General features: G+C 34.5%; 49 protein-coding genes and 1 other RNA gene (1 of these 50 only partly in view). 18 read left to right on the forward strand and 32 right to left on the reverse strand.

Features of this window, described 5'->3' with window-relative positions; all coding sequences use genetic code 11:
* A protein-coding gene (locus tag BM383_RS10000; RefSeq protein ID WP_093024996.1) for a tetratricopeptide repeat-containing sensor histidine kinase crosses the window boundary here: on the reverse strand, positions 1-1285 show its 5' portion. The gene continues 608 nt to the left of window position 1, outside the view; 1285 of the gene's 1893 nt are visible here — the first part of the coding sequence; it begins with the start codon at positions 1283-1285; its stop codon lies off the left edge, out of view.
* A 145-nt stretch (positions 1286-1430) separates the two neighbouring features.
* Here BM383_RS10000 and BM383_RS10005 point away from each other — a divergent pair, with 145 nt between their 5' ends.
* Together BM383_RS10005 and BM383_RS10010 are read left to right on the forward strand one after the other, a co-directional pair.
* On the forward strand, positions 1431-2417 hold the full coding sequence (locus BM383_RS10005; protein WP_093024997.1) for a lipoate--protein ligase: 987 nt from the start codon (positions 1431-1433) through the stop codon (positions 2415-2417).
* Between the two features lie 10 nt (positions 2418-2427).
* Positions 2428-2979 (forward strand): hypothetical protein, encoded by a 552-nt coding sequence (locus BM383_RS10010; RefSeq protein WP_093024998.1) that lies wholly within the window; start codon positions 2428-2430, stop codon positions 2977-2979.
* A 56-nt stretch (positions 2980-3035) separates the two neighbouring features.
* On the opposite strand, the gene BM383_RS10015 is transcribed toward BM383_RS10010, so the two are convergent.
* On the reverse strand, positions 3036-3413 hold the full coding sequence (locus BM383_RS10015; protein ID WP_093024999.1) for a hypothetical protein: 378 nt from the start codon (positions 3411-3413) through the stop codon (positions 3036-3038).
* Positions 3414-3666: 253 nt separating this feature from the next.
* Between BM383_RS10015 and BM383_RS10020 the strand changes: the two genes are divergently transcribed.
* The 4 genes from BM383_RS10020 (at position 3667) to BM383_RS10035 (ending at position 6543) form a co-directional block, all read left to right on the forward strand.
* Positions 3667-4167 carry a Dps family protein gene (locus BM383_RS10020; protein ID WP_093025000.1) on the forward strand — a complete coding sequence of 167 codons (501 nt, stop codon included), beginning with the start codon at positions 3667-3669 and terminating at the stop codon, positions 4165-4167.
* Positions 4168-4405: 238 nt separating this feature from the next.
* Entirely contained in the window at positions 4406-5338 is a 933-nt protein-coding gene (locus tag BM383_RS10025) for a mechanosensitive ion channel family protein (protein ID WP_093025001.1), read from the forward strand.
* A 56-nt stretch (positions 5339-5394) separates the two neighbouring features.
* Positions 5395-5748, forward strand: a complete 354-nt coding sequence (locus BM383_RS10030; protein WP_093025002.1) for a DUF4870 domain-containing protein — start codon at positions 5395-5397, stop codon at positions 5746-5748.
* 18 nt (positions 5749-5766) lie between these two features.
* Complete coding sequence (locus BM383_RS10035; protein ID WP_093025003.1) at positions 5767-6543, forward strand: NYN domain-containing protein; 777 nt, start codon at positions 5767-5769, stop codon at positions 6541-6543.
* A 103-nt stretch (positions 6544-6646) separates the two neighbouring features.
* On the opposite strand, the gene clpB is transcribed toward BM383_RS10035, so the two are convergent.
* The gene (clpB, locus tag BM383_RS10040) at positions 6647-9244 is read right to left on the reverse strand and encodes an ATP-dependent chaperone ClpB (RefSeq protein ID WP_093025004.1); all 2598 of its coding nucleotides are present in this window, start codon (positions 9242-9244) and stop codon (positions 6647-6649) included.
* A gap of 158 nt (positions 9245-9402) precedes the next feature.
* On the opposite strand from clpB, the gene ytxJ reads away from it, so the two are divergent.
* Entirely contained in the window at positions 9403-9786 is a 384-nt protein-coding gene (ytxJ, locus tag BM383_RS10045; RefSeq protein WP_093025005.1) for a bacillithiol system redox-active protein YtxJ, read from the forward strand.
* A gap of 46 nt (positions 9787-9832) precedes the next feature.
* Here the strand turns inward: ytxJ and BM383_RS10050 are convergent, their stop codons facing one another.
* Positions 9833-11014 carry a hypothetical protein gene (locus BM383_RS10050; protein ID WP_093025006.1) on the reverse strand — a complete coding sequence of 394 codons (1182 nt, stop codon included), beginning with the start codon at positions 11012-11014 and terminating at the stop codon, positions 9833-9835.
* Positions 11015-11248: 234 nt separating this feature from the next.
* Between BM383_RS10050 and glyA the strand changes: the two genes are divergently transcribed.
* Positions 11249-12523: a serine hydroxymethyltransferase gene (gene glyA, locus BM383_RS10055; protein WP_093025007.1), complete on the forward strand. Its 1275-nt coding sequence runs from the start codon at positions 11249-11251 to the stop codon at positions 12521-12523.
* A gap of 75 nt (positions 12524-12598) precedes the next feature.
* Here glyA and BM383_RS10060 read toward each other — a convergent pair whose 3' ends face one another.
* From BM383_RS10060 to BM383_RS10075, 4 genes are all read right to left on the reverse strand, one after another.
* Entirely contained in the window at positions 12599-13351 is a 753-nt protein-coding gene (locus BM383_RS10060) for an SDR family NAD(P)-dependent oxidoreductase (protein ID WP_093025008.1), read from the reverse strand.
* Positions 13352-13470: 119 nt separating this feature from the next.
* The gene (locus tag BM383_RS10065; RefSeq protein ID WP_093025009.1) at positions 13471-15009 is read right to left on the reverse strand and encodes a right-handed parallel beta-helix repeat-containing protein; all 1539 of its coding nucleotides are present in this window, start codon (positions 15007-15009) and stop codon (positions 13471-13473) included.
* Positions 15010-15093: 84 nt separating this feature from the next.
* Entirely contained in the window at positions 15094-15480 is a 387-nt protein-coding gene (locus BM383_RS10070; RefSeq protein ID WP_093025010.1) for an acyl-CoA thioesterase, read from the reverse strand.
* Between the two features lie 3 nt (positions 15481-15483).
* Positions 15484-16401, reverse strand: coding sequence for a glutaminyl-peptide cyclotransferase (locus BM383_RS10075; RefSeq protein ID WP_245766566.1), 918 nt, complete (start codon positions 16399-16401; stop codon positions 15484-15486).
* Between the two features lie 215 nt (positions 16402-16616).
* On the opposite strand from BM383_RS10075, the gene ffs reads away from it, so the two are divergent.
* The 3 genes from ffs to fsa all read left to right on the forward strand — a co-directional run bounded on the left by ffs (position 16617) and on the right by fsa (position 18368).
* Positions 16617-16715, forward strand: an RNA gene (ffs, locus tag BM383_RS10080) — signal recognition particle sRNA small type.
* An 85-nt stretch (positions 16716-16800) separates the two neighbouring features.
* Entirely contained in the window at positions 16801-17604 is an 804-nt protein-coding gene (locus BM383_RS10085) for an SDR family oxidoreductase (protein ID WP_093025066.1), read from the forward strand.
* 107 nt (positions 17605-17711) lie between these two features.
* The gene (gene fsa / locus BM383_RS10090) at positions 17712-18368 is read left to right on the forward strand and encodes a fructose-6-phosphate aldolase (RefSeq protein ID WP_093025012.1); all 657 of its coding nucleotides are present in this window, start codon (positions 17712-17714) and stop codon (positions 18366-18368) included.
* A gap of 116 nt (positions 18369-18484) precedes the next feature.
* Here the strand turns inward: fsa and BM383_RS10095 are convergent, their stop codons facing one another.
* The gene (locus BM383_RS10095) at positions 18485-19927 is read right to left on the reverse strand and encodes a TlpA family protein disulfide reductase (protein WP_093025013.1); all 1443 of its coding nucleotides are present in this window, start codon (positions 19925-19927) and stop codon (positions 18485-18487) included.
* A gap of 194 nt (positions 19928-20121) precedes the next feature.
* Between BM383_RS10095 and BM383_RS10100 the strand changes: the two genes are divergently transcribed.
* Positions 20122-21747 (forward strand): ABC-F family ATP-binding cassette domain-containing protein, encoded by a 1626-nt coding sequence (locus BM383_RS10100; protein WP_093025014.1) that lies wholly within the window; start codon positions 20122-20124, stop codon positions 21745-21747.
* Between the two features lie 80 nt (positions 21748-21827).
* Here the strand turns inward: BM383_RS10100 and BM383_RS10105 are convergent, their stop codons facing one another.
* From BM383_RS10105 to recG, 4 genes are all read right to left on the reverse strand, one after another.
* Positions 21828-22091, reverse strand: a complete 264-nt coding sequence (locus BM383_RS10105) for a putative signal transducing protein (protein WP_093025015.1) — start codon at positions 22089-22091, stop codon at positions 21828-21830.
* Positions 22092-22167: 76 nt separating this feature from the next.
* Entirely contained in the window at positions 22168-22410 is a 243-nt protein-coding gene (locus tag BM383_RS10110; protein WP_093025067.1) for a putative signal transducing protein, read from the reverse strand.
* Between the two features lie 472 nt (positions 22411-22882).
* Complete coding sequence (pheT, locus tag BM383_RS10115; RefSeq protein WP_093025016.1) at positions 22883-25306, reverse strand: phenylalanine--tRNA ligase subunit beta; 2424 nt, start codon at positions 25304-25306, stop codon at positions 22883-22885.
* Positions 25307-25432: 126 nt separating this feature from the next.
* Positions 25433-27538, reverse strand: coding sequence for an ATP-dependent DNA helicase RecG (recG, locus tag BM383_RS10120; protein ID WP_093025017.1), 2106 nt, complete (start codon positions 27536-27538; stop codon positions 25433-25435).
* Between the two features lie 175 nt (positions 27539-27713).
* Between recG and BM383_RS10125 the strand changes: the two genes are divergently transcribed.
* Positions 27714-29789 (forward strand): M1 family metallopeptidase, encoded by a 2076-nt coding sequence (locus tag BM383_RS10125; RefSeq protein WP_093025018.1) that lies wholly within the window; start codon positions 27714-27716, stop codon positions 29787-29789.
* On the forward strand, positions 29786-30700 hold the full coding sequence (locus tag BM383_RS10130; RefSeq protein WP_093025019.1) for a patatin-like phospholipase family protein: 915 nt from the start codon (positions 29786-29788) through the stop codon (positions 30698-30700). The genes BM383_RS10125 and BM383_RS10130 overlap by 4 nt, the downstream gene beginning before the upstream one ends.
* Here BM383_RS10130 and BM383_RS10135 read toward each other — a convergent pair.
* Positions 30690-31211, reverse strand: coding sequence for a DUF7935 family protein (locus tag BM383_RS10135; RefSeq protein ID WP_093025020.1), 522 nt, complete (start codon positions 31209-31211; stop codon positions 30690-30692). The genes BM383_RS10130 and BM383_RS10135 overlap by 11 nt on opposite strands.
* A gap of 135 nt (positions 31212-31346) precedes the next feature.
* On the reverse strand, positions 31347-32894 hold the full coding sequence (locus tag BM383_RS10140; RefSeq protein WP_093025021.1) for an FMN-binding glutamate synthase family protein: 1548 nt from the start codon (positions 32892-32894) through the stop codon (positions 31347-31349).
* A gap of 138 nt (positions 32895-33032) precedes the next feature.
* On the opposite strand from BM383_RS10140, the gene BM383_RS10145 reads away from it, so the two are divergent.
* A complete protein-coding gene (locus tag BM383_RS10145; RefSeq protein ID WP_093025068.1) occupies positions 33033-35363 on the forward strand; it encodes an ATP-dependent helicase in 2331 nt (776 codons plus the stop codon).
* A 2-nt stretch (positions 35364-35365) separates the two neighbouring features.
* Positions 35366-35983 (forward strand): L-threonylcarbamoyladenylate synthase, encoded by a 618-nt coding sequence (locus BM383_RS10150; RefSeq protein WP_093025022.1) that lies wholly within the window; start codon positions 35366-35368, stop codon positions 35981-35983.
* A gap of 110 nt (positions 35984-36093) precedes the next feature.
* Here the strand turns inward: BM383_RS10150 and BM383_RS10155 are convergent, their stop codons facing one another.
* The 3 genes from BM383_RS10155 to BM383_RS10165 all read right to left on the reverse strand — a co-directional run bounded on the left by BM383_RS10155 (position 36094) and on the right by BM383_RS10165 (position 38482).
* Entirely contained in the window at positions 36094-36954 is an 861-nt protein-coding gene (locus BM383_RS10155; RefSeq protein ID WP_093025023.1) for an OmpA/MotB family protein, read from the reverse strand.
* 78 nt (positions 36955-37032) lie between these two features.
* Positions 37033-38034 (reverse strand): glycosyltransferase family 2 protein, encoded by a 1002-nt coding sequence (locus tag BM383_RS10160; RefSeq protein WP_093025024.1) that lies wholly within the window; start codon positions 38032-38034, stop codon positions 37033-37035.
* A gap of 1 nt (position 38035) precedes the next feature.
* Positions 38036-38482 (reverse strand): type I restriction enzyme HsdR N-terminal domain-containing protein, encoded by a 447-nt coding sequence (locus BM383_RS10165; RefSeq protein ID WP_093025025.1) that lies wholly within the window; start codon positions 38480-38482, stop codon positions 38036-38038.
* A 55-nt stretch (positions 38483-38537) separates the two neighbouring features.
* Between BM383_RS10165 and holA the strand changes: the two genes are divergently transcribed.
* Together holA and BM383_RS10175 are read left to right on the forward strand one after the other, a co-directional pair.
* Positions 38538-39539: a DNA polymerase III subunit delta gene (holA, locus tag BM383_RS10170; RefSeq protein WP_093025026.1), complete on the forward strand. Its 1002-nt coding sequence runs from the start codon at positions 38538-38540 to the stop codon at positions 39537-39539.
* A gap of 81 nt (positions 39540-39620) precedes the next feature.
* Entirely contained in the window at positions 39621-39815 is a 195-nt protein-coding gene (locus BM383_RS10175) for a hypothetical protein (protein ID WP_093025027.1), read from the forward strand.
* Here the strand turns inward: BM383_RS10175 and BM383_RS10180 are convergent, their stop codons facing one another.
* The 14 genes from BM383_RS10180 to BM383_RS10250 all read right to left on the reverse strand — a co-directional run bounded on the left by BM383_RS10180 (position 39816) and on the right by BM383_RS10250 (position 57646).
* A complete protein-coding gene (locus BM383_RS10180) occupies positions 39816-40190 on the reverse strand; it encodes a DoxX family protein (RefSeq protein ID WP_093025028.1) in 375 nt (124 codons plus the stop codon).
* 35 nt (positions 40191-40225) lie between these two features.
* Positions 40226-41263, reverse strand: a complete 1038-nt coding sequence (locus BM383_RS10185) for a GMP reductase (protein WP_093025029.1) — start codon at positions 41261-41263, stop codon at positions 40226-40228.
* Positions 41264-41340: 77 nt separating this feature from the next.
* Positions 41341-43752, reverse strand: a complete 2412-nt coding sequence (locus BM383_RS10190; protein WP_093025030.1) for an alpha-ketoacid dehydrogenase subunit alpha/beta — start codon at positions 43750-43752, stop codon at positions 41341-41343.
* Between the two features lie 181 nt (positions 43753-43933).
* Positions 43934-46705, reverse strand: a complete 2772-nt coding sequence (locus BM383_RS10195) for a gluzincin family metallopeptidase (protein ID WP_245766567.1) — start codon at positions 46703-46705, stop codon at positions 43934-43936.
* Positions 46706-46957: 252 nt separating this feature from the next.
* Positions 46958-47653 (reverse strand): LOG family protein, encoded by a 696-nt coding sequence (locus tag BM383_RS10200; RefSeq protein ID WP_093025031.1) that lies wholly within the window; start codon positions 47651-47653, stop codon positions 46958-46960.
* A 1-nt stretch (position 47654) separates the two neighbouring features.
* A complete protein-coding gene (gene uvrA / locus BM383_RS10205; protein ID WP_093025032.1) occupies positions 47655-50486 on the reverse strand; it encodes an excinuclease ABC subunit UvrA in 2832 nt (943 codons plus the stop codon).
* A 136-nt stretch (positions 50487-50622) separates the two neighbouring features.
* Positions 50623-51351: a GDSL-type esterase/lipase family protein gene (locus BM383_RS10210; protein WP_093025033.1), complete on the reverse strand. Its 729-nt coding sequence runs from the start codon at positions 51349-51351 to the stop codon at positions 50623-50625.
* A gap of 50 nt (positions 51352-51401) precedes the next feature.
* On the reverse strand, positions 51402-52151 hold the full coding sequence (locus tag BM383_RS10215; protein ID WP_143106398.1) for a hypothetical protein: 750 nt from the start codon (positions 52149-52151) through the stop codon (positions 51402-51404).
* A gap of 2 nt (positions 52152-52153) precedes the next feature.
* Positions 52154-52519, reverse strand: coding sequence for a DoxX family protein (locus BM383_RS10220; protein WP_093025035.1), 366 nt, complete (start codon positions 52517-52519; stop codon positions 52154-52156).
* Between the two features lie 776 nt (positions 52520-53295).
* Positions 53296-53670: a hypothetical protein gene (locus BM383_RS10230; protein ID WP_093025037.1), complete on the reverse strand. Its 375-nt coding sequence runs from the start codon at positions 53668-53670 to the stop codon at positions 53296-53298.
* Between the two features lie 506 nt (positions 53671-54176).
* On the reverse strand, positions 54177-55166 hold the full coding sequence (locus BM383_RS10235; protein WP_093025038.1) for a hypothetical protein: 990 nt from the start codon (positions 55164-55166) through the stop codon (positions 54177-54179).
* A gap of 168 nt (positions 55167-55334) precedes the next feature.
* Positions 55335-55694, reverse strand: coding sequence for a hypothetical protein (locus BM383_RS10240; protein ID WP_093025039.1), 360 nt, complete (start codon positions 55692-55694; stop codon positions 55335-55337).
* A 150-nt stretch (positions 55695-55844) separates the two neighbouring features.
* Complete coding sequence (locus BM383_RS10245) at positions 55845-56348, reverse strand: hypothetical protein (protein ID WP_093025040.1); 504 nt, start codon at positions 56346-56348, stop codon at positions 55845-55847.
* Positions 56349-56584: 236 nt separating this feature from the next.
* Positions 56585-57646, reverse strand: coding sequence for a DUF4238 domain-containing protein (locus tag BM383_RS10250; protein ID WP_093025041.1), 1062 nt, complete (start codon positions 57644-57646; stop codon positions 56585-56587).
* Positions 57647-57671: the final 25 nt, after the last annotated feature.

Here is a 57671-nt window from a genome sequence, read left to right on the forward strand (position 1 = left end):
AGAGGAGTAGGGTAATGCCGGCTACCAATTGCCAAATAATGGTATGTTGGGTTGCTACTTGCCGTTCTAGTTCACTTTGTTGGTATTTAAGGTGATTAGCTTCTGCAAGTTGATGTTCTTTACGGTAATTGTATTTGTAAGCAACATATTTTTCGGCTTGTAGTTGAATGGCATGGTCTATACTGTCTTTCATTCGTAAATAGTCGGTAGCATATTCCGTGGCTCCCAAACTGATGAGCAATTGATATATTTCCAAAAGCTCTTCTTGAAAGGCATGCGTTTCAGCAATGGCCAATGCTTGGCTTGCATAGTACAAGGCTTTCGAGTGTTGTCCAAAGGTTTGATAATATATTGCCAGATGGTAATAGCTACTGTAGATACCGGTGGCATAGTTCAGTTGGGTTCTTAAGTCCAATCCACGCTGTAAATAGGATAGGGCATGGGCATCGTGTTGAAGGGTGAGCGTCTTGCCCAAATTGTCTAGTGCGCGGGCATAGTCTTTGGTATCGGCAATGCTGTCGATACGGCTGAGCAGGTCTTCAAATAGCGAAATAGCTTTTGGATAGTTACCGGCTTCCACATATACGTTGGCTACATTGTTTTGTATAGTTTGAAGGTGATCTGGCTTGGTACTGAAAGAACGACTCTTTTCATAATAGCTACGGGCTTCTTCAAATTGGTCGCGTTCTTTGTAAATGATCCCTAACTGATTATACAAACCGGTTAGGGATTCGTAAGTGGCTTCGTTCTCCGGAAGCATCCGCAATGCTTGCAATACAGTGGCTTCACTCTCAAAATACAGTCCGAGCTTACTTTGCAAACTGGCAATATATCGGTAAAGGTACACTTGATCTTTAAGTTCCTGCCGGGCATTGGCAAACACCAGTTCTTGCTCAAAGGCCTTTAGGGCTTCAAAATAATTGTTTTGATCATAATAGAAACGTGCTTTTCGGCGAAGGGCATATTGTAAAGCGCTTGTATCCTGTAGGCTTTCGCTCAGTTGATAGTACTGTGAAAAGGAAGCCTCTAGTACATCAGGGAAAGACTGTTTAGTAGCATAATGAAATTGATATCGATAGGCTCTTTGAAGGGTTAGGGAATCATGTTGTTCCTTTGCTTCAGCCACTACGGTTTGCAACGCTTGCTGAATTTCTTCCGCAGTATGTGCTTTGCGCCAGCTTTGATCAAAAACAGCAGGGGTAGAAATTCCTTCTTGAGCTTGCATCCCAAATAGAAGGCTTAAGAAGAGTACTGCGATGCTAACAAACCGTTTATTGATGTTCATAGGGCTAAAATACAAACTTTTTATACAGACGGAAGCAATTTAGGGTCTAACTTATGAGCATGTAAAAAAGAAGTACTAGTAGTATAGCATACGGTATATTTACCTTAATTTTGAGGTTTTTGACGAACAATTAGAACTCATACCTATGCTTATTATAGAGTCGCCTTCAAACAATGCATATTTCAATATAGCTACAGAAGAATATTTACTATCCAAATTCCCAACGGAAGATATTTTCTTATTGTACATCAATGCTCCTTCGATCATAGTTGGAAAGTTTCAAAATACATTGGCAGAGATCAATCTGGAATATGTAAAGGAAAAGGATATTAAAGTAGTGCGTAGAATGAGCGGTGGCGGAACGGTATACCACGATATGGGAAACTTGAACTTCTCTTTTCATACCCAATTAAACACCAGTGAGTTTATGGACTTTAGTACGTTTACAGAGCCGGTGGTTCGTTTGTTGCAATCGTTAAACGTTCCTGCTAAATTGGAAGGTAGAAACGATTTATTGGTAGACGGAAAGAAGTTCAGCGGAAATGCAAAATTAGGGCGCCAGGGAAAAATGATTCAGCATGGTACTATTTTAATAGATTCTGAAATGAGTGTTTTAGGCGATGTCTTAAAAATAAACCCTTTGAAGTACAAGGATAAAGCGGTAAAGTCAAACCGTGCCAGAGTGACTAATTTAATTCATTACCTTCCGGAAGGCACTACAACAGAGTCTTTCAAAACATTATTGATAGCAGCAATTGAGCAAGACAATCCGGGGAGCCGGCGCTATTCGTTAACACAAGAGGATATTGAAGCTATTGAAGTCTTAGTATTAGAAAAATACGATACTTGGGATTGGAACTTTGGCTTTTCTCCGAAATACAATTTTCAACAGGCAGTTAAAATTCCGGCGGGCTTTATTGAAGTGCATTTGGAAGTAGCGAAGGGAGGCATCATTGAAAAAGCCAAGATTTTTGGTGATTTCTTTGCCGAAAAGCCTATTGAAGACTTAGAAAACATGCTCATAAATAAAAAACATGATGTGCAGATGCTTACAGAACTCTTTGAGGCTATAGACGTAACCCTGTACTTTGGAAAAGTGACCAAAGAGGAACTGCTAACTGTTTTTATCTAAACTTTGTTGAATGAACGCGCAACATTCCATAGCGGCTTCCAAATTAAAACGCCATAAGATTGCGTTTACAATGACTCCAAATCAAATAGTATTGGGAAAGTCAAAACTCGATATACTCACGATAGTTGGTTTGGTGATATTTCCAATAGTTTCCTTCTTTGTCATAGTTTATTTTGCTTGGCAAGCAAGTGCAGATGCGGTTTTACTAAAGATGGAAATAGTAAGTGCGCTTTTTTTTATGTTGACATCAGCTTTTCTGACCTACCAGCGGTTGCTAGCCAAAAAACGAAGTAATGGAAAGGTAAAGGTCATTCGTCAACATGCCATAGAAATTCAAACAGCAAACCGTACACAAGTTTATGACCGAACAAACATTGCCCAAATTTTAGTAGAGGTGAACGAACTAGATCAGTTTAGCTATGAGGGACTTTTGGTATTGGTAGACCGCAATCATCAACGGCATGAATTGTTAGGGTTTCAGGATGAACAGGAAAAATATGTGAAAGATGATATAGAATTCTTTGCAGAATTTCTGGAATCTCGTTTACAACTTCAAAAATAGCGGATACAAAAAATCCCCTCCAATTAGGAAGGGATGGTGTTTATAGTAAAAACTGTTTAGTTTTCTTCGGCGTAAGCTTGCAAAGAGGCTACATATCCTCTAAGGTCTTGCTTGTTTCCTTTATTGTCCGGTTCGGCAATCAAGTTCAATACATACAGCATACTTTCTGAAGGATCAAAGTCTTCCGTTGTGCTTGTTTCTTCTTCAAATCCTTCGATAGGCTCTTCTTCCGGAATTGGAATATCAAACTTATCATAGGTTTCTATATGTTCAAACAACAAACGAATGGTCTTCGCTAAAAGTGGTTGTTGCTCTTCTACCGCGTAAGGTCTTAGACTTTTTAGATCTTCTACAATAGTATTGGTGATGATACCATTGCGCTCCACATCATCGATGAGCTTGTTAAGGAGTTTTATTGCTTTACGATTCTTCAAAATGAATGTTTTTAGTATTGCTACAAAGTTAACAGTTTGCTGCTTTTTTAAGAACGTGTTTCTTACTTTTTTTTAACAACAAAAGTAAAATAGGGTATAGACCACAAATAAGACTAATATTTTGTACCTTTCAAAAGAGCATTACAGCTAATAATAATGGAATGTTAAACCACACTTAAACATTTCTAAAAAAGTTGATGCAGCCCTGTATTCATAGTACTTTTATTGTAGAAATAAAAAACAAAAAGATACTATGGATTATTTAAAATTAGATAAAGAAAAAACTGCTAAAACCGTTTTTGAATTCAACGTTTTATTGGCAGACTATCACATGTATTACCAAAAAATTCGTAACTTTCACTGGAATGTTCTTGGACATAACTTCTTTGATTTACATGAACAGTTCGAAGAAATGTACACGGATGCTCAGGTAAAAATAGATGAAATTGCAGAGCGTATTTTAGCATTGGAATACCAACCGGTAAGTAATTATACCGAATACTTAGAAATTTCTAACTTAAAAGAGTCTCCATCTGATTTAAAGGATGTTGAAATGGTAAAAACCTTGTTAGAAGATCAAACTACGGTAATTGCTCAGATGCGTAAAACGCTTAACAAAGCAGATGATAACAACGATGAAGGTTCCATCGATTTATTAGGAGCTTATATTCGTGAGTTAGAAAAAACATCATGGATGTTAAATGTTTGGTTAAAGAAAACCACACAGACATTAGAGAAAAAAGAAATGCATTAATTTGCATTGTACATACACCATGTAGTGAAGCTATTGGGAGTTCTCAGGTTCGCAGCTATAAATCACCAATACTTCAGGGTAGTCACATTTAGGGAATTTATTAATTACAGAATAAATTTGGGCTACACTTCATGGTTACCACCAAAACTATTCTTCACTCCACGGGGAATAGTTTTTTTATATACTGATTTTTTACTGTACTTTTAAAACTGACTAACAACTCCAACTCTTTCTATATATGTTTTATCAAGAAGAAACCACAGAAGAAATTAACGAGCAATTTAAAACAGCTTGGGATAAGATGGTAACTAAACTAGGTGACTGGTTTGATGCTATTGTCGTAAATCTTCCTAATTTCATATTGGCAATATTGGTCTTTGTGGCTGCATTCTTGCTCTCTGGTTATATAAGCAAATTTACACTTCGCTTATTGCACAAGACCAAAATGCAACGGTCTATAAAGATCATGATTTCTAAAATAGTATCTGTTATGGTCATCCTCATTGGTATGATACTGGCGTTGGGAATTATGAACTTAAGTAAAGTTCTAACTACCATATTAGCAGGTGCGGGAGTTGCCGGTTTAGCAGTTGGTTTGGCGTTGCAAGGTACTCTAAGCAATACTTTTTCAGGAATCATGCTTTCAGTAGTGGATAATATTAAAATTGGTGATTGGGTGGAAACCAATGGCTATACTGGAGAAGTTTTAGATATCGATTTAAGAAATACAACCATTCGCCAAGTTGATAATAAACTAGTGTATGTGCCAAACCGATTGGTAGTGGAAAACAGTCTTAAGAACTATAGTACAAATTCTCAAGCCAGAGTGATTCTTACTTGTGGAGTTGGGTATGAAAGTAATCTGGAAATGGTACGGGAAGTAACCATTAAAGTAGCTAAAGAATTATCTAAAGATAGCGGTAGAGAAAATGAAGTTCAATTCTTCTACACAGAGTTTGGAGATAGTTCTATCAATTATGAGTTGCGCTTTTGGGTCAATGCTGCGAAACTAATCAATATTCGTGAAGCAAAGGGAGAAGCGATAATGAAGATCAAAAAAGCATACGATCAGCATAACATCAACATTCCATTCCCAATACGTACCATCAATTTTACAAACCCTATGACGGTACAAGAAAAGGGCAGTGCAAAAAATTCAGATAGTGAATAGTGTAACATATCGAAGAGATAACGACTGATAAAGTGTTCAATCAAAAATAAATAGACATGAATTACGCTTTAAAAGAAGATAATCAAACATTGGTATTAACACATTTGAGTCAGCTACTAGATTATGTAACTGGTTTTGGTGGACTTATTGCACCACTAGTGATTTGGCTTACTCAAAAAGACAAAATATATGGGATGGATCATCATGGAAAAATGATCCTAAATTTCCAATTGAGTATCTTGGTATATACAATAGCAAGTATTCCGTTGATGGTCATTACACTAGGCTTAGGTGTTATACTACCTATTGCTATTGCCATTCTAGGGTTTATCATGCCAATAGTGAATGCTATCAAGGTAAATAGGGGACAAGAACCTAGTTATCCGTTGAGCATTCAGTTCATAAAATAAAAGAATCATACATTATAAATGAATACCGAACACAAATTCAACATAGCTGTATTGATCGATGGTGACAATGCACAAGCAAAATTGATTAAAGAAGTTATAGAAGAAGCCTCTAAATATGGAAAAGCAACCATTCGCCGTATTTATGGCGACTGGACTTCTCACCACATGAACAGTTGGAAGAGTACCATCAATCAGCATTCCATAAGTCCAATTCAAAAATTCTCTTATACTACCGGAAAAAACTCTACCGATAGTTCCATGATTATTGACGCAATGGACATTCTACACAGCGATCGTATTGAAGGATTCTGTATTGTTTCTAGTGATAGTGATTATACAGGGTTGGCCAAACGTATTCGCGAAGAAGGATTATTTGTGATGGGAATAGGCGAGAAGAAAACCCCGCAGGCTTTTGTAAAATCTTGTGAAGTATTCACGTATACTGAAAACTTAGTGCAACATTTGGAAGAGGATGTTCCGGAAGTAGAACGTACAAAGAATTCCAAGTCAAAAGCAACAAATACCATACAAGTAACTCCAAAACAAAAGTTTGTGAAATTGTCTAAAGAAGATGCCGCTACCATAAATAAAGCATTTCAAATTTCTTTAAATGATTCTGAAGACGAAGCACATTTATCAAAAGTAGGGGCAAACATTCGTAAAATAGATCCTGGTTTTGATGCTAGAGCTTATGGATATAGTAACTTAACCAAGTTATTTGCTAATTTGGAAAAATATACCGTATTGAAAAACGTAGTTGGCGGATTAAACCATCCGCTAGTGAAAATGAAATAAACGATTTTCTAGTTTGCAAAGAAAAAGCCCTGATCTGGTACAAGTGACCATTCAGGGCTTTTTAAATGAATTATAAAGTTGTATTGGGAATTCCCAATGCTCTTCAATCTACCAATGCTTCTTGGTTTCTAAACACCAATTCATCATTAAAGGCATCAATGAGAATCACACTTTCAGTTGTGATGGAGCCTTTCAGAATTTCTTTAGAGAGAGCATTCAACACTTCTCTCTGAATCACTCGTTTTACAGGTCTACCACCAAACTGTGGATCGTATCCTCTAACGGATAAGAAATCAATTGCTTCTTCCGTAGCATCAAGTGTAATGTTTTGTTTTGCTAACATTTTACCAACTGCTTTCAATTGTAAACGTACAATTGACTTAATATCGGCGTTTGTCAACGGAGCAAACATCACAATGTCATCAATACGGTTTAAGAATTCAGGGCGAACTGTTTGTTTTAGTAAGCCTAATACTTCTGTTTTCGCAATTTCTGTAGCCGCCTGAACATCCTTCGTAGCTTCAAATTTCTCTTGGATGATGTGACTTCCCATATTACTTGTCATGATTATGATGGTATTTTTAAAGTCGGCCACACGTCCTTTATTATCAGTTAATCTACCTTCATCCAATACTTGTAAAAGAATATTGAAGGTGTCCGGATGTGCTTTTTCAATCTCATCTAGCAAGACTACAGAATATGGTTTTCTACGCACAGCTTCTGTTAATTGTCCACCTTCATCATAACCCACGTATCCCGGAGGCGCACCTACCAATCTACTTACACTGTGACGTTCTTGGTATTCACTCATATCGATTCGTGTCATGGCATTTTCATCATCAAATAAATACTCTGCCAGGGCTTTTGCCAACTCGGTTTTACCAACTCCAGTTGTCCCAAGGAATAGGAAAGAACCAATTGGTCTTTTCGCATCTTGCAAACCGGCACGACTACGTCGAATAGCATCGGAAACCGCAGCGATAGCTTCTTCTTGACCTACCACACGATGGTGTAATTCATCTTCTAATCGCAATAGTTTTTCACGTTCGCTTTGTAACATTTTTGTTACCGGTATGCCAGTCCATTTAGCCACAACTTCAGCGATATCATCATTGGTAACTTCTTCCTTTATAAGCGAATTAGCTTCTTTTGCTTCAAGTTCTTGTTGAAGTGTATCTAATTGCTCCTGAGCTTCTTTGATTTTACCATAACGCAGCTCAGCCACCTTACCATAATCACCATCACGCTCGGCTCTTTCAGCTTCTAATTTGTATTGTTCAATAGCTTCTTTGGCAGCCTGTACTTTATCAACTACATCTTTTTCAGATTGCCATTTTGCATAGATAGTGTTTCGATCTTCTTTAAGATTCGCTAAGTCAGCATTTAAAGATTTCAGTTTTACTTCATCATTTTCACGCTTGATAGCTTCAATCTCAATTTCTAACTGCATGATCTTTCTGTCCAGCACGTCCAATTCTTCAGGCTTGCTGTTGATTTCCATACGCAATTTAGAAGCAGCTTCATCCATTAAGTCAATCGCTTTATCTGGTAAAAAACGATTGGTAATATAGCGTTGTGATAACTCAACCGCCGCAATAATTGCTTCGTCTTTAATACGTACTTTATGGTGTGCCTCGTATTTCTCTTTGATACCACGGAGGATGGAAATAGCACTTTCAGTATCGGGTTCGTTCACCTGTACCTTTTGAAATCTACGTTCCAATGCTTTATCTTTTTCAAAATACTTTTGGTATTCATCTAAAGTTGTAGCACCAATAGCTCTCAACTCTCCACGTGCTAGCGCAGGTTTTAAGATGTTTGCAGCATCCATAGCACCTTGTCCGCCACCAGCACCTACCAAGGTGTGGATCTCGTCTATAAATAGCACAATATCACCTTCGGCACTAGTAACTTCTTTTACAACTGCTTTTAATCGTTCTTCAAACTCCCCTTTGTATTTGGCTCCGGCAATCAATGCACCCATATCCAAGGAGTAAATTACCTTATCTTTTAAATTTTCAGGAACGTCACCTTGTACAATACGGTGTGCTAATCCCTCTGCAATGGCTGTTTTACCTACACCAGGTTCCCCAATTAGCATAGGATTGTTTTTGGTTCTACGCGATAAAATCTGCAGAATTCTACGGATTTCTTCATCACGACCAATGACAGGATCTAACTTTCCAGACTCCGCCAAATCATTTAAATTCTTAGCGTATTTGTTTAAAGAGTTGTAGGTTTCTTCGGCACTTTGGGAAGTAACTTTTTCTCCGTTGCGTAACTCTTTAATGGCAGCTGTTAAATCCTTTTCATTTACACCTTGATCTTTTAAAATCTGTGCAATCTTACTTTTCGATTTAAAAATAGCAATCAAAATATGTTCAATAGAGACATATTCGTCTCCCATTTTCTTAGCAATCGCAGATGCCTCATTCAAACTTTTACCGGCTTCACGAGACAACATAATATCTACACCGCTAACTTTTGAAAAACTTTGTAGTGTACTATCTACTATTTGATGTAACAACTGAACATTCACATTCAGTTTTTTTAATAAAAATGGAAGTACATTTTCGTCTACTTCAGCAATAGCCTTGAAAATGTGTTCATTTTCAATCTGCTGATGTCCATAACCTTGCGCAATTTGCTGCGCCTGTTGAATGGCCTCTTGTGATTTAATTGTGAAATTATTGAAGTTCATAGCTTTTATATCTTTCTTATTTTATTTATACTTTTGCAGAGTGAATAGCAATTGCTGTTCCAAAGGAATAAAAAGACAAAAAGTCAGTATTGATACGGTTTTTAGCAGACATTTTGTCTTTCTATCGGTATTATAAAGGTACTTAACATACGAACAATATGGGTATATTTAACAGCATTTTTGGTAAAGGAGGGAATGAAAGTAAAACTGATTTCCCATGGAATGAATTAAATTCAATAGAACAGCTTGATACAATTGCCGCACAAAGCAGTTCAGAAACAGTGGCTATTTTTAAACACAGTACATCTTGTGGAATTAGTGCAATGGTAAAGCGCAGTTTTGAAAATGAAAGTAATGCTGAAAGCGGTGTGAAATTATATTATTTAGATTTATTGGCTAACAGACCAATTTCTAATGCTGTGGCAGAAAAATTTATGGTAGTACATCAAAGTCCGCAATTGATTGTTTTGAAAAATGGAGAAGTGGTGGCAGAAGCTTCACACGGAGCTATCAACGATGTGATTTTAGAACAGTTTGCTTAAATAGAAAATCAATAGAACCAAAAAGCACTCCAATTGGAGTGCTTTTTTATAAGGAATATCTCGTGATCACCTTTTTTAATTGTTGCTTAATATCTTCACCAGCATCATAAATCATTTGTTCGTCTGAAGGAAAATCCAAGGCTCTTTCAGACAACAAATCATCAAAATCCTCAGACAGTGCTCTTTTATCACCTTTATATTTTCCGTACCTATTTTCAAAAATAAATTCACTCTGCAATGGATAGTTGTCTATCAATTGATTAGTGGTTAAATCAAACAAAGTAGCATAAGCCTTTATTTTTGCTTGTTTCCGCTGCATAAATTGATAAAAAGTAGCAACCACAGTAGTGTAATTATCTACTTTAATAGCGTTGCCCAAGCTGTCTTTCACCTTGTTTCCGTTATCATCGTACACATATTTTTCGCCATCTTTCACTTGTTTTTCTTTAATAATTTCTTTCTCTTTTACAATTTCTGGTGAAATATTTAACTCTGTAAAATTTAGTTGTAGTTCATAATCATACAACTCACTAGTTGCTATATCATTATAAAAAATAACCCAGTCAGAACTTACTCCGTAAGTGCTAAAATTTAATAAATCATCTTCTAGTTGGTATGGAATTACCATTTCTGTAGAATTAAACAATTGAATTGCTACGTGAACTGTGCCCTTTTCTTTAGCTTCTTGCAGTAAAGCTATCGTCTCTGAATAATTTGGTTGTAATTCCTGAATATAACTTAATTCATTAAAAATAGCTCGGTATTCTTGTTTTGTATGGTCTTCAACTAATGCTTCACTAGCATTTTGATACAAATAAGCAACTAAATCTCTTTTTACATTCAACAAATCGTCCGTGTAATCAACCATTTTAATAGCTACCTGTCTTGACTTTTTTTCGAAATGTAAAGGCAAAATGGGTTTTAAATTTTCTTGTCTGGCAATTAACTGCTCGTATAAATGATAAATGGTCTCATAATTAGCTGGATTTGCATCTTTTTTCAACAGAATAATTCTGTCCTTATCTTTAGAAACTGCTTTTTGAAATGCTTCTTCTAACAAAAGAATATATTCATCTGCATTTCTTCGATCTTTGTTATTTCTAAGCTTATCTAAAGCGGTTTGAATTGCTACATCATAATTACCATTCAGTAATGCTGATTCGGTTTTTTTAACGCCGCTACAAGCTGTAAATAAACAAATTAATAGTATTAAAGTAATTTTTTTCATAAGCGAAAGTTTGTTGTTACAATACGCTAAACAAGGATAATGCCAGTACTTATGCGCAAACGTATTAAAAAAATCTTAAAAAATTTAGTCCTCTTTTTTTCTTATGAAAAATGACGGATACCGTTTGTTAATTAGTTTTTAATAAATTGAAAATAAATCTAGGTGCAGATGTGTTTTTGAAAAACATCTTTTTAGTACTTTTGCTTTTTATTAAATACACGAAATCAAATACTCATGCAACGCGACGAACAGATTTTTGAACTTATTGAGGCTGAAAAAGACAGACAAATTCACGGATTAGAACTGATTGCTTCTGAAAACTTTGTAAGCGAACAAGTAATGGAGGCTGCGGGCTCTATTTTAACCAACAAATACGCAGAAGGATATCCTGGAAAGCGCTATTATGGTGGATGTGAAGTAGTAGATGAAATAGAAACCATTGCTATTGAACGTGCTAAAGCATTGTTTGGTGCTACATACGCAAACGTACAACCACACAGTGGATCGCAGGCTAACACAGCTGTTTTTGCTGCTTGTTTGAAGCCAGGTGATAAAATCTTAGGATTCGATCTTTCTCACGGAGGACACCTTACACACGGTTCGCCAGTAAACTTTTCTGGTAAATTATACAATCCTGTATTTTATGGAGTAGAGCAGGAGACTGGTATGTTGAACTACGATAAAATCGAAGCGATTGCTAAAGAAGAAAAACCACAATTAATTATTGCTGGTGCTTCTGCATATTCAAGAGATATCGATTTTAAAAGATTTAGAGAAATTGCTGATGCAGTAGGTGCTATTTTAATGGCCGATATTTCGCACCCAGCGGGTCTCATCGCAAAAGGTATCTTGAACGATCCAATTCCTTACTGTCACGTAGTAACTACTACAACGCACAAAACGTTGAGAGGACCAAGAGGAGGAATGATTTTAATGGGAGAAGATTTTGACAACCCATTCGGATTAAAAACGCCAAAAGGAGTCGTTCGTAAAATGTCTTCTTTGTTTGATAGTGCTGTTTTTCCAGGAAACCAAGGTGGACCATTAGAGCACATTATTGCTGCAAAAGCAATTGCTTTTGGAGAAGCATTGTCTGATGAATTTATGACCTATATGCTACAAGTAAAGAAAAACGCAGCTACTTTAGCTGAAGAACTTGTTGCTAAAGGATACAACATTATTTCTGGTGGAACTGACAATCACATGATGTTGATAGACCTTAGAAATAAAGATATTACAGGAAAAGCAGCTGAAGAAGCTTTAGGTAAGGCAGATATCACTGTAAACAAAAACATGGTCCCTTTTGATGATAAGAGTCCGTTTGTAACCAGCGGTATTCGTATTGGAGCTGCAGCTGTAACTTCTAGAGGATGTAAAGAAGACGATATGAAAACGATTGTTGCTTATATTGATGAAGCATTGATGAATGCCGATAATGAAGAAGCTTTAGAAGCCGTAGCTATTAAAGTAAATGCTTTGATGAGCGAAAAACCATTGTTTACATTCTAAGAAATTTTAGAGAATATTATAAACGAAAAAATCCGGCTGCTATAGCCGGATTTTTTTATGACGTATTTTGATATATTATTTAGCTAAATATCCACCATCAATTGGGTAGTAAGCTCCTGTGGCAAAAGAAGCTTTGTCGCTTGCCAACCATAAGAAAAGTTCAGCAACTTCTTTTGGTTGTCCCAAACGCTCCATGGCATGCATATTTGCCAATGCATTATACGCTTCATCACTTAAAGATGATTTTACAAGTGGAGTTTCTATAAAAGCAGGTCCTACTGCGTTGACACGTACACCTTTTGTAGCATATTCTAGTCCTGCATTTTTTGTAAGTCCAACTACACCATGTTTTGCGGCTACATAAGCAGATGAGTTCGCAAAACCAACAGCTCCTAAAATAGAAGCAACGTTGATGATAGACCCACCGCCATTTTTCACCATAGCAGGAATTTGATAACGTAATCCGTAGAACACTCCGTTTAAGTTGATGTTGATTACTTTGTTCCAAGCATCAATATCATATTCTCCAACCGCTTGTGTAGGTCCACCAATACCTGCATTGTTTACGGCTACATCAAGTTTTCCAAAAGATTCAATAGCTTTGTTTACAGTAGTTTCAGAATCTTCAACTTTAGAAGTATCTGCTTTTACAAAAATAGCTTCACCACCAGTAGCTTTAATTTCTTCAACAACTTTGTTTCCGTTTTCTTCGTTAATGTCGGTTACCACTACTTTAGCTCCATTTTCAGCAAAAAGTAGGGCAGTGCTTTTACCAATACCAGAACCGGCACCGGTAACTATAGCAACTTTATCTTGTAATAAACTCATAATAATTTAATTGATTTTAATATGGAATAAAATTACAGATAATACTTCCCATTGCTTCTTATAGATATCATAAAGAATGTGGGGAGTCACTATAAATGAGTATAGTAACTTGTTTGAAGTTAATCTTCCCAAACGGTAGATTCATATGCTCCCATATCTGGTGCAGAAACAGATCGTGTAGTTCCTAAAATATCCACAGGGACAACCCCAGAAGTGGCACTTGCCGTACCATTTGCAGGTGACTCGTCACTAATATGAAAATCACTGCCATCTGTATCTAAAAAGATAGGTGCTTCATTTCGGATGATACTCGTATAGAGATCTGTATTTTCAAAATCATACAATTCTTCATCATAACTTCCGTAAGGATTAAATCGAATTAAAGAATTGGATACTGAATAATTAAAAGCAGCTTCTTCTGTATAAGCTAGTCCAAACTCCACGTTGTTGCTACCATAAATGATACTGTTGTAGAAGTCGCAATGATCTAAATCTTGTACAATGGCTGAGCCGTCTTCTAGGATCAAATAATTGGTTACCATTACCGCTGGATCACCGCGATATCCGTTTTGCCAATAGTTTGCAAATGTACAATGTTTAAAGGTATAGTTACCGCCATAACTACAGAATAGCGCATTGACACCAGCATTACCAATTACTAGGTTTTCAGCTGCAATATGTCCGGTTTGCGACCAAAGTCCGTAAGAAGCACTATTATGAATTTGCGAATTATTGATAGACAACGTAACATCATTTCCATCATTGCTATCCATAAGCAAACCTACAGAGGCATTTCTTATCGTTAAGTGATTGATATAATGATTGGTACTTCCTGCAGTAAGCCAAATAGTTCCCCATTGCCCGGGAACATCTGCATAATCTGGTTCCAATCGGTCACCTTCAAAAATAACTTCGTTTTCTAATAGTTCGACATCTGTACTTACATCACCATTTACTTGTAAACTAGCTTCATCACCTACAATAATTCCTGAATCTGCATGAAAGTGAACGCGAGTACCGGCATCCATAGTTAAGGTTTTATTAGAAGCCACTGCCGCATACCCATAAATAACATAAGGTTTTTCATTGGTGAAATGCAGTTCATCATCGTCTAGAACAAAGCCGTAGATATCTGAGGCATCTTCACCGGTACCGAGTGTTAGTACTTCGGTAGTTCCATCAGCATATCTATTTGGATACAGAAAAACTGCATCTTGAACTAAGGTGACCAATTCAACTTTTTGAAGGTTACTTTCGGTATCAAATTCAATGGCGTCGGTATACAAATATTGTGTTTCAGTAGCGGTAAGTTCTGTAATATCCACAGTGGTTTCCACAAAAATGAACATACTGTCTTTTGCTAACAATTCTACATTGTTAAACTCTTTACCAGCCATACCATCTACATTCAATCTAAACTTAGAACTAGCTCCTTCGCCTAAGCGAACCGTAGGAATCTCAATATTATTATCACTACGATTATAGACTTTTAGCGTATAGGTACTAGAACCGATATCTGTAAAAACGGTGTCTAAATAAATCGTGTCTTTTGAAAACTCTAAAGCTCCTGTAGAAGGTGTGAATTCAAAGTCTTTGCGGCACGAAGAAATACAGATAGTGGCTATGACCAAGCCTAAAATAGTAATGATTTTTTTCATAGAATAGGTTGTATGCGCAATGAGAACGTAAAAATAGACATTATGGTGTGCAAACCAATGTTTTACCAGTCTTTTTAATTGATTTTAGGAAACGAATAAATCTTTAATTTCTTGTGGAATTCGGGTTGGCCTTTTAGTAGCGATGGTTAATAAACACCATTCTGTGTTTGCTGTTAGAATAAGCTTTTCATTCTTATAGATTTCTACCTTTCGGTTTGAAATAACTCCATGGTTATCTTCTATGTAAGTTTTAAGCAACAGTTTATCTCCAAGAACACTTTCTCCTTTGTAATAAATATGATGTGCTGCAACAACCCAAATGTATTGTTCTGCAAAATCCTTTGGAGCAACAGCATTCCAGTGCTTGGTAGCTATATCTTGAATCCATTGTACATACACTACATTGTTTACATGGTTTAGCGCATCTAAATGTTCTTTAGTAACGGTAAGCGTACTTTCAAAAAACTTCATAATTTATTTAGGTTCAAAAGTAACTTCAAACATTTTATCCCAATTTTTACCGGTGATAAAGAATGTTTTTGTTTTAGGATTGTACGCAATTCCATTTAATACATCCAATTTATTGTGTTGTGTAACCTTTTCTTTTAGCCCACGGCAATCTACAACTCCTTTAATAGCTCCCGAAGTAGGATCGATAATCATAATACCATCGTGGGTGTAGCTATTTGCGTAAATAAGCCCATCTACATATTCAAGTTCATTTGCTTTGGAATAGATAGCTTTATTGGTAACCAATTGAAAATTTGAATTTTCCTCTAATGTTTCTGTATTCAGTGTCCAAATTTTCTCTGAACCATCACTTTTAAATAATGTTTTACCATTATTACACAATCCCCAACCTTCTTTGCTTTCTTCGAATCTAAAATCTTTCAATTTCTCAAAAGAATTGACATCATATACAAAACCAAGCATACTCTGCCAGGTAAGCATGTAGATTTTATCATTTAATATTGTAATTCCTTCACCAAAGTACGTTGGGTCCAAATCTATCTTTTGTAAAACTTCACCAGTTTTATAATCGGTTTTTCGTAAAGATGATTTTCCTCTCAATCCGGTACTTTCATATAAAGTATCTTTGTAAAATTCTAAGCCTTGTGTATATGCTTCAATATCGTGAGGATATTCTTTTAAAATTTTCACATTATAAATAGTAGGAGCTTCATCAGCATAAATTTTAATGTTCTGGGAAAGCGATTCTGTTTTGTCTTCAGAATTTATAACTGCTCTAAAGTTTTGGCTTCCTAGTGGTATATCTTTCAATATAATTTGACCATTTTCCTCAGGAACTTTAGTTTCTCCTATGTAATAAGAAATTTGTGAAGTAGAACGACCATCTGCGTTTTTCAAGTTGAATTTTAGGGTATCGTTCACCTTAAATTCTTTGTTTTTACTCGTTATTTCGACAGAAAAATTATTTTTTTTATTACTTTTTTTTCCTCCGCATGAGAGCACTGTTGCAGATAAGCTTATGACTGCCAAATATTTATATAAATTCATCACTTTTCTTAGTATTTACGGCAAGTTAGAGAATTTAATTTATACCTAGAAATGGTTGTCTGAAAATAAAAAGATTGTATATTTGCACCCGGCAAGTCCTTCACGACCAGCTCCTGCAGAATCCCCCAGGGTGGGAACGCAGCAAGGGTATGTGGTTGTAGCGGTGCGATGAAGGTAGCTTGCCTTTTTTTGTACCCGTATTTCAACATTACTTTTTCCAATTTATCCTGTATTTTTTTGTTTCTTTGTAAAGAACCTAAAACCATAAAATCAATGCCAAAAGTGGTATTTATTACAGGAGCGTCTTCAGGAATTGGTAAAGCTGTTGGCACTTTCTTAAAAACTAAAAACTATATCGTTTACGGAACTAGCAGAAATCCTTCAAGAATCACTGATTCTCCTTTTCCTTTGGTTGCTTTAGATGTTAGATATACTACAAGTATTCAAACTGCTATTCAAACTGTATTAGAAAAAGAAAAAAGAATTGATGTACTCATCAATAATGCTGGAGTAGGAATTACAGGTCCACTTGAAGAAATTCCCGCAGAAGAAATAAAAAACAATTTTGAAACCAACCTTTTTGGTCCCATTGAGGTAATGAAGGCTGTTTTACCAGCTATGCGTGCTCAAAAAGGTGGAACCATTATTAATGTAACTTCTATAGCTGGTTATATGGGTTTACCGTTTAGAAGTGTTTATTCTGCTAGTAAAGGAGCATTAGAATTGGTTACGGAAGCACTTAGAATGGAGGTAAAACCGTTCAATATTCAAATTACGAATGTAGCTCCAGGTGATTTTGCCACCAATATTGCTTCGGGAAGATACCATGCTCCTTTGGTGAAAGGTTCTGCTTATGAAGATACCTATGGTTATTCTTTGGAAACAATGGATGCTCATGTGGATGGCGGTAGTGATCCAAATGACATGGCAAAAGCTATTTTGGAAGTTATTGAAACCGAAAAGCCAAAAATTCATTATAAAGTAGGAGCACCGCTACAAAAATTCTCCATTGTATTAAAAAGAATTTTACCAGATAAAATTTATGAAAAAATGCTTATGAATCATTATAAATTATAAATTTGTAAATGTACTTTTTACACTTATAAAAACTTTTGTATACATTTAAGATTTTAAATATCTTATAATCATATATAAAACATAACTTTGAAACAAAAATAGAGACAATGAAATTTTTTATTGACACTGCAAACTTAGATCAAATCAAAGAAGCTCAAGATTTAGGAGTTTTAGATGGCGTTACTACAAACCCATCGTTAATGGCTAAAGAAGGAATTACAGGAAAAGAAAATATCTTAAAACATTACGTTGACATTTGTGATATTGTTGACGGAGATGTTTCTGCTGAAGTAATTGCTACCGATTTTGAAAACATGGTAAAAGAGGGTGAAGAACTTGCTGCTCTTAGCGATCAAATCGTTGTGAAATTACCAATGATCAAAGATGGTGTAAAAGCTTGTAAATATTTTACTGATAAAGGAATTAAAACTAACGTTACATTAGTATTTAGTGCAGGGCAAGCTTTGTTAGCGGCTAAAGCTGGTGCAACGTACGTTTCTCCTTTCTTAGGAAGATTAGATGATATTTCTACAGATGGTTTAAACCTTATCGAGGAAATTAGACATATCTATGATAATTATGGTTTTGAAACTCAAATTTTATCAGCTTCTGTACGTCACACAATGCACGTAATTAACTGTGCTAAAATTGGTTCTGACGTTATGACTGGGCCATTATCATCTATCACTGGATTATTGAAACACCCACTTACAGATATCGGTTTAGAAAAATTCTTAGCTGATTATAAAAAAGGGAACGAGTAGTAAATCACTCGTAACAACATAAACTTTCATTGATGTAAAAGTTTATATTTGGATATCGAAAAAGCGCATTGAATTTCAATGCGCTTTTCATTTATAATACTATTATATTGTTTTAATTAATTCTTAGAAGTTCTAGAATAATAGTTTCCTCTATAAGACGATAGTAGAGTTTCAAAATTTGTAGCGTAAATATCTGCAAATGCATCTACTATAATTTCATCTTTATTAATAATAAGTACTTTATTCATTTTACTTAACATCAATTTTCTACTTACACTATCGTAATTATTTATTCTATATTGATTATCTGGATTTAGTCTGTAAGTAGCTAAGGTTTTCTTCCAATCGTCCTGATTCAAATCTTTATTAATACCTACAAAATTAATTTTTGGATATTTATCTTCCAGTACATGAACTCGATTTAGGATGTCCTTAAAATGATTATTTTGATGACGTGCCCAAAAATAATATACCGTCAATTTATCGTGATTTGTGTCTTGTATATTTATAGTGTTTCCTGAGAAATTAATGAAATTAATACTTTTTACTCTTTTTCCCTTTTTTAGATTATCAAGATTTTCGTGAATCTCATTAATTTCCTTAAAAATAGCAGTAGTGTCTGATACGTATGACTTGAAATTTTCTAAATAGGTTTCATCATAAGAAGCATCTCTTCGTTCGTCTAAATAAAAGGTGTAAGCTGCATTTCGAAGTAATTTATTTTTGCTCAATGGATAGTTCTTCAGCTGATCTTCTATTATTTTAAGTTTTTCATTATGATATTCATTACTTTGAATTATTTCGTAAGCGGAATAATTTTTATGTATATCTGCAGCCAAGTCATATGCTTTTCCAGAAACATATAGTTTTAGATATCTAAGATAAGGGTCAAAATGAGCATACCTATCATCTTTAGAGTCTAGAAGTTCTCTAAAGCTATAAAAGTTATCTGGTACTTTCTTAGATCTTTCGTTGGTGTATTTATAATGTAAATAAGGATAAATTTCTGCATATCTAAACAGTCTATACCCTGCATCATTAATCAAAATATCTTCGGTAATTTCAGTACTATGATAATTTTCAAAAAATCGATCTAACTTTTCTAATTTAGATGCGTACATAGAGTCGATACGTAATTTAAAACCATCTGGAGAAAGCTCCACAAGATTTCTACGTATAAATTGTTTATCCTTTTTATCTTGAAGAAATTGAGCTATAAGCACGTTATTTTTCTCAGCGCCTTTTCCACTATAGACAAGGGATTCATGAAAATCATACGTATTTAATCTTAATAAAAGACTATCACCTTGCTCTAAAATAATATATTGGTATTCTGGTTGATTATAGAAATAGTATAATCCACTTTCTAATGAAGAAAATTTAAAAAGGAATCTATTTCTACTGTCCAATTTGGCAGTGTCTACTGGAGATCCATCTTTAAATAAAACTACAGAATTAGTTTTTGGATTTACAATTTCTCCTCCAAAATAGGTTTCGTCATCATCATCTCCACAGCTCACCAAGGTTAAAACCAAGGCTATTAACACATAATTCTTCATAAAGGGTAAAAATCTTTTCGCTAGAAATAAGTTTTTCAGGGAATTAGTTACAAATCTAAGCAAGTGGAGTTTTTGAAGTTGTTAATAGCTAGTTAAAATAGAAGCAATGAGAATAAGATTCAATTGTTTATAAATCATTCTATAGATATTTATTACTTTTGCACTTTCAAAAAACATATAATACTATATCCTATATGCTATCAGTTTCTAATTTATCTGTTCAATTTGGTAAAAGAGTTTTATTTGACGAAGTAAACGTAACTTTTACTCAAGGAAATTGCTACGGAATTATTGGTGCCAACGGTGCCGGAAAATCTACATTTTTAAAGATTTTATCCAAAAAAATGGATCCTACCAGTGGTCGTGTTCACTTGGAACCAGGCAAACGTATGTCGGTTTTGGAACAAGATCACTATGCATATGATGAATTTACAGTGCTAGAAACGGTAATTCGTGGAAATAAAGAATTGTTTGCTATCAAAAAAGAGATGGATGATTTGTACGCAAAACCAGATTTTAATGATGCTGATTCTGACAGAGTAGGAGAGTTGCAAATTGTTTTTGAAGAAATGAACGGTTGGAATGCAGATAGCGATGCAGCTGCAATGTTGTCTAACTTAGGTATTTCAGAAGATCTACATTATACACAAATGGTTGATTTGGATGGTAAACTAAAAGTACGTGTGTTATTGGCACAAGCACTTTTTGGAAATCCTGATGTATTAATCATGGATGAGCCTACCAACGACTTGGATTTTGAAACCATTTCTTGGTTAGAAAATTTCCTTGCCAATTATGACAATACGGTAATTGTAGTATCTCACGACCGTCACTTTTTGGATGCTGTATGTACGCATATTTCTGATATCGATTTTGGAAAGATTAATCACTACTCTGGTAACTATACTTTCTGGTATGAAAGTAGTCAGTTAGCTGCAAGACAAAGAGCTCAACAAAACAAAAAAGCTGAAGAAAAAGCGAAAGAATTACAAGAATTTATTCAGCGTTTTAGTGCTAACGTTGCAAAATCTAAACAAGCAACTTCACGTAAAAAAATGTTAGATAAATTGAAGGTAGATGAAATAAAACCTTCAAGCAGAAGATATCCTGCCATTATATTTGAAAGAGAGCGTGAAGCAGGTGATCAAATATTAAACGTTGAAAACTTATCTGCTTCTATTGATGGAGAATTATTGTTCAAAGACATCGACGTTAATTTGGCGAAAGGCGATAAAGTAGCTTTAATTTCTAGAGATTCAAGAGCAACTTCTGCTTTTTATGAAATTATCAACGGTAAAAAAGAAGCTGATAGCGGTAAATATAGTTGGGGAGTTACCACAACACAATCATACCTTCCTGTAGATAATTCAGAATACTTTGAGAACGATTTGAATTTGGTAGATTGGTTACGTCAATGGGCAAAAACTGAAGAAGAAAGAGAAGAAGTACACATTCGTGGTTTCTTAGGAAAAATGTTGTTCAGTGGGGAAGAAGCACTTAAAAAATGTAATGTACTTTCTGGAGGAGAAAAAGTACGTTGCATGCTAAGTAGAATGATGATGTTGAGAGCAAATATTTTAATGCTAGATGAACCTACAAACCACCTGGATCTTGAAAGTATTACAGCGTTTAATAATTCTTTGAAAAATTTCCCAGGTACAGTAATGTTTACAACGCATGACCACGAGTTTGCACAAACAGTAGCAAATAGAATTATAGAATTAACACCAAATGGAGTTATTGATAGGTATCTTACGTTTGATGATTATATGGATGATCCTAAAATTAAAGAACAAAGAGCTAGCATGTATGCTAAATAGCATACAGATAATTTTATAAAGTAAAAAGGAGGCAAATTGCCTCCTTTTTTAATCTTTCTAATTTCGACTAAAAACAGAAATTAGTAATATGTGTTATTGTTATCATCTAAAAGATCGGTGTATGATTCTTCTATAACTTGTTGAGCCTTTACCAAATCGTCTTTGTCTACGTAAACATCAATGTTTTCAACAACACCTTCTTCGGTATTAGGTTCGGTTCCTGAAAAGTAATCATCTTCCTGAATGGTTTCAATTCCTCTGTCTTCCAATCTTTCCATGATCATTTGGGCAGTAATCATTGGCCCGGTGTAAACTTTGTGAACATCATTTTTTTTCTGATCCATATTTCATTTCTTTTCTTACAAATTTAAATGGATGTTGATGTTGATTTCAAACAGTTAACATTTTTTAATATGGTTTTTAACTCATTCTTATAGACTCTTCAGAGGGTTCTAAACTAGCTATAACATATTTTGTAACAGATAGTTCATCTTTATGAACAAACACTTGTACATTTCCTATAATATTGGGTGCAAAACCAGCCAGTCTACCAGATTCTGTTTCATCTTTAATAACTGGGCTAATTCTATGATCTTTTAACATACTTACTAATTTTTGCGCCTCGATCATATTTCCTTCATAAATTTTTTGATAATCTTTCATAGCAATTTGTTTTTTAGGCATTATAAAATCTACTTTTTCATATATGCTTACTTATATTTTACCTTCGAATAATGCGTAAGCATATTTAAAGGTATTACTTTGATTAAAAGAAAACTTGTGTGTCAAACAAAAAGAGTAAGATTTAAGTAATTTTTAAAAGGAAACATTAATGTTTTCCTAAAAGAGCGGAAATGATGAGACTCTCATCTATGTATGAAATAAAATAGTAAGTCTGCTTACAACTGTTACTACGTGATTATGTATGTTAATCTTTCTTAAAAAATAGCTAAAAGAGAAATTCAACAAAATAAACTGATATTTCATGAGTTTTATAATTGTTGTTTCTCAGACCAAATATTTCAAGCAAAAATCATTTATTTATGATTAAATTTTTAAGGGGCAAAATTAGCTTGAAATAAAAAAGCCACTGTATTTATCTACAGTGGCTTTTGTTTTATAGAAATTGATGAAATTATCTTAATGTAGCTCCAACTTGCTTTTCAAAGTTTTCTTGCAATTTGGTCATTACTTTATCAATTTGTTTATCATTCAAAGTCTTATTTTGATCTTGAAGAATAAAGCTGATCGCATAACTCTTCTTACCTTCCGGAAGTTTATCACCTTCGTACACATCAAATAGATTTACTTCTTTTAGTAAGCCTTTTTCCGTTTGTTTGGCAATAGTATAAATTTCATTGAAAGACACTTTATTGTCTAATAAAAGCGCTAAATCTCTTCTCACTTCAGGATATTTTGGAATATCTTGATATTGAATTTTTTGATATGTAGCAACTTCCAAAACGGCATCCCAATTGAAGTCAGCGAACAAAACCTCTTGTTTAATATCAAAAGCTTTTAGAACAGATTTTTTCACTTTACCAAACTCAACTAGCTTAGTTTTTGCAAAGCTAATAGCTATAGCTTCCGAAAAAATGTCACTTTTTGCAGGACTCGTTTTAATGTTTGTAATTCCCAATCTTCCCAGTAAGGTTTCTACAATTCCTTTTAAATAAAAGAAATCACTTATGGTAGATTGTGTATTCCAACTTTCTTGATATCTGTTACCGGTTACAAAAACACTCAAGTGTTTGTTTTCAGTATATTCTTGATATTTGTGATACGATTTACCGAACTCAAAAAACTTAAGGTCAGCACGCTTTCTATTAATGTTGTAAGCAACCGCTTCTAATCCAGAAAATAAGATAGATTGTCGCATAACGCCCAAATCACTACTTAATGGATTCAGCATTTCTACATTGTGCTCTTCTTTTAATTGCTCGCTTAAGGCTACGTAATTGGCTGTAGTTAAACTGTTAGCCATAATCTCATTGAAGCCTTGAGAAATTAACTGATTAGCAATAACATTTTGAATTTTATAATCTTCAAATTTTGAAGAGTTTGAAATTGAAGCGTTTAATTTTTCAGTAAACTCAATATTATTATAACCGTAAACACGGAGAATTTCTTCAATAACATCAGCTTCTCTACGAACGTCTACACGATAGGATGGAATGGTAACTCCAATCCCTGCTTCGGTAACGCTGTTTACTTTAATCTCTAAAGAAGAAAGTATAGATTTGATAGTTTCCGTTGGAATGTTTTGTCCAACCAATTTGTTTACTTTTTCAAACGTTAAGAATACCGGGAAATCTTCGAACTTTTTAGGATAGAAATCTGCAACTTCCGAAGTAACAATTCCACCAGCAATTTGTTTGATTAACAAGGCTGCTCTTAACAAAGCATATTTTGTAAAATTGATATCAATTCCTCTTTCAAAACGGAAAGAAGCATCAGTATTCAGTGCATGGCGCTTTGCTGTTTTACGAATAGAAACCGGATTGAAATATGCACTTTCTAAGAAAATATCTCTTGTATATTCCGTAACTCCAGAATTGGTTCCACCAAAAACTCCCGCAATACACAATGGTTTTTCAGCATCGCAGATCATCAAATCATCTTCGTGAAGTTCTCTTTCAACTTCGTCTAAAGTTGTGAATTTGGTACCTGCTTCAACTGTTTTAACTTGTATTTTATTTCCGTTGATTTTATTTGCATCAAACGCATGTAATGGTTGACCCAATTCATGCATTACATAATTGGTAACGTCAACTACATTATTTTTTGGGGTAAGCCCAATAGCTTTTAATCTATTTTGAAGCCAAGCCGGAGATTCTTTCACCTCCAAATTGCTAATGGTAACTCCACAATAACGTGGTGCTAATTCACTATTTTCAACTTCAACATCTATTTTAAGCGTTCTGTTATCAACATGAAAACTACTTACAGAAGGGGAGATCAATTCGCTATGAATTTCTTTTTGAAGTAAACCAGCTTTTAAATCTCTTGCCACTCCATAATGACTCATGGCGTCTGCACGGTTTGGAGTAAGACCAATTTCAAAAACTTCGTCTGACTCTACTTCAAACAATTCTGCACAAGGAGTTCCTGGAGTAAGGCTTTCGTCTAAAACCATAATTCCATCATGGCTTTTTCCTAAACCTAGCTCGTCTTCAGCACAAATCATCCCATGACTTTCTTCACCTCTGATTTTACCTTTTTTGATTTTCCAGGCTTCACCTTTTTCATCGTACAATGTAGTTCCTATAGTTGCAACCGGAACTTTTTGTCCTTGAGCAACGTTGGGAGCTCCACAAACAATTTGTACAACTTCACCGTTTCCTAAATCTACTTTGGTAACTTTTAATCGGTCTGCATTTGGGTGTTGTTCACATTCTAAAACATGACCTACAACAACGCCTTTCAATCCTCCTTTTACAGATTCAAAAGCATCAACTCCTTCAACTTCTAACCCAAGATCGGTTAGTAATTCAGCAGTTTGTTCAGAATCCCAGTCTATCTTTATAAATTGTTTTAACCAGTTATAAGAAATCTTCATCGTTGATTTTTTTGAAAGCCCAAAGATAACAATAGTAACCGATTTTAGTAGTGATTCAATAGAAATATTCGGCTTAGTTTTTCAGATAAACTGTTGATAAATCAAGGTTTTTAGTGGATAAAGACCTTAACTTATATAATTCCAGATATTTTTATGAAGTTGAAGTTTTTCAAAAGTGTATTTAACAATTTTGTTTTCAGGTTTTTGAAGAGTAGGATCATCTTTTAATAATCGCATTGCGTAATAACGAGCTACTTTTAAAATATCGTTATCCTTAACAATATCAGCGATTTTAAGATTAAGTACACCACTTTGCTGCGTTCCCATAATATTACCGGGTCCACGTAGTTTTAGGTCAACTTCAGCAATTTCAAAACCGTCATTGGTTCTAGTCATGGTTTCCAGTCGGGTTTTAGAGTCATCAGACAATTTATGTCCCGTCATAAGAATACAAAAACTTTGCTCGGCTCCACGACCTACACGACCACGCAATTGGTGAAGTTGTGACAAACCAAATCGCTCGGCACTTTCAATAATCATTACAGATGCATTGGGAACATTTACACCTACTTCAATTACCGTAGTAGCTACCATTATTTGTGTTTCACCACGTAGAAAACGATCCATTTCATAATCTTTATCTGCAGGTTTCATTTGACCGTGAACAATTGAAATTTGATACTTTGGCGCTGGAAAATCCCTAGCAATACTTTCGTAACCATCCATCAGATCTTTATAATCCATAGATTCTGATTCTTGAATAAGTGGATACACCACATAAACTTGTCTACCTTTTTCTATTTCATCTCTAATGAACTGAAAAACTTTCAATCGGTTTCCATCATAGCGATGCACGGTTTTAATAGGTTTCCTTCCCGGCGGAAGTTCATCAATTACAGAAATATCTAAATCTCCGTATAAACTCATAGCCAATGTTCGTGGAATAGGAGTGGCCGTCATTACCAAAACGTGTGGCGGAATTTCGTTTTTTCGCCAAAGTTTAGCGCGTTGAGCAACACCAAATCTATGCTGTTCATCAATTATGGCTAAACCTAAATTTTGAAATTTCACTTTATCTTCTAAAACAGCATGTGTACCAATTAAAATTGATAAATCACCATTTTGAAGTTCTTCATGAATAATTTTTCTATCGGAAGTTTTAGTTGAACCTGTTAGTAGTTTTACGTTTAAATTCAGTGGTTTGACTAATTCTAAAATCCCATTGTAATGTTGTGTTGCTAGAATTTCGGTTGGAGCCATAATACAAGCTTGAAATCCATTATCCAGAGCTAATAGCGCTGTAAGTAACGCCACAATAGTTTTTCCACTACCAACATCTCCTTGTAGCAATCTATTCATTTGCGCATTACTCCCAAGATCTTTTCTAATTTCTTTAATCACTCTTTTTTGAGCACCGGTTAAATCAAACGGAAGATGTTCATTGTAGAAAGACGTGAAATTTTTACCAACATTTTCAAAGGGGTATCCTTTGATTTTGCTCTTTCGAACTAAATTCTTTCGAATTAATTGAAATTGAATGTAAAAAAGTTCTTCAAATTTCAATCGGTATTGCGCTTTGGCTAACATTTCAGGATTTCTAGGAAAGTGAATATTGAAAAGTGCTTCTGCTTTGTTGATCAATTTGAGCTCTTCTAACAAATACTTGGGAAGGGTATCGTAAAATTTCCCCTGCGATTCTTTAAAAAGTTCCTGAATAAGCTGATTGATAACCTTATTGTTAATCCCGATTTTTGTTAGTTTTTCTGTTGAAGGATACACCGGTTGCATGGCAGAACGTAAACTGGCTTCGTGATCTTTCAGCAATTCCATTTCTGGATGCGGTATGCTGAAAACTCCATTAAACCAATTAATTTTTCCATAAACCACATAGGGAGTATTCAATTTTACACCTTCTTTGATCCATTTATGACCTTTGAACCAAACCAATTCCATTTCTGCAGTTCCATCAGTAAAAATAGCCACCAAACGTTTTCCTCGTTTTTGTTCAACCATTTTCATATGTACTACTTTACCAACCAATTGCACTTCGGTACTATTACGCTGCAACTCGTTGATTTTGTAATACTTGGTTTTATCAATATATCTATTTGGAAAAAGATTGATCAAATCTTGATAGGTATGAACACCCAATTCTGTGCGCAAAAGATTGGCTCTTTGCGGTCCTACACGTTTAAGGTAATCTATAGGAGTGTTGAGAAAGTTGGGATTCATAAGGCGAATTTAGTTTTTTTTGAGTGAAATAGTAAATTGCAAAAACCAGAAATTTTTAGAAGATCATTTCAAGTTTGAATTTCAGTTAGTTTCTATCCATTTCAGTTTTTAAACTTTTGGTTTCAACAAAATTCATTTCAAAAACATTACATTAGTATCAAATAAGAACTACTTAATGCGATTTTTTTCTTTATTATTTTCGGTATTATTACTTCAATTTTCACAAGGATTTGCCCAACAAATTGAACACGTTGATTTTAAAACGGCCAATGTTACTATAGCGATAGATCCTTTTCAACAAACCGTTACAGGAACTGTTATTTATAGCTTTGATGTCTTAGAAAAAGTGGATTCCATCTTTTTAGATGCACAACGAATGCAGTTTGAAAATGTATTGGTAAATGGTAAAAAAGTAAAATTTAAAAATGATGAAAAGCATCTCATACTTCAGAAGAAATTCAAGCCCAAAAAAGAGAATCAGTTAAGTTTTACCTATACTGCCAAACCTTCTAAAACACTGTATTTTTTCGGTTGGAAGGACGATGAAGGAAGAAAACAGGTTTACACACAAGGTCAAGGAAAATACACCAGTAATTGGTTACCTAGTTTTGATGATGTGAATGAAAAAGTCATCTTCAATTTGAATATTTCTTTTCCAAAAGGGTATCAAGTAATTGCCAATGGAAAATTGACCAATTCCGAAACCACAGATACGCTCACAACTTGGAATTTTGAAATGAATCATCCAATGAGTTCTTATTTGGTAGCACTAGCTGCCGGAAAATATGAGGAAAAAAAGATGATTTCTGAAAGAGGAATCCCTTTGAAATTATACTACTATCCAGATCAACCAGAGCGCGTAGAACCCACTTATAGATATTCTAAGCAGATTTTTGACTTTTTAGAGAACGAAGTTGGTGTAGACTTTCCATGGGTAAATTACAAGCAAATTCCGGTGAGAGATTTTATGTATGGAGGTATGGAAAACACAACAGCAACCATTTTTAACGACAGTTATTATATAGACTCGCTTTCATTCATTGACAGGAATTATGTAAACGTAAATGCGCATGAGTTGGCGCATCATTGGTTTGGTGATTTGATCACTGAAAAATCTCCAGAGGACCATTGGTTACAAGAAGGTTTTGCAACTTATTTTGCTTTGTTGGCAGAAAAGGATGTTTTTGGAAACGCTTATTTTAAAGCAGCTTTGTTTGATACGGCTAAACAATTGCAATTAGCTAGTGAAAACGGAAATGGAGAATCACTTTTAAACGCTAAGGCAAGTAGTCTCACATTTTATCAAAAAGGAGCATGGGCTTTAGTAGCTTTGAAACATGAAGTAGGAGCGAAGGCTTTTAAAGAAGGAATCAAATCTTATTTGAAAAAATATCAGTTTTTGAACGTTAGTACAGATGATTTCTTAACTGAAATGGAGAAAGCTTCGGGAAAAAATCTTGAGAATTTCAGACAAAAATGGTTATTAGATACAGCATTTCATTTTGAAGAGGCAATGAAACTAATTGATGATGAACCATATGGAATTCCTGAATTATTAGAAGTACATTTTAAAGATTCTACAGCTTCAAGTACTGAAAAGTCTAAAAACATTTGGGCTCAATTACCTTCAAAATATAAAGAAGCAATTGTTACATATAAGTATTCGGCATTGAAAGATTCTGTGTATATCAATTCCATTTTGAATAGTGAAGATTTAAAAGTTCGTCAGAAATATTTAGTTCAAACCAGTCAAATTCCAGCTAATAAAAAGCAATTTTTTGAGTCGTTTTTAAAAGATAAAAGTTATAACACGAAAGAAAATATGTTGTACAAGCTATGGGGAAATTTTCAAGAAGACCGTAGTAAGTATTTAGAAGCAACAAAGAATATTGAAGGCTTTAATGATAAAAATATTCGTATTTTATGGTTGGCTTTATCTTTGGTAACTCCAGAGTTTGATCAAAAAAATAAACAGCAGTATTTCTTAGAATTAACTGGTTATACTAGTCCTAAATATGGTTTTGATGTTCGTGAAAATGCATTTTCATTTTTAAAAGAATTGGATGCTTTTACAGATCAGAATTTATTAGATTTAATGAATGGTTGTCATCATCCGGCATGGCGATTTGCTAGTTTTTCGCGTTCGCTACTAGAGCAACTTTTAAAAGATGAAATGCACAAAACTCGTTTTAAAGAATTAATGCCAAAAATGACCGAAAAAGAACAAAAATATTTAAATACCAAATTATGAATGCATTAGTCATCTCTGGTGGTGGAAGTAAAGGAGCCTTTGCTGGTGGCGTGGCCCAATATCTCATTGAAGAAATGGGACGAGATTATGATTTGTATTTGGGAACGTCTACAGGAAGTTTGTTGGTAAGCCATTTGGCGTTACAAAATGTAGACAAGATTAAAAAAGTATATACATCGGTAAATCAAAAAAGTATTTTTAGTCAGAATCCATTCACCATTAAAAAACGTCATGGAGGAATGGAAATTGGGATAAATCATTTCAATGTACTACTCAATTTTTTTAAAGGAAGAAAAACGTTTGGGGAAAGTCAAAACCTAAAAAAACTTATTTTCAAGACCATAACGAAGGAAGAATTTTCAACACTGAAAAACTCCAAAAAAGATATTGTAGTTACCGTTTCAAATCTTTCTATGAATGAAGTAGAATACAAGTCTATCAAAGACTTTTCTTATGAAGAATTTCTCGAATGGATTTGGATTTCTTGCAATTACACACCATTCATGAGTTTGGTTCAAAAAAACGGATGTGAGTACGCAGATGGCGGATTAGGAATTATGGTTCCTATTGAAGAAGCTGTAAAACGAGGCGCTAGAAACATAGATGTAATCATTTTACAGACTGAAGTAACTCAATTGAATAAACTCCCTTCAAGAAACGCATTTTCTTTGTTGACGAGCATGTTTTCCTTTGTATTGGATAGAATAGAACATCAAAATATAAAAATAGGAAAGTTTGCAGCGAACCAACATAATGCAATAATTAACTTCTATTATACACCTACGATCTTAACCACCAATTCCTTAATTTTTGATAAAAAGAAAATGGAAACATGGTGGCATAGTGGTTTTGAGTACGCCAAATTAAAAAATAAAGAAACCAGTCAGTTAGGTCCGGAAATTAACCAATAATTTCGCTTACTTCTTTTTTAATAAATGAAAGCGCTGTTGCAGATGGAGCTTGCTTATCCATAAATTCGGTTAAGATAGCTTCTCTTAATTTAGATGCTGAATCTATTTTTTCACTCATCGCTATTTTACGAATCATTTGAATGGTTGTATTTTTTGCAGCTCTAATAATTCCCCAACAATCTTCTGTTAAATAAATTTGTTGGGCAAGATTGTGATTGAATTCAGTTTCTATTTGCTGAATCAATCTATTCTCGTAATCATCTTTTCCATCAGTAACAGGCGTTAAATTGATAGTCAAGGAAGCAGGAGCAATACGTTCTAAAAATAAGGTCATTCTTTCATAAGCTTGCAAACGTACGGGTAAAGCATCTTTTTGCGATTCTTTATGTAATAAATATCTACGTCTTCCTTCTTCATTTTTGGTATGAAGACTGAAAAAATAATACGCTACACCTCCGGTTACAATGGCCGGAATACAATAAAATAATAACTGAATGATTTGCTCTTCCATTTGAAGATTTTTTATTTGCTCGATTACCGAGATTAAATGCCAAAAGGCAATATTTCTATATTATTTACATAAAAGATTCATTTTTGTGAAAATGAATCGGTCACAAACTTAAAACAATTTTCTAACTTAGAAAACCTAGTTTTTACCACCTAAATATTCACAATTCAATAACTTTTCGACACCCTCAAAAGGAACTTTAGTTTTGTGGTATTTATAGATAGCTGCCAATGTTTGTGTTAAGTTTTTATCACCCAAATTCATTTCTACATCATCCATTGTAAATTGACAAGGATGCTCATAACCACAAGCATGTGTAATTTCTAAAAATTCTTTTCTAAACTTCACAAAATATTGCGCCAAACGATCTGATTTCAACGGAATATCAATTCCACTTTGAAGCCATTTATTTTGAGTTGCAACTCCCGCCGGGCATCGGTTTGTATGACAAACCTGCGCTTGAATACAACCAATACTCATCATTGCTTCTCTGGCTACGTTAATAAGATCTGCTCCCATGGCAAAAGCTTTTGCAGCTTGTGCTGGAAAGCCTAATTTTCCACTTGCGATAAAAACTACTCGATTAGCAATATCATTTTCCTTGAACAAACGATACACTTCACTAAAAGCATAAATAAAAGGTAACGATACGTGGTCTGCAAAACTTGGCGGTGCAGCGCCCGTTCCACCTTCACCGCCATCTATGGTAATAAAATCAGGACCTTTATTGGTTTTCTTCATGATGTCTACCAATTCTTTCCAGTTTTCCAATTTTCCTATCGCAGCTTTAATTCCAACCGGTAATCCAGTTTCTTTAGCAACAGATTCTATGAACTCTACCATACCTTTTACACCATCAAACGCAGAGTGATGAGGCGGTGAAATCACATCTTTGTTCATTGGAATATGTCTTATTTCGGAAATCTCTTTGCTTATCTTCTTTGCCGGAAGTACACCACCTTTTCCTGGTTTAGCTCCTTGAGAAAGTTTTATTTCAATCGCTCTAATTTGAGGATTATCTTCTACCAACTTTTTCAATTTTTCCATTGAAAAATTTCCTTCTTCATCTCTAATCCCAAAGTAGGCAGTACCAATTTGTAAAACAATATCAGAACCCATTTTATGATAAGGCGAAAGACCACCTTCACCCGTATTATGATACGCTCCACATTTTTTTGCACCCAAATTCAGTGATTCAATCGCCTTTGCGGATAAAGAACCAAAACTCATTGCAGAAATGTTGATGATAGATGCAGGTCTGTAAGGTTTTAAACGGTTGTGATAGGCTCCAATAACCTTCGCACATGGAATGGTATCTTTTTGTTCAATATTTGGATGACCCAGAGGCATTTTATACGGAATCATGCTATTATTAACAAACACATAATTCTGAGAGAAAATATCTCTATCGGTACCAAAACCTTTATAATTGTTTTCATTTTTAGCCGAAGCATAAACCCAGCTTCTTTCAATACGGTTAAATGGCAATTCTTCACGATTATTGGCAACCAAATATTGACGCAATTCCGGACCAATATTCTCCAACATATATCTAATATGACCAACGATAGGAAAATTATGGCTTATGGTATGTCTTTTTTGAAAAAGTACATCACGTAGTGCTATAATTCCCAATACTATTAAGATCCAAGACCACCATGGTAACGAAGTAATAGCTGCTAACATAATTATGTTTTGATTTTGATTGCCGCAAAATTATAAATCTTAGTGGATGTGTTGTAAAAAATTTCGAAAGTTATTTGACATGACCTCTAATTTATAAGTAATTTTACTGTTTTATTTGAATGACGACCGATGGAACAAATGGATAAATACTTAGCCGAGTTAAACGAAGCGCAAAGAGCACCTGTATTGCAGGTGGACGGACCATTAATGGTAATTGCAGGAGCTGGCTCGGGAAAAACGCGTGTACTTACATATCGTATTGCTTATTTGATGAGTAAAGGTGTAGATTCTTTTAACATTCTTTCTTTGACTTTTACCAACAAAGCAGCACGAGAAATGAAAGAGCGTATTGCAAAAATCGTGGGGAATAGCGAAGCAAAAAATCTTTGGATGGGAACATTTCACTCCATTTTTGCTAAAATTCTTCGTTTTGAAGCCGATAAATTGGGCTATCCTAGTAATTTTACTATTTATGATACGCAAGATTCTCAGCGTTTAATTAACGCTATCATCAAAGAAAAAGGATTAGATAAGGACGTTTATAAGTACAAACAAGTTCAATCTAGAATTTCTTCATTTAAAAACAGTTTAATTACCGTTCGTGCATATTTCAATAATCCTGAATTGATAGAAGCCGATGCTATGGCCAAAAAGCCACGAATGGGTGAAATTTATCAGGAATACTGTGATCGTTGTTTCAAGGCGGGAGCCATGGATTTTGATGATTTGTTATTGAAAACAAATGAATTGTTGAATCGTTTTCCTGAAGTCCTTCAAAAATACCAAAACCGTTTTCGCTACATTTTGGTAGATGAGTATCAGGATACCAACCATTCGCAATATTTAATTGTGAAGGCACTTTCAGATAAGTTTCAAAACATTTGTGTGGTAGGAGACGATGCGCAAAGTATCTACGCTTTCCGTGGTGCGAATATCAACAACATTATGAACTTCCAAAAGGATTATGATAATGTGCAAGTATATCGTTTAGAGCAAAATTACCGTTCTACCCGAAACATTGTAGAAGCTGCGAATACGGTTATTGAAAAGAATAAAACTCGATTAGATAAAGTTGTTTGGACAGCCAATGATGATGGTGGATTGATCAAAGTACACCGTTCGCATACCGATGCTGAAGAAGGCCGATTTGTAGCTAGTTCAATTTTTGAAAACGAAATGCAACATCAGCTAAATCATGGTCAATTTGCAGTTTTGTATAGAACCAACTCTCAATCTAGAGCCATAGAAGATGCATTACGAAAGCGTGATATTCCGTACCGAATTTATGGTGGACTTTCGTTCTATCAACGTAAAGAAATCAAAGATGTATTGTCGTATTTACGCTTGATTTTGAATCCAAAAGATGAGGAAGCTTTGGTGCGTGTGATCAATTATCCGGCACGTGGAATTGGGCAAACTACGATTGACAAACTTACAGTAGTGGCCAATCATTACAAGCGTTCTATTTTTGAAGTAATTGAAAATTTAGATCGAATTGATTTAAAGATCAATGGTGGAACCCGTCGTAAGTTGGATGATTTTATGACCATGATCAAAAGTTTTCAGGTTATGAATGAAAGCGCTGACGCCTTCACTTTGGCAGAACATGTAGCCAAAAAATCAGGGATTTTAAATTTGTTCAAAAAAGACGGAACACCAGAAGGAATTGCTCGTATGGAAAATATTGAGGAGTTGCTGAATGGTATGAAAGATTTTGTGGAAGGACAAAAAGAAGTTGCCGATGCACGTGGTTCATTATCTGAATTCATGGAAGATGTGGCTTTGGCAACCGATTTAGATAAAGATACTGGCGAAGATGATAGAGTTGCCATGATGACGATTCACTTGGCAAAAGGATTGGAATTTCCGTATGTGTACATTGTAGGAATGGAAGAAGATTTATTCCCTTCTGCCATGAGTATGAATACTCGTAGTGAATTGGAAGAAGAGCGACGTTTATTCTATGTAGCCTTGACCAGAGCCGAAAAACAAGCGTATTTAACTTTTGCAGAAAGCAGGTATCGTTGGGGAAAATTGGTAGATGGTGAGCCAAGTAGATTTATTGAAGAAATCGATGAAAAATACATAGAGCATTTAACGCCTCCAATGAAATCAGGATATCGTTTTAAACCCTTGATGGATACTGATATTTTTGGCGATGTTGATAAAAGTAAATTCAGACAAAGCAAACCTGTTTCTGGAAAACCACCGACTCATCAGCAACCAAATCCTGAAAAATTACGTAAATTAAGAAAACTGAAACCCGAAATTGGGACTCCAAAAGGAAACAGCACTGCTGCAACTCAAGATTTAGAAGTTGGAGCAAAAGTAGAACATTCCAGATTTGGTAGAGGAGAAGTGATTGGAATTGATGGAGTAGGAAACGATAGAAAAGCCGAAATACGTTTCCAGAATGGAGGAATCAAAAAGCTACTACTTCGCTTTGCTAAATTGGATATTATAGGATAATCATGGCAGAATTTATTAGAATTTATGAAGAAAATCCGAATCCCCGAGAAATTGAAAAAGTAGTAAATGTTCTTAGAGACGGTGGTCTTATCATCTACCCAACCGATACGGTTTATGGTTTGGGTTGCGATATTACCAATACCAAAGCTTTGCAAAAAATAGCACGAATCAAAGGAATCAAATTGGAAAAGGCTAATTTTTCATTTGTGTGTGCAGACCTTAGTAATTTATCAGATTACGTAAAACAGATAGATACACCAACTTTTAAGGTGTTGAAAAAAGCATTACCAGGACCTTATACGTTTATTCTTCCGGGTAATAATAGTTTACCAAAAGAATTTAAAAAGAAGAAAACAGTTGGGATTCGTGTACCTGACAATAGGATTGCTACCGAAATTGTAAAGCATCTGGGAAATCCTATTGTTTCAACCTCTATTTATGATGAAGATGATGTGATTGAATATACTACCGATCCTGAATTGATTTATGAAAAATGGGATAATCTAGTAGATATAGTAATTGATGGCGGATATGGAGATAATAATCCATCAACAATTATAGATATGTCTAACGGTGAATTTGAAGTAATTAGAGAAGGAAAAGGCCCAATTGATTTTTAATTATTCTTTCCTTCGTTGAGAACATACAATTTTTTTGAAAATCCATAATGTATATACATAAAAAAAGCTCCGAAATTCGGAGCTTTTCTTTTATGCTTTAGAAGCAAGAATTAGTTGATGTTTGCATCTTTCATTCCATCTTCAATCATTTCATAGAATTGATCGATTTTTGGTAATACAACGATTCTTGTTCTTCTGTTTTTAGCTTTACCTTCTCTTGTATCATTATCAGCTACAGGAATATATTGGCTACGTCCAGCTGCAGTCATACGCTTAGGATCTACACCATAATCATCTTGTAAAATTCTAACAATTGAAGTCGCTCTTAAAACACTTAAATCCCAGTTATCTTTTACAGCAGCAGTGCTGATAGGATCTGTGTCTGTGTGACCCTCTACCATAAATTCAAAATCTGGTTTGTTGTTCACAACTTTAGCAACTTTACCTAACACTTCTTTAGCTTTTGCAGTAACTCTTGTACTACCACTAGAGAATAATAATTTATCAGAAATACTAACGAAAACAACACCTTTCTCTACAGAGATTTCAATGTCTTCATCATCAAGATTTCCAAGAACTCCTTTTAAACTTTGAACTAATGCCAAGTTTACAGAATCTCTTCTTGTAATAGCTTCGTTTAATTTTCTGATAGTCAAATCTTTTTCACGAAGACTTTCAAGAGATTTTTCAAGGTTATCAGCACCTTTTTTAGTTAGGGTAGTTAAATTCCCCATGTTGTTGATAAGCTCTTGATTGTTTGCTCTTAACATATCGTTCTGATCTTTTAACGCACTGTTTGTAGACGTTAAAGACGCTTTTTCTTCTAAACAACTGTTCAGCTTCACTGTAGCTGAATCTAGCATTTCTTGTGTTTTTTTGTTCTTTTCTTCTAACTCGGCAATTTTCTTAGTACCACAAGAAGACATTAACAAAACAACTAAAAGAGAGGTTACAAGACCTATTTTTCTCATAAGTATAAAATTTAATTAATAGCACACCAAAGGTAAAAAATCTTTAATTTTAACAAATACGTTTAACAGCTATTTTAGTTAATTTTTTATTAAATTTCTGAATTGCTTACGCTTTGAAACGTAGTATTGACGTACGATTGACTCTACTAGATAGTAGTTCAGGTTTTTATCATTTTTAATGTCATTTTGTAAGAAAGATTGCTTGTTCTGATAGTAAGCCATGTGAGCATTGAAAATTGCCAACGCATGCCCAAATTTAAAGGTCATCAAATACTTAATAATGGCTATAGCATCTAAAGTCATTCTTTTAAAAACAATAGAATTTCTCGTAGTTTCAGGAAGATTTTTCAGTAGCGTGAATAATGAATTTCTAAAATTTAGATAGGTTTTTTGAGGTCGACTACTATTCAGCGTTCCGCCACCAACATGATAAACCACCGATTTATAATTATAATAGACTTTTTTACCAGAATTTTTAATTCGCCAACAGAGGTCTATTTCCTCCATATGAGCAAAAAAACGTTCATCAAATCCTTTGTGTTTTTTGAATTCTGAATTTCTTATGAAAAAACACGCTCCCGAGGCCCAGAAAATTTCAGAAACATCATCGTACTGTCCTTCGTCTTTTTCTACTGTATCAAAAATTCGTCCTCTACAAAATGGATATCCAAATTTATCAATGAATCCTCCGGCAGCTCCTGCATATTCAAAACAAGCTTTATTCTTGTAATCTAAAATTTTAGGTTGAATGGCAGCTATTTCTGTATTTTGTTCAAATAATGCTAAAATGGGAACCAACCAATTTTCGGTAACTTCTACATCAGAATTTAACAAGCATAGATAGGGTTCTTCAATAGCTTTCAGTGCTTGATTATAACCTTGCGCATAACCGCCATTTAAAGTATTTTGAATCACCTTGACTTGTGGAAATGTATTCTGTACGTAACTTACAGAATCATCTGTAGAAGCATTATCAGCTACGTAAATATTAGCTTCTGGGGAATATTTAATAACTGTGGGTAGAAATTTTTCTAACCACTTTTTTCCATTCCAATTTAATATGACAACTGCTATATTCACGCTATTCTTTATAATTTGGTAAACCTCTTAAAAATTGATACGCTTCTTTTTCATAATCCATCATGCAATAATAATGAGATTTCCCATTGGTCACCATTAAATAGGTGGCTTTCAATGCCAAATTGTATCTCGCTATTTGATCAAATGTTTTTTGTTGAATAGGAATCTCGGGAGCTTTGCATTCAACCATGATGGCAATGGTTCCGTCAGAATTAAATACCACCACATCATAACGTTTTTTCAATCCATTAATTTTGAGTTCTTTTTCTACATTGATTAACGATTTTGGATAGTTTTTCTCTACCATTAAATATTTCACAACATGTTGTCGAACCCATTCTTCTGGTTGCAAGACCACAAATTTTTTACGTATTTCGTCAAAGATGTATATGCTATTTTCGCTACTTTTGAAGCGAAACTCATACTGGGGAAAATTAAGTGCTTGCATACGGCAAAGTACTTATATTGTCTCTCAAAAAGCAAATAAAGTATTCCGAAGTTTTATGGACGAAGTTAAAGAGCTGGTTGCTAATATTCAAAAAAAACAACTTTCACCTATTTATATTTTAATGGGAGATGAACCTTATTATATTGATAAGATTTCAGATTTTATTGCTAATAATGTGTTGGATGAAGCAGAACGCGGATTTAATCAAATGGTGCTGTATGGGAGAGATGTGAGTGTTGATGATATTGTAAGCAATGCAAAACGCTATCCTATGATGGCCGATAGGCAAGTAGTCATAGTGAAGGAGGCTCAAGAGCTTTCGAGAACTATAGATAATTTGGCTGCTTATGCAGAAAATCCTTTGGAAAGTACTGTGTTGGTTATTTGTTATAAATATAAAACCCTAGACAAGCGAAAAAAGCTTTATAAAGCAGCAAAGAAGACGGGTATTATTTTCGAAAGCAAGAAAATGTATGAAGACAAAGTTGCTGATTGGATTCGAAAGGTTTTAGCCGGACAAAAATATAGCATTACGCCAAAAGCTTCTCAAATGCTGGTAGAATTCTTAGGAAATGATTTAGGTAGAATTTCTAAAGAGCTTGAAAAATTACAATTGATTCTTCCTAAAGAAAGTCAGGTTACACCAGAGATCATTGAAGAAAATATAGGTATCAGTAAGGATTTCAATAATTTTGAATTACGAAAAGCAATAGGAGACAGAGATGTGGTAAAAGCCACAAAAATTATTCATCACTTTGCTCAAAATCCAAAAGACAACCCGATTATAGTGACGGTTTCCATGTTGTTTCTATTCTTTACTCAATTGCTTAAATACCATGGTCTCAATGATCACAATCCAAAGAGTGTGGCGTCTGCGTTAAAAATCAATCCATATTTTGTGAAAGAATACCAAGTTGCAGCAAGAAATTACCCCATGAAAAAGGTGAGTTATGCTGTGGCTACTTTAAGAGAAATTGATGTGCAGACGAAAGGAGTAGGGAGCAATGCCGATATGGCAGACCTTTTAAAAGAGCTCTTAGTTAAAGTGATGTTATAACACTGTTATAAATACAAAAATCTTCTTCAATTAAAGTGAAGTCAAAGTAACTTTACTATTATAATTGAAAAAGATTTTGTTATGAATGATAAAAAACTTGCCGCTACAGATTATACCTTGAGAGGTATCTTAGCCATTTTAGCAATTACTATTATTGTACTTTTTGTAACCAGTGTTATTTCTGGAGTTATTGCAATTGTTCTCCTAGCATTAGCCATTGGTCTCATTATCATGAGTATTGTGGGCTTTAAAAGGTTAAAACGAATGTTTCAATAATTACTTTTTATCTACACTCAATTTTCCGGCTCCTGTGAATGCTAAAGCTACAAAAGCCACTAGGTATACTACAGCTAATTCTTTCTCAGCTAAAGGTTGTCCGCCATGAGCTATAAAAACCGCTACGGCCATGGTTATGGCAGCTGGAATAGCTGCTAGGCGTGTTTTGAAACCTATGATAATTAAAATGGGAGCTACAAATTCTCCGATAATTGCCAGAATTAAAGATAATGTTGCCGGTAATCCGAAAACGGGCATGAAATCGGCACCTTTGCCACCTAATAGCATTTGTAATTTTCCGAAACCGTGAACCATCATTAAAACTGATATGGCTACACGGAAAAATAAGAGTCCTACGTCTAATAAACTTTTCATAAAATAGTGTTTGGTTTTTTAAATGTACAATTTAATTACGAAAAAACCTCGTTGTGTTGTTCTTGTACCCGAATAAAAGTAGTTCTCTTTGTTAACTCTTTTAAGCGAGCAGCACCCACATAGGTGCAGGTAGAACGTATACCTCCCAAAATATCTTGCAACGTATGGGCTACATCCCCACGATAAGGAATTTGAACAGTTTTTCCTTCGCTAGCTCTGTATTCGGCCACGCCACCTGAATGCTTCTTCATAGCTGTTTCAGAACTCATTCCATAAAATTGCTTAAATTTTTCACCATCTATTTCTACAATTTCACCGCCACTTTCGGTATGGCCGGCAAGCATACCGCCAAGCATTACAAAATCGGCTCCTCCACCAAAAGCTTTGGCTACGTCCCCAGGAATTTTACAACCTCCATCAGAAATAATATGCCCACCTAATCCGTGAGCAGCATCGGCACATTCAATGATAGCTGAAAGTTGTGGATATCCAACTCCGGTTTTTACTCTAGTTGTACAAACACTTCCCGGACCAATTCCTACTTTAACAATATCTGCTCCCGAAAGTAGTAGTTCTTCCACCATTTCTCCTGTTACAACATTACCTGCCATGATGGTTTTATCTGGATAAAGGTCTCGAGTACGTTTCAGAAAATCTGTAAAGTGTTCTGAATATCCATTTGCTACATCGATACAAATGAAAGAAAGGGATGGAAATAACTGTAAAATCTGCTGCAATTTATCAGCATCTTGTTCACCAGTTCCTGTACTTACTGCTATATACGGATATTGTTCTTCTTTGATGGTTTGCATAAAACTAACCCATTCTTCTAGCGAGTAATGCTTGTGCATGGCAGTGATTAATTGCTCTTGAGAAAGTGCCTGAGCCATTTCAAAAGTACCTACAGTATCCATATTGGCAGCTATTATAGGAACACCACTCCATTTTTGAGGACTATGCATAAACTTATAATCTCTTACCAAAGAAACTTGACTACGAGATTTTAAAGTTGATCTTTTCGGTCTGATCATTACATCTTTAAAACCTAATTTCAATTCATTTTCTATACGCATGGTTTCAATATTTTTAGGGCAAAAAAAATCTCGTTATGCACGAGATTCTTTTCACTATGTTTTTTCTATGTACTAATTTACAAAAGTTTTGGATACTTTCCAGGATTACTTTCATGCATAATAGCATAAACTTTTTCAAAAATATCTTCTGGATTTGGTTTTGAAAAATAATCCCCATCTGTACCATAAGCAGGACGGTGCTCTTGAGCTGTTAAGGTTTGTGGAGCACTATCAAGATATTGATACGCCTGTTGCTTCTCTAAAATTTCTTGTAAAATATAGGCTGAAGCACCTCCAGGAACGTCCTCATCAACCACTAACAATCTATTAGTTTTCATAACACTTTTTACCGTATCATGATTCAAATCAAAAGGAACTAATGATTGACAGTCAATAATTTCTACATCAATATCCACTTCAAGAAGATCTTGTGCAGTTTGCTCAACCACACGAAGGGTGGAACCATAAGAAACAATGGTGATATCTTTCCCTTCTTTCACCACTTCAATTTCACCAATTGGAGTTCTGATTTCAGAAAGATTATCTGGCATTTTTTCTTTCAATCGATAGCCGTTAAGACATTCTACAATTAATGCAGGTTGATCACCTTCCATCAAAGTATTGTAAAAACCAGCAGCTTTGGTCATATTTCTAGGAACCAATGTATACATTCCACGCGTTAGATGAATAATTCCACCCATTTGTGATCCTGCATGCCAAATACCTTCTAATCGGTGGCCACGTGTACGAACAATCATAGGAGCTTTTTGTTTACCTAGCGTTCTGTAACTCAAGGTAGCTAAATCATCACTAATGATTTGCAACGCATACATTAAATAATCCAGATACTGAATTTCAGCAATAGGACGCAATCCACGCATTGCCATACCAATTCCTTGACCTAAAATAGTGGCTTCGCGAATTCCTGTATCCGAAACTCTAAATTCACCATATTTCTTCTGAAGGCCTTCTAATCCTTGATTTACATCTCCGATATTACCACTGTCTTCTCCAAAAATCAATACTTCAGGATACTTTTCAAACAATTGATCAAAATTGTCTCTAATTATGATTCTTGCATCTACCAATTCACTTTCCTCAGAAAATTCAGGTTTTACCTCTTTTACATGAAGTGGAGAATATTGGCTTTCACTATATAATAATGAGCTGTATTTTGGCTGAATTTCAGCTGAATAATTTTTGATCCAATCTTTTAATTGATTTCCGGCTACGTTTTGCTCTTTAACAATATATCGCAATACTTTTCTTGCCGCACTAAACACTTCTTTTCTAGAAGGTTCATCAATGGCAATTAAATCATTCTTTACCTTATTAATGAATACTTTGTTAGTGCTATTAGCTGCAACGGTATCTAAAATTGTTACTAATGATTTTTTCTCTTCTTTAATTGGAGTTATGAAACGAGACCAAGCGCGCTTTTTACCTTCACGAACTTCACGTTTTAGTTGTTTTTCTAATTCTGTCAATTCTTCATCGGTAGCAATACCGTATTCTAGCATCCACTCACGCATTTTCACGTTACAATCGTATTCACGTTCCCATTGTAAACGTTCTTTGGTTTTGTAGCGCTCATGAGAACCAGAAGTAGAGTGTCCTTGTGGTTGTGTTAATTCTTTTACATGAATCAATACAGGAACGTGTTCTTCTCTAGCTAAAACAGAAGCTTTTTCAAAAACTTCTACCAATGCTGGATAATCCCAGCCATTAACGGTTAAAATTTCAAATCCAGCTTCGGACTCTGTACGTTGAAAACCTTTTAATATTTCAGAAATATTTTCTTTTGTAGTTTGATATTTAGCAGGAACTGAAATTCCATATTCGTCATCCCACACACACATAACCATAGGAATCTGCATTACTCCGGCAGCATTTATGGCTTCAAAGAAAACGCCTTCAGAAGTAGAAGCATTACCTATAGTTCCCCAGGCAACTTCATTACCGTTATTTGAGAATTTTTCAGCATCAATCCCTGTTACGTTTCTATATACTTTAGAAGCTTGTGCCAAACCTACTAAACGCGGCATTTGTGCAGCAGTAGGAGAGATGTCTGAACTTGTATTTTTTTGTTGTGTGAGATTCACCCAATTGTCTTGGTCGTCAAAACTATGTGTAGCAAAGTGACCGCCCATTTGTCTTCCTGCACTCATAGGATCTGCTTCTATATCAATATGAGCGTACAATCCTGCAAAAAACATTTCGGTTTTTAAACCACCAATGGCCATCATAAAGGTTTGATCTCTGTAGTAACCACTTCGGAAATCTCCATTTCTAAAAGCTTTGGCCATAGCAAGTTGTGGCACTTCTTTACCGTCGCCAAAAATTCCGAATTTAGCCTTACCTGTAAGCACTTCGCGACGCCCTAGTAGGCTACATTCACGACTGGTAACGGCTATTCTATAGTCATTAAGAACTTCTTTTTTAAAATCATCGAATGAAATTTCGTGAGAAGTTTCCATGTTGTGCTCCATAGTCAATTTTGGTTTTTTTAGATAGGCAAAGTTATCAAATTTCAACAAGAAATGCAATTCTCAATTTGTTAGATAATTAACAAATATGTATTTATCGTAAAATAATTTTGAGAATTATTCATTTTATCTTCAAAAACTTGCATCTGGTTAAAAAGTTTTCAAGAATAACTAAGAAAATGATTTAAAACCATTTACGTGTAAACAATCCTGTAAGCGCTCTTGGTGAGAGGGTAATGATAAATCTAATACGAGAAGCGTATTCAGGTTGTGCTATTTCCCATCCATTATTCGAATACACAGGAAGATAGAGTTCAAAATAATCGGTTACCAAATTTAGTCTTATACCGGAATCATATACAAACTTGGTTGGAATGCCTTTGTTTTTGATTAACCCCAAATCACCATAGGCTTCAATCCAGCGGTAAATACTGGTGCTAAAGTTGGAGGTTAAAATCCAATCATTGCTATATTGATATTGAGCCGGTAATTTAGATTTAAAACCACCTTCAGCAATTATCAATTGTTGACTATACAAACCAGAGGATTCTGATCTTCCTAAATAATTATAATCAAACAAATAATCAGTAGGACGATCTAACGCAAAATCAAAATAGTTTGTATTTGTATTATTATGAATAAACTTTCCTCCAAAAAATCGAAAGTTTAACTGTCTGTTGTTGTCAAATAATTTTCGGTATTCATAATTGAATGATAATTTAGAGAAATTAGAAGCCGCTTGAGCATCTAGAAAAAAGGAACGATAATTAAGAATATCGTTATTATAGGTTAAATAACGTGCATTAAATACCGTATAACTAGGATCTTCTAATTGTACTATGGTATCTTTTTCACGATGAATATTTACAGCCCGAAGATTTAGAATCTGGCGTTCATTACTTCTAAAATCATCCGGACGAAATGTAAAACTAATGGAAGGTGTTAAAGATTTATATGCTAATCCCGGTGCATAATGATAATACGATCCTCCAATACCGTAATTAATTAAAAACAGCTTAGAGTCTTCACGAAACTGTCTGTATTTAAAAGAAGCTCCACCTACCAAAGTATTAGATTTGGTGGCATATTGTGGACGTATACTATACTGAAATGGTTTGTTCAGCAGGGTTTTATTGTACAATTTGGCCCCGAGTATAATTCCATCATAATAGTTATATCCAAATTCAGGCATAAAGAAGATTTGGTTATAATGCGGATCTTCAGCATCTTGAAAAAGTCTGAATTGTAAAGGTTTATGATTAAGAAGAAATCCTCTCAAGGATTTCCAATTGTTACGCATATTAAATTCCGGAATCACTTTGTCATAGTTCAAAACCAAACGGTCTTCACCTTCATTGGGAATTACAAACTGCTTCTCATCTTCAATATCTGTAAACCAATATGTTTTTTGAATACTATCATTTTTCAATGTGAATAAAGAGATGGGAACATTGGTATTTCTAATATTTTTAATTGTAAAATAGATGGAATCTTCTGTAGCATCTACATCTTTCAGTTTAAAGTCTATTTTATGACGTGTACCCACATATTCATCAAAAAACCAATCCACATTTTTATCTGATTTTTTAATGATTAACTCTTCAAATGCAGCTTTATCTGCATCCTGTTTCGCTAAAAACTCAGGGATTATTTCATCTGCAATGGGTTCTTCAGTATACTTATTAAGGTACTGTAAACCTATACCGGCCTTATATTTATTGGCAATATTGTTATTAAACTTCAACAAAGAATCTCGCTGCATACTCAGTGGCTGGTCTATGTTTTTACGAGCCATTAACATGTAATACATGTTGTATTGCTCATTGAAATCCATTTCCGAAAAGTGAAAGCTTCGTAATCCCCAAATTTTGGAGAAGTTGCCGGCCATTTTCATATCAGGATAATACTCTTCAATAAATTGCATCATCAAATAGGTTTCTATAGCATCAAAAACCCATTTATCCTTTCTAGGATCTGCATCAACAGCTTCTAAGAGGTAATTGTTAAGTGTTGTTTTTAATATTTTTAATTCATACAAAAAATCATCTTGAAACGGTCTAAGAAAGGAGGGAAGCTGATTTAAACCATAAATAGGATTTTTGCGGTAATCTTCTTCCGAAATCATCACCTGTATATTTTCTGAGTTTTTGATATGATCGTGTAGAAACTCACTCACCTTATCAATAGACAAATAAATGGAAACCTCGGATAAATTCTTAGGAACTATATTGGTGATAAATGTAAAATGATCGGTTTGTACAGTTTGAAAAGTTTTTATTTTCTCAAAATACAATCGAACCTTTTTACGATCTCTGTATTGAATTTGAGCCGAAGTGAATCCGTTTGTATTGGAATACTCAATTTTAGAGGCATTGGTTGTTAATTTATAGCTTTCCGGATAGTTGAAATTGATTTGATAATTTGTATTCCTAAGAAACATATCATTCAAATTCATATTGCTATATAATGCCCATTCGCCATTTTCAAAAGGAACCGGAGCCAAATACCAATTTTCCAATATAATGCGTCCGTCTTCGTCATACCCATAACCTGTAAACTGCTCAGAAGGCAATTTCACTGTGTACATGGCATTAAGCACATAGGTTTCTCCTGGATACAGAGGAGACTTCAATTGTACTTTGATGATGTCATCAACTGCCAGACGTTTCCATTCGAGTGATTTAAACGTCTCGTCAATAATACTTATAATTTTGGTATTACCGCGGTCTTCCTCTCTGGCCAAATGCAAACTACGGTTAAACTCTTCCGCAAATCGCTTGGCTAAGGCTGTATTTTTATTGGAATAGGCGTTATTCCAATCGTAAAGATAAAGTTGATTAAGGGTGTCGGTAGATTGGTTATGAAAAACAATGTTTTGTTGAACGTTGATTGCCATCGCATCTTCATGCAACGTAGCCGTTATAGTCTGCGTGTTTTGCCCAAGGGCAAATTGCAAACAACACAAAAAAATTACCTGAATATAAAATCTTTTGATTAACAAACTCAGTTTTCCTTCTTTAGTTCAACATTGATCACTTTGTTCCAAAGTGATTTTCCGCTTGCATTCACAAACGCTTTCCATAGCCGTTTGGAAAGATACTATTTTTTGTAACGTATTTGCATGTTAGCTATTTAAATTATTGCTTTTTTTTCTGAAGAAAGGGTATAGAACTAAAAAAGACAGCTTTACGCTGTCTTTTTCAATATCTTAGAAGTTAGGACTTAAATTGTATTCATTGTAGAAATCATTTAGTATTTCGATGACTTCATCTTCGTTATCTACAATATGAATAAGATCTAAATCTTTTTCACTAATGTTTTGATGCTGTTCAAAAAGCGTTGTTTTAATCCAGTCAAACAATCCGCTCCAAAAATCGGTTCCTACTAAGATAATAGGAAACTTATCTATTTTTCCGGTTTGTATAAGCGTTATTGCTTCAAACAATTCGTCCATAGTTCCAAAACCACCCGGCATAACCACAAACCCTTGAGAATACTTAACAAACATCACTTTACGAACAAAGAAATAATCAAAGTCCAGCATTTTGTCGTTATCTATATATGGATTGTAATGTTGTTCAAAAGGAAGTTCAATATTTAATCCAACAGAAGTTCCCCCAGCTAAGTGGGCTCCTTTGTTTCCAGCTTCCATAATACCTGGACCACCACCAGTAATTACACCATAGCCGTTTTCTACTATTTTGGTTGCAATACGCTGGGTTTTTAAATATTCTTCACTATCGGGTTTGGTACGGGCGCTTCCAAAAATGGATACACACGGACCTATTTGAGCCATTTTTTCAAAACCAGACACAAATTCACTCATAATTTTGAACAGCGCCCAAGAATCGTTTGTTTTTATTTCATTCCAGCTCTTAGAATGATTTTCACTTTTTCTTGCCATTTTATTCTAATTCTTTCTTTAAAAATTTAGCGGTATAACTTTTCTTGTGTTCAGCTACTTCTTCAGGAGTTCCTTTGGCAATGATCTGTCCACCGCCTTTTCCTCCTTCATAACCTACATCAATAATATAGTCTACCATTTTAATTACGTCTAAGTTGTGCTCTATAATGAGCACGGTATTTCCTTTTTCTACCAAGGAATTTAATACATCCATTAATATACGAATGTCTTCAAAATGCAATCCTGTAGTAGGTTCATCTAAAATATAGAAGGTATTCCCAGTATCTCGCTTACTCAATTCTGTTGCCAGTTTGATACGCTGCGCTTCACCACCAGATAGCGTAGTAGATTGTTGCCCAAGGGTAATATAGCCCAACCCTACATCTTTAATGGTTTTTACTTTTTGATAGATCTTCGGAATATTTTCAAAGAATTCTACCGCTTCATTGATGGTCATTTCCAACACATCAGAAATGGACTTTCCTTTGTATCTAATTTCCAGCGTTTCTCTGTTGAAGCGTTTTCCTTGACACGTTTCACACTCTACATAAACGTCTGGTAAAAAATTCATTTCAATAACGCGCAAACCACCACCTTTACAGGTTTCACAACGACCACCGGCTACATTGAAACTAAAACGCCCTGGTTTGTAACCACGAATCATGGCTTCGGGAGTTTTGGCAAATAACGAACGAATTTCTCCAAACACTCCGGTATAGGTAGCAGGATTGGAACGCGGTGTTCTACCAATTGGAGATTGATTGATGTCAATCACTTTATCAATATGTTCTAAACCTTTGATTTTCTTATATGGCTTTGGTTTTTTCACGCCATTAAAGAAATGTGCGTTCAAAATAGGGTAGAGCGTCTCGTTGATCAAGGTAGATTTTCCACTACCGGAAACTCCCGTCACTCCAATCATTTTTCCTAATGGAAACGTTACGCTTACGTTTTTCAGGTTATTTCCGGTACAACCTGTTAGCGTGAGTTCATGTCCGTTTCCTTTTCTGCGTTCTTTCGGAACGGTTATTTCACGTTCCCCACTTAGATAATCTGCCGTTAACGTACGGTGTTTCATAATTTCATCGGGAGTTCCTTGAGAAATAATTTCACCACCGTGTTTTCCGGCTTTTGGTCCAATATCAATCACATAATCGGCTTCCAGAATCATGTCTTTGTCATGTTCCACAACCAATACTGAATTTCCTATATCACGTAAAGATGCCAGTGAATTGATCAAACGTTCGTTATCTCGCTGGTGTAGACCAATACTAGGTTCATCTAGAATATAAAGTACTCCTACCAACTGTGAACCAATTTGGGTAGCCAAACGAATTCGTTGTGCTTCACCACCAGAAAGTGATTTAGAACTTCTATTGAGTGAAAGATAATCTAAGCCTACGTCTAGCAAAAAGCTAATACGCGCTTTGATCTCTTTCAATATTTCTTCTGCAATCTTAAACTGCTTTGTGGATAATTCCTTTGGAAGTACTTCAAACCAATGAGCCAATTCGGTCACATCCATATGGGCTAATTCGGCTATGTTCTTTCCGTTTACTTTGAAGTATAATGATTCTTTACGCAAACGTGTACCGTTACATTCCGGACAATCATTTTTATCCATAAAGTCTTTGGCCCAGCGCTTGATAGAAGCTGTACCGCCTTCTTCGTACTGATTGGTAATAAAGTTGATAACACCTTCAAACTCTATTTTAAAACTACGGGTAATTCCCATTGCTTTTGAAACCACATCAAACTTCTCATTTCCACCGTGGAGAATCATTTCCATCGCTTCTTTGGGAACGTCTTTTACGGCATCTGACAACTTAAAATTGAAACGTTCAGCAATGAGTTCTAGCTGCTTGAACATCCAGTTTTTCTTGTATTCTCCAATAGGAGCAATCCCTCCGTTACGAATGGAAATTTTATCGTTTGGTATGATTTTATTCAAATTCACTTCATGAACGGTCCCCAATCCTTTACAGTGCGGACACATTCCTTTGGGAGAGTTGAACGAAAACGTATTGGGCTCAGGGTTCGGATAAGAAACTCCCGAAGTAGGACACATCAAACTTCTACTGAAAAAACGAGCTTCTTCTTTTCCATGTCCCAGTACCATCATCACATCTTCACCATGATACATGGCGGTGTTGATACTTTCCATCAATCGTTTTTCCAAGTCGTCACCTTCACCCACTTGTAAACGATCAATTACAATTTCTATATCGTGAGTTTTGTAACGGTCTACCTTCATACCGCGTTCCAGATCTAAGATCTCGCCATCTACACGAACCTTTAAAAACCCTTGTTTGGAGATTTGCTCAAACAACTCACGGTAATGTCCTTTTCTAGAACGAATCACAGGAGCCAATATATTGATGCGTTCCCCTTTAAAATCCTGAATAATCAATTCTTTGATCTGCTCATCAGAATAGCTTACCATGCGTTCGCCTGTTTCATAACTGTAGGCATCACTGGCACGCGCATAGAGCAAACGCAGGAAATCATAAATTTCGGTAATGGTTCCTACGGTAGAACGGGGTGATTTAGAAGTGGTTTTCTGCTCAATAGCAATCACCGGAGACAATCCGTCAATCTTGTCCACATCCGGACGTTCCAAGCCGCCTAAGAACTGGCGTGCATAGGCAGAAAAAGTTTCTATATATCTACGTTGCCCTTCGGCATAAATAGTATCAAACGCTAAAGAAGATTTTCCACTACCGGAAAGTCCTGTAATCACTACAAGTTTTTCGCGTGGAATGGAAACATCTATGTTTTTTAAATTGTGAGCTCTGGCGCCCTGAACTTCTATGTATTCGTCAAATTTTTTCATAAGCAATTCACAAACCGCAAAAATACAAATTTTAACGGCAATAGCAGTAAACACTGTTTATAGAAGTGATGTTAATTGAGGTGAAGCTTTGTTAGTTATTTGTTAAATCTGTTTCCTTTGGAGCAATTACTGCTAACTATTCGGAAATATAAGGAGTCTCAAATGCTACCCATTTCGCATAGCCTTCCGGTGTTAAATGTACTCCGTCTCTGGTAAGGGATGCTGTCATCAATCCATTATCATCTACAAATTCACTATAGAGGTCTATTAAGGTATAGCTACCATCTTTTGCATGCTTTTTCAGGAATCGATTCACTTTTAGAATATCTTTTTTCAGAAACGTTTCTCGCGTAGGTAAAACGGTGCGTACATAAATTTTGGTTTCAGGTAAAGCCGTGTGGAGTTGGTTGACAACGGCTAGAATATTCTTGGCGACATAATTAGCTGACGGAACAAACTGTTCGTAATGCAAATCACGTGTGTCTTCTTTGTGGTGTACACTGAAAAGATCGTTGATCCCAATCAATATAAATATTTTGGAAGGTTGGGAGTGAATAACTTCATCTAAACGCAACAATACACCATCTGTCACATCGCCTGCAATACCACGATTGTAAATTTGGGTGGTATCAAATTTCTCGTTCCAATCTTTCCCTTGCTCGGTAATACTATTGCCAATAAATACGATGCCGCCATGCGTAAGTGGCGCTTCTTGAAACGTAGCAATACGTTCTTTGTAATGGCCTTTCGTCCAATCGTTATGATAGTTGGAAACCGTTTTGGGATACAAACTTTCTTGTGCCTGCATGTTGGAAGTAGCTACTAAAACCAGGAATAGCGTTATGTGGAGGAAAATACGATTCATGAAGTAATTTTTAAGCTATAAATGTACAAGCTTCCTGAAATACTTAAAAATCAATTATCAATTTTATAGACCTTCAAAATGCCTTTACAACTAAAATAATTGAAAATGAGTAACTCCTTTTTGCCGTCTTTGTCAAAGTCTTCTTCAAAAAAAGAAATATTACCTATCTTATGAAACTTGATATAGTTTCCACCTTCTACATACAGTGTTAACGGGTTTTTGCCTGTATCATCACATTGCATCATTTGTTGTTCTATTTCAATAGTACCAAAGCGTGAAGGAAATGTTCTCTTTTCTAGTATATATTTTACATCATACTCTCCATTTTCTAATTCAGTATATTCACTGTTAGTGGTAAATGAAATCCCTTCTATTTTATTCTTACAACTCAAATCATCATACGTGTCCAAAACCACTTTGTGTGGATGAAAATCTAACCTATAACCACTCAGTAATGCTGTATAACCATTATCTATACATAAGGGTATATAACTCCTAAACAAAGCACCCATTAATTGTTCTGATAGTCGTCGAGACTGTGATTGACTATCAAATACCTGATAAACCTTTAGCTTGCTATGATTTTCAATAGTAGTATCGTTAACAATCAACATCTCGGCAATTGTTTTGGGATAGGTAGCATTAGCTGTTTTACTTTCTAGATTTAGATTAATGTCCTCTTGAATGTTTTCCGGTTGTTTATCAAGTGTTTTATTTGTATTACAGCTGATACATATTCCCATAACACATATAAAATAATAGCGATACAGCTTTTTTATTTTCATGGTAATAAATTGCATAATTATCTAGTTTTGATCGGTGATTTTCTCATATAAGCAGCCACTACGGTAGCAAAGACAATTAACATGGCTACTTCATAAGGTTTGCCCTTGTAGATATGTACTCCCACAATAAAGGTCATGTAAAGCGCTAGTAGGGTAGCGCCCCAAATGATTGTTTTCTGATACAGAAACAAGAGTGTTGCTACTATTAAAAATATACCTGTTGCCCGCATAATCCCTATACTTGACAATATTTTTCTAGACGCGTCTGGATAAAGCACTTTTCCAAACCCGTTGTTTATGTAAAAAATAGAAACCAGCAACGAGGGCATCCATTTTAATAATTGCCAAAGTTTCCTTTCCATTTGAGGAATTCTATTCGTCATTCTCAGGTGGTTAGTATGTTGTATTTGTGAAGATACATAAACTTTTACTAGCTGCAGCTTAATATTATTTAAACACAGTGCCTTGTTATAATGTATTCAGAATGACGAGTGATACATGTCATAGTGTAAATATTTTACCCGCTACGCGTAGAATCTCTTCGATATTATACTTGTTGCTATTTATTCGTTAATCGAATGATCACATAAGGCAATATTATTCCGATAATGAGTAAAAGTGTTGAAAAGAATGGAAAAGGTTGGGTCATTAGATAATCGGGGATGAGGGGATTCGAATTTCGGACTGTGAAAAACATAATAAATAATCCCACAACAAAAACCATAATTACAAATAAATACAGGATTACAAATAAATACAGGATTACAATGTCTATCCACAACTCTTTTGCATTATACACAGTTCTCATACTGTTATATTTCATTCCAAAAAACGGAATGAATGCAACGATCAAATAATCAAGTGTGCTTGCTGAAATTCCGAAGTAATAATCCGTTAATTTATATAAATTTTGTATTGCAAATGTTTGTAATGAATCACCCAATCCCAAATTGAAGGCAATAAACATGCTACCACAAATTGCAAAAACTAGGTATTGTATACGGGGTGGAATTTTATTCAAATTTGATACTCATTAATTTTTTGTCACACAACCTCTAATCACAGTTGTTATATTCTTCTACAATTTCTTCTAAATCTCTTTCCTTAAGTACTTTGTTCTCTAATTTTGATACCAAACTAGGACAGTCTGAAAAATACGCTATACTCTAACCTTAAAAGATCTAGAAATTCTTGCCGTGACTAACGGTGAAGCTATAGGTTCACCTTCTCGTAAAACATAAAATTCATGCTCACTAGCCGAAAGATAATTGGGACCAACGTTTGATTCATTTGGCCTCGATGTTTGAACATCTCTGCCATAAAGTGTTACTTTGCCAGAGGTCATGATATAAAACAATTCTTTTCTCTTCTTTGAAACCTGTACATATTTATACAAATAAGGTTTCAAATCCAAAATTCTAATAATCACTTTACTTACTTCATTCTCATTGTATTTAACCTTTTTTGATTTTTTGTCTTTCCTGAAACGAACTTTATCTTTAGCATTATAAGCGATATAGTTTTTCGAGATCATTGTTAGTCTAACTTGTCCTTTTAGAACATTTACCGTTTTTAAGAATTATTTCTCCATAGTTCCAGCCGTATTAGCTGTACATCAAAGTGGTTAAAAGACAAAAGAGTAGCGTAATTTTTATTTTCATAAGTGAATAGTTAAGTTGTTTAAATTTATTTAGTTAAAATGGTGTTTTGTATTGGAGTGTACATTATCTATAAGTATTAGATATTGTTTTTTTCATTTCTAAGTCAACATAGCTACAACTATTTATACCCAGATAAACATAAACATTACCACCCCATCACACACTGAATAACAGGGATTTTTGTTCATGATTGTCTATTTATTGAATTAATAAATACAGTGGTTTTTATCAACATTTATAGCAATCAATATACAACTTTTTATAAACTAAACGGGTGTATCATAAAAACGTAGGTACTCAAAATTCCCGTTATGCTTTCGCTGTGCTGTCCGCAGGACACTAAGCCGCAATGTTGTTATTCGCTATTACCGACAAGTTTTTATATTTCATTAATACATTTGATCAAATTCGTATTAGAGTTACCATAACTCACAATTCTAATGTCCAAAGGAACATTTTTAAATTTTCTAATAGCTTTTTGCATTGATTCTAGAATCCAATATTCTTCATTTCCAAAAGCTCCACCACCAACCAAAGTAAGAAAAACCTTGTTTGAATTATTGTTTTCCATATTCAATACTCCGGCGAGTAGCGTTGATTCATAAGTCGCTTCCAAAATTACTCTTGCAAAATATTCCCAATAAAAAGATTCTAGATGGCTGTAGGCAACTGGAAGTGCTGCACAGTATATTTGAGAAACTTTTTGTTTTTCAGTTGATTTAGTAACTTCTGTATTCCATTGAATTCCTGTTTTGAGCTTTTCTTTAAGACGTTCTCTTTCAATTTCAGTTAGTTGAGCAATTATTTTATTAATAGCCAAAAGTCCATTTTGATTTACCAAAGCATACCCATTCTGCATTTCCCATAAATTCAACTTATCGTTGTTCAATTCTTTACCAATTAAATCTAAACAATCAATTTGGTTATCTATACTTTGTCCAGTTTGTCCATTTACTTCTACAAAATAATTCCGGTATATAGTACCAGCTCCACAAGAAATTGCACAAGCAGGTCCTTGAGTATAGTCAAACTCATATCTGTCTATTCCTTGCTCTGGTGTTATAGCTGGGCTAACCATTTCAAGTAAATTAAATTGTGAGGCAGCTTGAAATAGCGCGTTTGAGTTTTCTTTCTGACAATGCAATTCTTGAACATTAGCGACTACCTCAGTTACTTTAATCTTCCCATGATAATCTTCAATGTGGTTGTTTAGTTTTTTAAGTTTGGCTAGCGTTAGAATATCTAATTTTCCGAATGAAAAACTGCGAGAATTTATCAATGAAACAATTTTGTCTCCTTTGATCTCCAGATTATTTCTCACATTTTCGGGTGATTCTTCCTTGAATCCTGTTAATTGTTCAAACCACATAAGTTTTTTTCATATTGTTACCAACGAACTTCCGCATGAAAAGTAGCGTGCAAAAAGAACACAAACCTTTCGGCTTAGCACTTTTTGGCTATGCTCTATAAACCATATTACCTGCTGACGTTTTTTCATTCATAATATTTTCCAAAGCTTAATCAAAGTCAATCAAGTCTAGGCACTTTTATTTTTAATTGAATCATAATGTTCCCGTACTCGCTTTAAATCCAAAATGGAATAGAGGGAGCCAGTATAGCAGAGCAAAAGTTGATCATACTCACTTTTTAGAAACTGCTTTTGGTCAATATTATCAATCTGTTTAATAACAAAATCCTCTATTATTTCTTTTTCTGGCTCACTTTCTAAAAAGGAGAAAAGTTCATTTATCAACTTTTCATACTGATCGTTAAGCCAATCCTTATGATCTGGATTTGGACAGTCTATTCCTTGGACTTGATTAAATCCATATTGGGTAAAGCAAATATCTAGATTCATTTCTCTGCTCAATCCTTCTATATGTTTTCCATATTTCATTTAATTGTGCCTAATGTTATTGTATAACAATCTGTTGCAAATTGGTTGGAAACTAAGATAGCCAGAATTACTTACTTATATTTTTTCGAGGTTGTGTTCGCAAAACACTAAGCCGCAATGATGTTATTTGTCTTTGTTGTTAACTGGCTTTTATTCAATTGTTCCATTAAATGTTTTGGATTCACTATAAACTGTGATTCCAAAAAGATTCCATTTTAAATTTCCGTTAGCTATATATTCAGCCTTTCCATTCGGATTCAATTTATTTGTGTTAATCGAGTTAAATTCCCAATTGTAACCGCTAACAAGTCCAGTCAAAAAGCTGTTACTTTCTATTGGTATATATTGATTTTGTTCAATCGAATATGTTACAAGCATATTTATGTCAAAAGTCCAATTGTCCTCCAATTTCACTTGTTTTATTGCTGAGTTACTTTTTCGGTTATAATCTTCAGTTATTGAAATTCGGTTTGATTTTTTTTCAGAATCAGAAGCTGAAATTATTTGAACCATTCCAGTTACCATTATAAAAATTGAGACAACTTTAAATTGTGGTTTAAATATTTTCTTTCCTTTTGCGATAAATCCAACAATTAGATAAAGAAAGTAAATAATAATTATACCGTTGAGTATTGACCATATTAAATGTATCATAGTTTTTGGTTTTCTAATGTCTAGTCCCAAAATATGGGTACAAGTTAAAATCTAAAGATAAGTGTAATTTTATTTCGTTGTATCATCTAGTTACTTTTTTTGTAATTCTCCTAGCGTGAGTCATACTCAAAATAACATAAAAGCCGTCCACAAAACCATAAAATCCACTACCGCTAAAAACAAAAAAGTCGCTAAAAAGCTACTTTTTTTTAACTCAGATCTTTGTTGGCGGCTGTTTATTTCATCATTTGCAGTGCTTTAGGTCTCAAAATATTCTCGCGTTTTTCCATATTAATTTTCCTTGCATTTGAATGTGTTTTAATACCTTGAATATTTAATCGTATTTCACAGTCAGTCCTTAAAATTGTGATTATGTCTTTTGCTTTACTAAAATCTATTTCTTTTCCATTTGAGGAAGAATGACTTAATTTCACATATGGTTCATGGGCTTTCTTAAATTTCCCAGACCTTTCAAATAACGTTCTAATATAATGCTCAGAACATTTTCCGTTAAAATATACTGTCTCATAACAATTTAAAAATTGTAAAAGATTTAGTTGATTAACATCTTCCTCATTATCGACAATTTTAAAACTGTTTTTCTTGTTTCCAATTTTATAAATTCTTGAGTCAAAAAATGCAATCGTCAGCTTCGGGTTTAGTGGAATAAATATCTGTAAGCCTGTGTTTCCGAAACCTGTTTTTCCGCGTTTCCAACTTTTTAATTCTAAAAACTGGTTGTATTTAACAATTGGAAAATCAGAACTTATAAAGGGTATTTTAGTCTTATTAATTAGTAATTTAAAATCTAAGTCAACTGTTATGTCTACAACGTTCATTAGATTTGAAAGAACAACCTCAATAGACTCTTCATGAGTTGTGCTTGGAATGAAATTGTCAATGTCTAATTTTGGATCTAACTCCAAAAATCTTTTTTTTACAATCTCTCTTGAATCTTTTACAGATTGAACACTTACTGGGTTTCTTAAATGAGTTAAAGCGACAAAATTTAATAATTGAAAATGCTCAAAACCGAATTTTTCTGGCGGCTTTTTGTCTAATATTATTTTTTTGATGGATGTTGATAAATGTCCTTCAATGTTGGCTAGTTTATCTTCAATAACTCCGTCATAGCCATAAAAAAAGTTTTTTGAACCTTGATGTTTCAGTGAAGACTTGCTAAAGAAAAATCTACTTCTTGTATTAAATATTCCAATTTGTTTTTTGTTTCCGCAATATGAAAAGTGTTTTAAATAAAATTTTGGAATGAAGTGTTGGTTCTTTTTCTCGGTTTTCATTTATTTGGTAAATTGCCGCTAACGG

The organism is Pustulibacterium marinum (genome assembly GCF_900116665.1).
Classification (GTDB): domain Bacteria; phylum Bacteroidota; class Bacteroidia; order Flavobacteriales; family Flavobacteriaceae; genus Pustulibacterium; species Pustulibacterium marinum.

Coding starts and splice junctions, on each gene's coding strand:
- BM383_RS10005 (WP_093024997.1), top strand. CDS start 1,431: ATGCTTATTATAGAGTCGCCTTCAAACAATGCATATTTCAATATAGCT.
- BM383_RS10010 (WP_093024998.1), top strand. CDS start 2,428: ATGAACGCGCAACATTCCATAGCGGCTTCCAAATTAAAACGCCATAAG.
- BM383_RS10020 (WP_093025000.1), top strand. CDS start 3,667: ATGGATTATTTAAAATTAGATAAAGAAAAAACTGCTAAAACCGTTTTT.
- BM383_RS10025 (WP_093025001.1), top strand. CDS start 4,406: ATGTTTTATCAAGAAGAAACCACAGAAGAAATTAACGAGCAATTTAAA.
- BM383_RS10030 (WP_093025002.1), top strand. CDS start 5,395: ATGAATTACGCTTTAAAAGAAGATAATCAAACATTGGTATTAACACAT.
- BM383_RS10035 (WP_093025003.1), top strand. CDS start 5,767: ATGAATACCGAACACAAATTCAACATAGCTGTATTGATCGATGGTGAC.
- clpB (WP_093025004.1), bottom strand. CDS start 9,244: ATGAACTTCAATAATTTCACAATTAAATCACAAGAGGCCATTCAACAG.
- ytxJ (WP_093025005.1), top strand. CDS start 9,403: ATGGGTATATTTAACAGCATTTTTGGTAAAGGAGGGAATGAAAGTAAA.
- BM383_RS10050 (WP_093025006.1), bottom strand. CDS start 11,014: ATGAAAAAAATTACTTTAATACTATTAATTTGTTTATTTACAGCTTGT.
- glyA (WP_093025007.1), top strand. CDS start 11,249: ATGCAACGCGACGAACAGATTTTTGAACTTATTGAGGCTGAAAAAGAC.
- BM383_RS10060 (WP_093025008.1), bottom strand. CDS start 13,351: ATGAGTTTATTACAAGATAAAGTTGCTATAGTTACCGGTGCCGGTTCT.
- BM383_RS10065 (WP_093025009.1), bottom strand. CDS start 15,009: ATGAAAAAAATCATTACTATTTTAGGCTTGGTCATAGCCACTATCTGT.
- BM383_RS10070 (WP_093025010.1), bottom strand. CDS start 15,480: ATGAAGTTTTTTGAAAGTACGCTTACCGTTACTAAAGAACATTTAGAT.
- BM383_RS10085 (WP_093025066.1), top strand. CDS start 16,801: ATGCCAAAAGTGGTATTTATTACAGGAGCGTCTTCAGGAATTGGTAAA.
- fsa (WP_093025012.1), top strand. CDS start 17,712: ATGAAATTTTTTATTGACACTGCAAACTTAGATCAAATCAAAGAAGCT.
- BM383_RS10095 (WP_093025013.1), bottom strand. CDS start 19,927: ATGAAGAATTATGTGTTAATAGCCTTGGTTTTAACCTTGGTGAGCTGT.
- BM383_RS10100 (WP_093025014.1), top strand. CDS start 20,122: ATGCTATCAGTTTCTAATTTATCTGTTCAATTTGGTAAAAGAGTTTTA.
- BM383_RS10105 (WP_093025015.1), bottom strand. CDS start 22,091: ATGGATCAGAAAAAAAATGATGTTCACAAAGTTTACACCGGGCCAATG.
- BM383_RS10110 (WP_093025067.1), bottom strand. CDS start 22,410: ATGAAAGATTATCAAAAAATTTATGAAGGAAATATGATCGAGGCGCAA.
- pheT (WP_093025016.1), bottom strand. CDS start 25,306: ATGAAGATTTCTTATAACTGGTTAAAACAATTTATAAAGATAGACTGG.
- recG (WP_093025017.1), bottom strand. CDS start 27,538: ATGAATCCCAACTTTCTCAACACTCCTATAGATTACCTTAAACGTGTA.
- BM383_RS10125 (WP_093025018.1), top strand. CDS start 27,714: ATGCGATTTTTTTCTTTATTATTTTCGGTATTATTACTTCAATTTTCA.
- BM383_RS10130 (WP_093025019.1), top strand. CDS start 29,786: ATGAATGCATTAGTCATCTCTGGTGGTGGAAGTAAAGGAGCCTTTGCT.
- BM383_RS10135 (WP_093025020.1), bottom strand. CDS start 31,211: ATGGAAGAGCAAATCATTCAGTTATTATTTTATTGTATTCCGGCCATT.
- BM383_RS10140 (WP_093025021.1), bottom strand. CDS start 32,894: ATGTTAGCAGCTATTACTTCGTTACCATGGTGGTCTTGGATCTTAATA.
- BM383_RS10145 (WP_093025068.1), top strand. CDS start 33,033: ATGGATAAATACTTAGCCGAGTTAAACGAAGCGCAAAGAGCACCTGTA.
- BM383_RS10150 (WP_093025022.1), top strand. CDS start 35,366: ATGGCAGAATTTATTAGAATTTATGAAGAAAATCCGAATCCCCGAGAA.
- BM383_RS10155 (WP_093025023.1), bottom strand. CDS start 36,954: ATGAGAAAAATAGGTCTTGTAACCTCTCTTTTAGTTGTTTTGTTAATG.
- BM383_RS10165 (WP_093025025.1), bottom strand. CDS start 38,482: ATGCAAGCACTTAATTTTCCCCAGTATGAGTTTCGCTTCAAAAGTAGC.
- holA (WP_093025026.1), top strand. CDS start 38,538: ATGGACGAAGTTAAAGAGCTGGTTGCTAATATTCAAAAAAAACAACTT.
- BM383_RS10175 (WP_093025027.1), top strand. CDS start 39,621: ATGAATGATAAAAAACTTGCCGCTACAGATTATACCTTGAGAGGTATC.
- BM383_RS10180 (WP_093025028.1), bottom strand. CDS start 40,190: ATGAAAAGTTTATTAGACGTAGGACTCTTATTTTTCCGTGTAGCCATA.
- BM383_RS10185 (WP_093025029.1), bottom strand. CDS start 41,263: ATGCGTATAGAAAATGAATTGAAATTAGGTTTTAAAGATGTAATGATC.
- BM383_RS10190 (WP_093025030.1), bottom strand. CDS start 43,752: ATGGAGCACAACATGGAAACTTCTCACGAAATTTCATTCGATGATTTT.
- BM383_RS10200 (WP_093025031.1), bottom strand. CDS start 47,653: ATGGCAAGAAAAAGTGAAAATCATTCTAAGAGCTGGAATGAAATAAAA.
- uvrA (WP_093025032.1), bottom strand. CDS start 50,486: ATGAAAAAATTTGACGAATACATAGAAGTTCAGGGCGCCAGAGCTCAC.
- BM383_RS10210 (WP_093025033.1), bottom strand. CDS start 51,351: ATGAATCGTATTTTCCTCCACATAACGCTATTCCTGGTTTTAGTAGCT.
- BM383_RS10215 (WP_143106398.1), bottom strand. CDS start 52,151: ATGCAATTTATTACCATGAAAATAAAAAAGCTGTATCGCTATTATTTT.
- BM383_RS10220 (WP_093025035.1), bottom strand. CDS start 52,519: ATGACGAATAGAATTCCTCAAATGGAAAGGAAACTTTGGCAATTATTA.
- BM383_RS10230 (WP_093025037.1), bottom strand. CDS start 53,670: ATGATCTCGAAAAACTATATCGCTTATAATGCTAAAGATAAAGTTCGT.
- BM383_RS10235 (WP_093025038.1), bottom strand. CDS start 55,166: ATGTGGTTTGAACAATTAACAGGATTCAAGGAAGAATCACCCGAAAAT.
- BM383_RS10240 (WP_093025039.1), bottom strand. CDS start 55,694: ATGAAATATGGAAAACATATAGAAGGATTGAGCAGAGAAATGAATCTA.
- BM383_RS10245 (WP_093025040.1), bottom strand. CDS start 56,348: ATGATACATTTAATATGGTCAATACTCAACGGTATAATTATTATTTAC.
- BM383_RS10250 (WP_093025041.1), bottom strand. CDS start 57,646: ATGAAAACCGAGAAAAAGAACCAACACTTCATTCCAAAATTTTATTTA.